Below are 42,500 nucleotides of genomic sequence, written 5' to 3'. Positions count from 1 at the left end.
GTGCAGGCGTTGCTCTATCTGTCCACGCCCTTCCTGTCCGTGCCCGAAGCGATCATGGGACGGGCGCTCGATTTCAAACGACCTGCGCTCGTCAACCTGATCGCAGCCGCCGCATCGGCTGGCGTCGCGCTGACCGGCGCCCTATCGGGATGGGGCGTCTGGACACTGGTGTTCGCGCCGATCGCCGGATTCTGGATCAAGGCCGCTGGCTATGTGCTGGCCACCGGGTTCAAACCGATCCCAACCTTCGATTTCCGTGGCACCGGCGCGATGGTCGCCTATGGCGCATCGCTGCTGGGCGGCCAGCTTTTCTGGATCGTGCAGAGTCAGGCCGACATCTTCATCGGTGGCCGCGCGCTCGATCCGCATCAACTGGGCCTTTATGCCGAAGCCCTGTTCCTGACCCAGATTTTCGTCAGCAAGTTCGTGCCGCCGCTCAACGACGTCGCCTTTCCCGCCTATGCACGGATGCAGAAGGATGTGAGCAGGGTCGCATGGTCCTTTTGCAAGGCGGTGAAGCTGCTGCTGTTGCTGACCTGTCCCATCTATCTTGGCATGGCGGTCACGGCCGAACCGCTGGTGGAGACGCTGTTCGGCGCAAAATGGCTGGAAATGGCGCCCTTTGTCGCGATTCTCGCGCTCGCCATGCCGTTCATGACCGTGCAGGTGATGTTCGCGCCGGTGAGCAATGCGCTGGGCCGGCCCGGAACGACGGCCCGCGTCGCTGCGGTCGGGGCGATCCTCATGCCGGCCGCTTTTCTGATCGGCATCCAGATTGGCGCGATCGGACTGGCCTGGGCCTGGCTGATCGCCTTTCCGATGCTGACCGCGATTACCGCGCGACTCGCCGGGGGACCGATGGGGTTGCGGGTTGCCGATCTGATTCGCGCCGCCGCGCCGGGACTGGGCTGCTCGCTGCTGATGGCGGGCGTGGTGATGATGGTCGACCGGCTGCTGCCGCCGCTGGCCGCGCCGGTGCGGCTGGGCGTGCTGGTGCCCGTGGGCGGCATCGCCTTTCTCGGCGCGCTGCTGTTGTGCGCGCGCGAAACGCTCAAGGATCTGATCGCCCTGGTGATTCGGCGCAGGCCGCCGACGCAGGCGCCGGCCTGAACCGGCGGCGAATCGCGAATCAGGCGGTCTGGATATAATCGCGCAACGCTGCCGCTTCCGATTCGATCGTATCGATCCGGAATTTGACGAGATCGCCGATTGAAATCATTCCAACCAGCGCGCCATCGACCACCACCGGCAGATGACGGATGCGCCGCTTGGTCATCAGCGACAGGCCATGAATGACGGGCGTATGATGATCGATGGTGATCGCCGGGCTGGTCATCACATCGCCAACGCTGTGGTCGAACGCGGCAGCGCCATCGAGAGACACGCGCTGAACGAGATCGCGTTCGGAAAAAATGCCGACGACCTGGCCATCCTCCACCACCGGCACGCAGCCGATTCGCTGTTCCGCCAGCAATTTGACCACGGAGAGCAGACTGTCCGTGGGTTTCACCTGAATGACGTCGCTTCCCTTGCGCTGCAAAATCGCTGCGATGCTCATGGCTGCTCTCCTTGTCGCCGCAAATCATTTTTGTCGGACGCTTGATGATCCCACTTTCGCAGCCCAATGAAAAGGGATGACACGCAAGGAAGCGCTCGACGATCCGCAGATCGCATCCACCGCCTGGGGTCGGTTCCGCCGGATCATGGGCTGGATGGCGCTGGGCGGCATGCTGTGCGTCGCGGCGGCGCTGGCCTTTCTCTACTGGTGGACCGGCATGTTGCCAATCCACATGGCGATCGCCACCATTTTGGGCGTATGGCTGACTTTCATGTTGGGGACCGGGCTGATGGCGTTGGCTTTCCTGTCGCACGGCACCGGGCATGACGAACAGGTGATGGACCGATTGAAGGACGAGGTGCCGCTGGATGACTGAACGGGGCGACGTGGTGTTGCGGGTGGTGCCGCAACTGACCGATATCAACGCAAATGGCCATATTTTCGGCGGCTGGGTGCTGAGCCAGATGGATATTGCCGGCGGCATCATCGCGCATCGAATCGCCCAGGGCGCAGTGGCGACCGTGGCGATCGAAAGCATGAAATTCATCACCCCGATCCTGCTGGGCGACATCGTGTCCGTCTATGCCCGCGAAGAGCGGCGCGGGCGTACATCCATGGCGATTCGGATCGAAGTGGTGGCGACGCGCGGTCGTGAATGCAAGGAAGTGGCGCTGACCAACGGCGTCTATACGTTCGTAGCGCTGGATGCGAATCACCGCCCCCGGCCGCTGCCCGAGCTTTAGAGCATCATCCGATTAGATTGAATCGGATGATGCTCTAATTTTCTTTTGTTTTCCGCATTCTGCGAGCCGTCTGCTGTTCCAGCCGACTTCAGAATGCTCTAGGAGTCTGGCTGAAAAATGCGCGAAAGAGCGCATTTTTGTTGCGGCGCCGGCCCGCTCCTCCACCCGACCACCCATCAGGGTGCCAGATCTGGGTGGTCGGGTGAGGGAGCGAGCCGGTGCGGATGCGCCAGAGGCGCATTTTCAAACAGGCACTATCGCTGCACCTTTTCGGCATAGGCATAGTCGACCGATTCATTGGCCGGCACGGTGACACGCCAGATCCAGCTGTCGCCGCGCCGCTCCATATCGGCAGGCCGCGGCTCGATGGCATGGGGGATGGTCACTTCGGCCGTGATCGCGAAGGGCCGGGCGTTGCTGAGCGTGATGGTCCAGGCCCGCTCCTTCTTCGATTGCGCCAGAAAGCGCGCGGCGATGCGAACGTCAGCGCTGGACCCGATGTCATAATCCACCTGTTCGCCTTCCGCCTTGTCGCCAATATCGGCCTCCCCCGCCAATAGGCGCATGTCCCCCCTCTGTTCGAACACGGCCACCCGGCCCGACGGCATGGGCAGGCCAAGGCCATCCGCCTTTCGGTTCCGGAGCCGCAGGCGCAGGGTCATGGGCTGCGACCGATATATCGGACCGTGGATGGATGCGGCATAGAGCCGCTCCACCTTCACATCCGCCTGCCGCAACAGGGCAACCTGTTTCTGACCCTGCGCCGCCACATCGACGCTGACCGGGACGCGATAGAGTTTGAGGTCGCCGACATTTTCGGGCGGAGGAGGGGGCGGGGGCGGCGGGGGTGGTGGAGGCGGCAGCGCCTCCATCCTTTCCCTGCGGCTCACGCGTTGCGCCGTAACAACGACATCCTCCATCGGCGCCGCCGCCAGCGGGGGCGCCAGCTCCTCCACTGGAAACAACGCCCAGCTGGGATGGGTGCTGGTGATGTCCATCGGCCAGCATTGCAGGTGCAGCGGCCCGCCGGTCGGACGCGGTTGCGGGCCGCGCCGCCCTTTATTGGGCTGGCCGGCGATCACGGACAGGCGCGCATCGGGAAAACTGGTGACGCCGCCATTCGCGACCGTCAGCCAGGCCATGAGGTCGAGCGCCCTGCCGTCCTCACGCATGTCCGCGACATAGCTGGCGGACCAGTCGAAGCCCTCGGCCAGATAGGTGAGTTGCAACGTGGCGCGGGCAGGGCGATCGCTGGTCGCGATCACCGACAGGGTCGGCCGCGGCGAAAGATCGGCGGGGACTTGTCCGTACAGCATGCGTTCGGGCAGGCCGCTGCACCCCAGCGCTTCATAGCCCTGCGCGGTCTGGACGATCACCCCGCCAGTCGGCCCGGCGCTGATGATCGCATCCTGTTCCGTCACCTTGCCCGTCTTGCGATCGGTACGGCGCAGGGTGACGCTGCGCTTCAGATAGGCGTCGACCAGTCCGGCGGGGGACAGAAGCCGGGCGTCGCGATTCTTTTCCCGCACGCCATTGGGCATGCCCGACAATATCGCCGTTTCCGGCATCAGCCCTTCGGCAACGCCTTCAAAGCGGAGAGTGGTTTCGCCCTGCGGCAGATCGACCGTGCGCGTTTCGGTGATCAGCGCATAGCCGCCGGGCCAGTTGCGATTGATCGCGCCCTTCGCGCGACCGGGCTGGCGATAGACGGTGACGGACACCGAATCGGCTTTGCTCGAAACGATGGTGCCCGCCTGCGCCGGCGCGGGGCAGGCGCACAGCAGAAGCAGCAGGGCAAGGATGCGCGCCACCTGCCTGAGGCCGATCAATAGCGAGAATCGAATGTGACGCTAAGGTCGACCGATCCATTGGCCGGCACGGGCACGCTCCATTCGATCCGGTCGGCCGAAACGCGTTTGCCCTCGATCGGCTGACCGCCAAGGCTTTGCGCGGTGATGCGCGTGTCGCCCCACAACCCCTGCTGCGCCAGATCGATCGTGACCGCTTCGGCCCGCGCATTGGTGAGCGTATAGCGCATCTTCGTTTCCCAGCGCGAACCGCCCTTCTTCGTCCGCTGCTCCACGGTCGGGCGGACCTTCACGTCGAAGGCGTCACCCGTGCGCAGCGCCATCGACGATCCCATGGGGGTATGATCGATGTTGTTCTCGCCGATGAATTGCGGATCCCCGCGCGCATCGCGCATGTAAACGCGAATCGTGCCGGCGGGCAGTTGATCGCCAAGGCCGCCCTGTTTGCTGGTCGAGAATTTGAGCACGCTCGATGCGCTTTGCGGTTCAGCGGAACTGCCCAGCCAGCCATTGACATATTCATAGGTGGCGCGCGCCGGCGCGCCCTTCACATCGAGGAAGCTGACCTGTTTCTGCTGGGCGTTGGCAATGGTCGTGCGCTGGGACAGGGGATAGAGATAATAGTCGCCCAGTCGCTCTCGCGGGCCGCTTTGCGTGCCGGCCTGATCGATCGCGCCGTTGGAGGACGGCCACCAGCTGCCGCCATTGCGACCACCGCCATTGGCCGGATTGCCGGCGACAAGGATCGTCTTCGCATTGGTGAAGCTGGTGCCCGTATTGTTGGTGAGCGTGACCCAGCCCTGCATGTCCATCGCCCCTTTGGCCGCATCGAACAAAGCGACATAGTCGGCCGTCCAGCCCAGATTGGGAGTCAGGTAAGACAGGCGCGCCGGCACCGTGCCGGCGCGGGCCGCTTCCACCGTAACAGACAGCGTCGGGCGGGCGCGCAGATTGGGCGGCACGCGATCAAAAATCACCCGGACCGGCAGACCATCATCGCGCAATACCTCAATCCGTGCGCCAATCTGGAGGACGATGCCGCCATTGGCCGCCAGAATCTTCGCCCGCTCGCGCGTTTCCGCGCCGGTTGCGGGGTTGGTGCGGACCAGCGTGACCTCCTGCCCCACCGCCTTGTCCATCAGCTTGTCGGGGGAAAGAAGATCATAGTCGAAATTCTGTTCGATGATCGACAGGCCCGGCCCGGACAGGTTGACCGTTTCGGGCCGGATGCGCGCCGACACATCGGGAAATTCGATGCGGTTGCGCCCCGCATTCACCGGCAATTGCCGATCATCCTGCACCAGCGACTGGCCGTTATTGTAGATGGTGACAGCGACATCGCCCTGCGCCGTTGCCCCGGTCGGATCGGCCGCGCCCTGGCTCTGCGCCTGAATGGAAACGGGCAGGGCGGTCAGCAGCAGCGGCAGCAGGCGGGCGGCTTTCATCAGCATCTCTCCAGCAATGTGAAGACCTTGTGCCGGATCGCGACGGGCTTGGAAAGCAGGCATGAAAAAAGGGACGATGCGCCGGGCACCGTCCCTTTTTTCCTGTCTCTGCCGTCCGAAGGGCTTATTCGGCCGCTTCGGTCGCCGCTGAAGCGCGGGGGCGACGGGTGCGCTTCTTGGGCGCTTCCTCGGCCACCGCTTCGGCGTCATTATCGGCGCGCGCGATCGAGGGCGGCAGCACCGCTGCGTCAAAGGCTTCGCCGGCTTCGGCCGAGGCAGCCTTGCGCGGGCGGCCACGACGCGGACGGGGCGCTTCGGCCTCCGCTTCGTGCGCGGCCTGCGCCGCCGGCTGAAGTTCAGGCTGCTGCGCGGCGGCGGGCGCAGGTGCGTCGGCGGGGGTGCCCGACGGCCCCTCTACGCCCATTTCCTGCGCGGCGAAGCGATCGCGACCAGGACGATCGCGACTGGGACGATCGCGACGGTTGTTGCGATTGCCGTCGCGATTATCGCGGCCTTCCCGATCACCCCGGGCTTCCCGGTCGCCGCGACCTTCGCCGCGCGAGTCCCGATTGTCGCGTCCGTCTTCCGACCGGCGCTCCTGATCGCGCGGCGCGCGATCATAAACGGGCTGTTCGCTGCGGAAATCATCGCCACCGTCAAAGCCGGTGTCGAAATCGTCGCCATCCTCGTCGAAACTCTCGTCACGCGGACGGAAGCGCTGCTGCTGCTCCTCCTGACGGGCGCGATTGTCGGCCAGCACGCGGAAATAATGGTCGGCAAACTGGAGATAATATTCGGCATTCACCCGGTCGCCCGCCATCTGCGCGTCGCGGGCCATATTCTTGTATTTCTCAAGAAGCTGGGCCGCGTTGCCGCGCGAGCGGTTGTCGATGCGGTTGCCATTGTCACCACCACCCCGATTATTGCCGTTGGGGCGACCATTGTTATTGTTCCGGCCGCGATTGCGGCGGCCGGCCTGCCGGTTGTTGATCAAGACATGATCCTTGCGTTCGCTATGCCAAAATTCACTGAAAACACTGTTCAGTCGCCATCCCCAGACGATCCGTCAATCGGATCGGATACGGCTCCGCCAGGCATGGTCCTTGCCCGGGACCATTACCCCAGCTGCCAGCGGCGCCTGCGCAGCGAGCGCCGTCATGACTTTTCGGAGCAGGGAAAACGGCCTTATCTATCAATGGCCTGCATGACCATGTCATGAAAGGAAGCCGTCCCTGGCACTTGATGTAGAGGCTTTCACGCGAGAAACCAAGCAATTTTCGCTTGTCCGGTGGTAAATCGAGCGTTGTTCAGGACGGATGGGTCGCCACCAGACAGCGATTGAGGCCCGCCAGATCGCGCCGGACGACGAAGGCCAGCCCCTGTTCGGCCAGCAAAGCGCCGACACTGTCCGCCTGCCGATAGCCGATCTCGATCGCGGCCATGCCGCCCGGTGCGATCAGGCGCGGCAGATCGGGCGCGATGCGGCGATAATCGTCCAGACCGTCAATGCCCGCAAACAGGGCGCTGGCCGGATCGCGCAGCACATCGCCCGACAGCGGTTCATCCGTGCCGATATAGGGCGGATTGATCAGCAGCAGGTCAAAGGGGCCATCGACGCCATCGGCCCAGTCGCCAGGGCGGAACGCCGCCCGATCGGCAAGGCCAAGCTGAACCGCATTATCCTGTGCGACGGCCAGCGCGGTAGGAGAGGCATCCACGCCCAGCCCGCGCGCCTGCGGCCATTCGCTCAGCGCCGCCAGCAGCAGCGCGCCGGAGCCGGTGCCTAGATCCAGTATCGAGGCGGGCGCATGGTCGCGGAAATGATCGACCGCCGCCTCGATCAGCGTTTCGCTGTCGGGGCGGGGGATCAGCGTGTCGGGCGTAACCCGCAGGCTGATGGTCCAGAAATCACGCGTGCCGGTGATATGGGCGATCGGCTCCCCCGACAGGCGGCGGTCGAGCAGGGCGGGGAAGATTTCGGGCACGCGCAGGTCGCGCTGACGCAGCAGCATGTCGCCGCGCGACAGGCCCAGCGCATGGGCCATCAGCAATTCGGCGTCGAGCCGCGCGGTATCGCTGGAGACAGCGAGGGCGACGGTTGCGGCGCGCAGCGTATCAGGGAGATTCAATTAACCCCGTCCAGCTGCGCCAGCCGGGCCGCTTCATCCTCGGCGATCAGGGCGTCGATCACTTCGGACAGGCCGGGGCCTTCCAATATTTCGGGCAGGCGGTGCAACGTCAGGTTGATGCGGTGATCGGTGACGCGCCCCTGCGGGAAATTATAGGTGCGGATGCGTTCGGACCGATCGCCCGACCCCACCATCGCCTTGCGCGCGCCGGCCTGTTCGCTGTGCGCGCGTTCGCGTTCGGCTTCGTAAATGCGGGCGCGCAGCACCTGCATCGCCTTCGCCTTATTCTTGTGCTGCGAACGTTCGTCCTGCTGGGTGACGACGATGCCGGTCGGAAGATGGGTGATGCGCACGGCGGAGTCGGTGGTGTTCACATGCTGGCCGCCAGCGCCCGACGCGCGATAAATGTCGATCTTGAGATCGCTATCGGCGATCTGGACGTCGACTTCCTCCGGCTCCGGCAGGATCGCCACGGTCGCGGCCGATGTGTGGATGCGCCCGCCGCTTTCGGTCGCGGGCACGCGCTGGACGCGGTGGACGCCGCTTTCGAACTTCAGCTTGGCAAAGACGCCCGCGCCGTTGACGCTGGCCACCACTTCCTTGAAGCCGCCGACTTCCGAAGCGTTGGCGGACATCAGTTCCAGCTTCCAGCCCTGCGTGTCGGCATAGCGCTGATACATGCGGAACAGGTCGCCGGCGAACAAGGCGGCTTCGTCGCCGCCGGTGCCGGCGCGGATTTCCAGCATCGCCGGGCGGGCATCGGCCGCGTCGCGGGGCAGCAATTGCAGCGCCAGCGCGCGCTCGGCGGCGGGCAACTGGCTTTTCAACACCTGCATCTCCTCCTGCGCCATTTCGCGCATAAGGGGGTCGGCCTCTTCACCGCCGGTCATGGTTTCCAGCGCCGCCAGTTCCTGCCGCAACCGCCGCAATTCGCGCGCGGCATTGGCCACCGGCTCGATCTCGGCATATTCCTTCGACAGTTTCACGAACGCATCGGCCGCAAGGTCAGCGCGCGTCATCGACGCCTGCACCTCGTCCCGGCGCGCCTCGATCTGCGCGATGCGTTCGGCGGAGATGTGCATCAGAGCGCCGTCACCGTACCGATCAGCGAATCCAGCGCCACCGCCTGCTGCTCACCCGTACCCAGATTGCGCACGGCCGCTTCGCCACGCGCCAGTTCATCATCGCCAAGGATGATCGCCCAGGCGGCGCCCGACGCATTGGCGCGCTGCATCCGCTTCTTCATATTACCGCGATAGCCCATGTCGCAGGCCACACCGGCACGACGCAGGTCGGCGATCATGCCGGTCGCCTTGGTTTCGGCCGCTTCGCCCATGGGAATGAGCACGACGGCCGGCTTGTCGATGACGGGCTGGTCAATCAGCATCGCCAGCCGCTCGATCCCCGCCGCCCAGCCGACCGCCGGGGTCGAGGGACCACCCAGATTTTCGATCAGCCCATCATAGCGGCCGCCGCCCAACACGGTGCCCTGCGCGCCCAGCCGATCGGTGATAAATTCGAACGCGGTGTGGCGATAATAATCGAGGCCGCGCACCAGCCGGGCATTGCGTTCCCACGCCACGCCGGCGGCATCCAGGCCGCTCGTCACCTTTTCGAAGAAGCTGCGCGCTTCGTCGGTCAAATAAGCGTCGATGTCCGGCGCGCTGTCGGCGACCGGACGGTCGCGCGGATCCTTGCTGTCGAGGATGCGCAGCGGGTTGCGGTTCAGCCGGTCGAGGCTTTCTTCCGACAGTTGATCCCTGTGCGCTTCGAAATGGGCGATCAGCGCCGCACGCCAGGCGTCGCGGCTCGGCCCGTCGCCCAGCGTGTTGAGATTGAGCGTCACGCCATCCGACACGCCCAGTTCCTTGAGCAACTGATCGGCCAGCACCAGCAGTTCGACGTCTGCGCCCGGCTCGCCTGCGCCGAGGATTTCGGCGTCGAGCTGGTGGAACTGGCGGAAACGGCCCTTTTGCGGGCGTTCGTAGCGGAACAGCGGGCCGTGCGTCGCCACTTTGAGCGGCGCATATTGCTGCCAGCCTTCGGTGATGTAGGCGCGGCTGATGCCAGCGGTAAATTCGGGACGCAGGGTAATGCTGTCGCCGCCGCGATCCGTGAACGTGTACATTTCCTTGGACACGACATCGGTGCTTTCGCCCAGCGATCGGGCAAAGACGGCGGTGGATTCGAACACCGGCACTTCGACCCGCTGGAATCCATACAGCTTGCGCACCCGGTCGAAGGTCGCGACCACATGGGCGAAGCGTTCCTGAAACGCATCCGCCGTGCCGCCCAACATATCCTGCGTGCCGCGCACGGGGCGCGGCGTTTCGATCTTTGCCATGGGGCAGCGCCTTTAACGCTAATTCATCCCCATGGAAACGCGCTTTTTAAGGCTGGGTTCAGGGGGGTGGACGCAGGCGATCCAAGCCGCCATGCTTGCGCCATCCGGGCCGTTCCGCCCCGCAAAATTTCTGGAGACCTTCATGATCCGCAGCCTTGCTGCCGCGCTTTGCCTTTCCACGGCCATCGCCAGCCCGCTTTTCGCGCAGGACGTCATCCGTTCCAAGCCGACTGCGCTGCCCGTCGACAATGCCGCACCTGCACCAAAGGACATAGCCTATCCCGGCGGGACCATCCGCCTGGAAGTCGACGCGACCGACACGACGCAGCGCATCTTCCGCGTGAAGGAGACGATCCCGGTCGCCGCCGCCGGCCCCATGACGCTGCTGATGCCGGCCTGGCTGCCGGGCAATCATGCGCCGCGTGGGCAGATCGAGAAGCTGACCGGCCTGACCTTCACCGCCAACGGGCAGCCGGTCACATGGAAGCGCGATCCGCTGAACGTCTATGCCTTCCAGATCGACGTGCCGCAGGGCGCGACCGAGGTGGTGGCGCAGTTCCAGTTCCTGTCCGCCACCCAGCCCAATCAGGGCCGCGTCGTCGTGACGCCCAAGATGCTGAACATTCAATGGGAAAGCGTGTCGCTCTATCCGGCGGGCTATTATACCCGCCAGATCCCGATCCAGCCGACCGTCACCTATCCCGCCGGCTGGCAGGCGGCGACCGCGCTGCGCGGCACGAAGTCGGGCGACAGCGTCGCCTATGAGACGATCGATTATGAAGCCTTGCAGGATTCGCCGGTCTTTGCCGGGCGCTATTTCAAACCCGTCGATTTGGGCAGCAACGTGACGCTGAATATCGTTGCCGACGACGCCGACGAGCTGGATTTCAAGCCGGAACAGATGGCCAAGCACAAGAAGCTGGTGGCCGAGGCCGGCGCGCTGTTCGGCGCCTATCATTTCAACCATTATGATTTCCTGCTGGCGATTACCGACGAAATGGGCGGCATCGGCCTGGAGCATCATCGCAGTTCCGAAAATCAGGTCGAGCCGGGCTATTTCAAGAAATGGGATTCGGGCGAGGCGCTGCTGGACCGCAACCTGTTGCCGCATGAATTCACCCATAGCTGGGATGGCAAGTTCCGCCGCCCCGACCTTTTGTGGACGCCCGATTTCAACGTGCCGATGCAGGACAATCTGCTGTGGGTCTATGAAGGGCAGACGCAATTCTGGGGCTATGTGCTGGGTGCGCGGTCGGGCATGTTCTCCAAGCAGGAGACGCTGGACGCCTATGCCCAGATCGCGGCCCGGCTGGACACGGCGGTCGGCCGCCAGTGGCGCCCGATGGAGGACACCACCCATGATCCGATCATCTCCGCCCGCCGACCCAAGGGCTGGACCAGCTGGCAGCGGTCGGAAGATTATTATAATGAAGGGCTGATGATCTGGCTGGAGGCCGACGCGATCATCGCCAAGGCGACGCGCGGCAAGAAGGGCCTCGACGATTTCGCCAAGGCATTTTTCGGCATCAATCCAGGCGACTGGGGACAGGTGGTCTATAATCGCGGCGACGTGATCAAGACGCTCAACGACATCGCCCCCTATGACTGGGCCGGCTTCTTCCAGAAATATGTCGACAGCACGACCAAGGAAACGCCCAAGGGCGGCTTCATCCTGGGCGGGTACAAGCTGGTCTATGGCGAAGAGCCGGGCGCCATCACCAAGGCGGCCGAAGGATCGGCCAAGATGGTCGACCAGAGTTTCGGGCTGGGCGCGATCGTCAAGAATGACGGCGAAGTCAGCAGCGTCATCTGGGACAGCGCGGCGTTCAAGGCGGGACTTGTTACCGGCGCGAAGATATTGGCAGTCAATGGCGACGAATTTTCCGGCGACGTCTGGAAAGCCGCGATCAAGGCCAAGACGCCGTTCCAGATCATCCTAAAGCAGGACAAATATTATCGTACTTTGACACTCGATTATTCGGGCGGGCTGCGCTATCCGCGCCTCGAAAAGACAGGAGAGGGTGACGGCAGCCTCGACAAGCTGCTCAAGCCGAGAACATGAAACACCCGCAACGCAACCTGCAAATAAGGGCAACTCCATGAATATCGAATTGATCCCCGTCGGCGACGATCCGCCCAACAGCCTGAACGTGATCATCGAGGTTCCCGTTGGCGGCGAACCCGTGAAATATGAGTTCGACAAGGCGTCGGGCGCGCTGTTCGTGGACCGCATCCTGCACACGCCGATGCGCTATCCCGCCAATTACGGCTTTGTGCCGCACACGCTGTCGCCCGATGGCGATCCGCTGGACGCGCTGGTCATCGCCCGCTCGCCCTTCGTCCCCGGATCGGTCGTGCGCGCGCGCCCGATCGCCGTGCTCAATCTGGAAGATGAAGCCGGCGGCGACGAAAAGCTGGTCTGCGTGCCCGACGACAAAACCTTCCCTTACTACAGCAATGTGGATGAGAAGGACGATCTGCCCGGCATCGTGATGGAGCAGATCGAACATTTCTTCACCCACTATAAGGATCTGGAAAAGACCAAGTGGGTGCGGATCGGCACCTGGGGCGGGGCGGAAGACGCCAAGCGCATCACCTTGGAAGCGATCGACCGTTACAAGGACAGCAAGACGGCGTAAGGCCGGATTGCCGATGATTTAAAAAAAAGCCGCGTGGATCGCTCCACGCGGCTTTTTTTATGAAGTGCGGCACCGGCCCGCTCCCCCACCCGACCACCCAACGGCAGTATCATATGGGTGGCCGGGTGGGGGAGCAGGCCGGTGCCGCCGCATAATGCGCCCTTCCGCGCATTATGCCAGACGACTCAAATCAACCGATCCGCATCCAGCGCCAGCGCCAGCGAATCGCGTCCCTTGGGCATGCGCGCATGGAGGCGGGCGTCGGCCTCCACCAGACGCTCGACTCCGGCCTCCAGCTGCGCTTCGTCCAGCGTAAAGGGCAGGCGCAAAAAGCGTTCGAACGCGCCGCCTACGCCAAAGCGCGGACCGGCCGCGACGCGCACCCCCATACTTTCGGCCAGGGCGGCGAGCGCGGTCGCCTCGGCGCGGGGCAGTTCCGCCCAGAGCGACAAGCCGCCTGCCGGCGCCTCCACCCGCCAATGGGGCAGGCGGCGCTCGATCAGGCCCAGCAGATGGTCGCGCCGCCCGCGCAGCATCGCCGCCCGCTCGCCCAGGCCGACATCGGCGTCGACCAGTTGGGCGACGGCCAGCTGCTCGACCACGGGGCTGGCCATGTCCATCGTGGTGCGCAGGCGGCCGAGCGCGGCGATCGTCTGCGCGTCGGCGCGAATCCAGCCGACACGCAAACCACCCCAGAAAATCTTGCTGGCCGACCCCAGAGTGATGACCTGACGGCCCGACGGATCATGCATCGCCACCGGGGGAGGGGGCGCGAAATCCAGCCCCATCGCCACCATGGTTTCGTCGACGATCAGCGGCGTATGGCTGCGCGTCGCCGCCGCCACCAGCGCGCGGCGGGTGGCCGGGTCCATGCTGCGCCCCGTGGGATTGTGGAAATCGGCGATGACATAGGCGAAGCGGGGCGACGTCTGGCGGAACGCCGCCTCCATGGCGTCAATATCCCAGCCCTGCGCCGGCAGGCCGACCGGCACCGGCACGACATGCGCACGCTGCAACGCCTGAATCGCGTTATGATAGGTGGGATGGTCGATCACCACCCGGTCGCCCGGCCCGGCGAGCCATTTGAGCAGCAGCGAAAAGCCCTGCTGCGCGCCGTTCGTCACCATGATCTGGTCGGGCGAGGTGGGACAACCACGCCGCTCATACTGGGCGGCGATCGCCCGGCGCAACACCATCAGGCCCAACGGATCATAGCCCAGATCCCCCAGATAGGCGGGCAGCGCTTCCACCGCATGGGCATAGGCGCGCGCCACGCCGGGCGCGGCGGGAAGCGCCGCATGAGTCCAGTTGAGGATATTGCCGCCGCTGGTCAGGTCGCGCTCCTCCTGCGGCGCTTCCACATGGCCGGCGGGCAGGCGCGTGACGCTGCCCGATCCCTGCCGGCTTTCCAGGAAACCGTCATCGCGCAGCCGATCGAAAGCGGCGGCAACCGTGGTGCGCGACAGGCCCAGCGCGGCGGCCAGTTCCCGCTCGCCGGGCAGGCGGACGTTGAGGCCCACGCGGCCATCCAGCACCAGCATCCGCAGCGCCTGCGCCAGCTGACGATAGGCCGGCTCTGCGCTGTCCTGCGCGCGCCAGGCGCCCAGCAGGCGGAGCAGGGAAGGGGGACGCAGCAGCGAAGTGGACATGGGACTCGTTCCAATCTGGCCATCGATACAGGCCATTTATGCCAGACTGGTCCTTTTGGAAAAGGCCAGTTAGCAGGAATAAGCCTGCCCATGATGATCCAGCGCCGCCTTTTCCAGCTTATCTGGGGCCTTGCCCTTTATGGTTTCGCCATGGCGCTGATGCTGCGCGCCAATCTGGGGCTGGACCCGTGGGATGTGCTGCATCAGGGGCTGGCGCCCAAAATGGGGCTGAGCTTTGGCATGACGGTCAATCTGATCGGGGCGATCGTGCTGCTGCTATGGTGGCCGCTGCGGCAGCGGCCGGGGATCGGCACGGTGGCCAACATATTGGTGATCGGGACCGTGGTGGACCTGTCGCTGATGATCCTGCCGACGCCGGACGGTTATGCCATGCGCGCGACTTGGCTGGTGGCCGGGATCATCCTCAACGGCATTGCCGGCGGCGCCTATATCGGCGCGGGCATGGGACCGGGTCCGCGCGACGGGCTGATGACGGGGCTGTGCCGCCGCACCGGCTGGCCGGTCAAATGGGTGCGCACGGGCATAGAGATTGGCGTGCTGGCGATCGGCTGGACGCTGGGTGGAACCGTGGGCGTCGGCACGATCCTCTATGCCGCGACGATCGGCTGGATCGTGCACCATGCGCTGCCCTATTTCCGCATTGTCGATGGCGGGCAACCGGCGCGCGGCTAGCAGCGATGCCCCCCTGACGGGCCCGGTCCCTTCTGTTGGAAATGCGTCGCATGTCCATTGACGAGGCAGGGCAGTCGGGCATGATCGGGCCTTCCCCCCGATCAAGGAGCCTTCCCTCATGCGCCCCTTCCTCGCCGCCTTCCTGCTGCTGCCTCTGACCGCAGCAACCGCACCTGTTCCACAACCCGCGCTCGCGCCGCTGACCTTCGAACAGATTGCGCCCGAGGGCACGAAAATGCCCCGGTTCAAGGTGGACGCCGCCTGGCCCGCCATGCCCGACGACCTGCTGCTGGGGCAGGTAAGCGGCGTGGCGGTGGGACCGGACGATTCGGTCTGGGTCGTGCATCGGCCCCATAGCCTGACCGGCACCGACACCGGCCTTACCCAGACTCCGCCGATCGCGGCCTGCTGCAAGCCCGCGCCGCCGGTGGTGCGCTTCGGCAAGGACGGGCGCTATATCAACGGCTGGGGCGGGGCGGAGAATGCGCCGAACATCGACGGCGTCAACCAGTGGCCCGCCAGCCTGCACGGCATCTTCGTCGACGAGGCCGGCAGCGTCTGGTTCGGCGGCAATGGCAAGGGCGATCATGTCGTCTTGAACTATAGCCCGGACGGGAAATTTATCCGCAGCTTCGGCCGGCGCGACAAGACCGGCGGCAATGACGCGACCGACCAGTTGGGCAACCCGTCCGACGTCAACCATTCGGACGGCATGGTGCTGATTTCGGATGGCTATGTGAACCGCCGGGTCATCGGCTTCGACGCGCAGACCGGCGGCTATAAGGGCCGCTGGGGCGCCTATGGCAAGCCGCCCAGCGGCCCGGTGTTGCAGGGCGCGTTCGACCAGAGTCATGCCGTCGACCCCAGCCTGGTCGCCAATCCGGCCGCCAGCATTTTCGGCAGCATCGTCCATTGCGTCGCGCCTACCAAGGACGGCTATCTCTATGTCTGCGATCGCAACAACAACCGGGCGCAGCTGTTCAAACGGGAAAGGAATGGCGGCCTGACCTTCGTGCGCGACCTGGCGATCGCGCCGGAAACGGGCGGCACGCACACCGTGACCGACATCGCCTTCTCGCCCGATCCGCAACAGACTTACATGTATGTCGCCGACATGATGAACGGCCGCATCTGGATATTGGAGCGCAAGACCCACGCCATATTGGGCGCGATCGGCCGGGTCGGGCGGCAGGCAGGGCAATTCACCTGGCTGCACAGCATTGATACCGACAGCGACGGCAATATCTATGCGACCGAGGTGAATACCGGCCGCCGCGTGCAGAAGCTGGTCTTTACCGGCATCGAATAGAAGGAACGCTGCGTGGCGACCGAGCTTTATGACCTGACCGTACCCGTCTTCATCCGTGGCCTGCGGAACCTGTCCGTCCTGCTGGACAAGGGCGCGGCCTTTGCGGCTGAAAAAGGCTTAGATGCGCTGGCTCTGACCGGCGCGCAGTTGATCGAGGACATGAAACCGCTGACCGCGCAGGTGCAGTTCGCCTGCGACACGGCCAAGGGCACGGTGACGCGGCTGGGCGAACTGGAGCCGGTGGCGATGCCGGATACCGAGCAGAGCTTTGACGAATTGCAGGCGCGCATCGCAAAGACCATCGCCCTGCTGGAAGCCGTGCCGCGCGAGAAGATCGACGGACGGGAGGAGGCCAGCGTGGTGCTGAAGGTGCCGGGCGGCGAGATTCCCTTTACCGGGCGCAGCCATGTGCTGACCTTTTCCCTGCCCAATTTTTATTTCCACCTGACCACCACCTATGCGCTGCTGCGGCAGGCGGGCGTCCCTGTGGGCAAGCTGGACTTTCTGGGCGGGATTTAAGCATTCTCAAGTCAGCTGGAACAGCTGACGGCTCGGAGAATGCGCAACAACAAAAACATAAGGCAGTCGATCCGATGCTATCGGATCGACTGCCTTAACCCGCGACCAGCCGCATATAGGCGCTCGCCACCCAGCCGCTGACGCAGGGGCCATCATAGGCTTGCTTGCGATCCACGGGGGAGGCGACGCCGCAATCGACGGCCTCCGTCGCGTTATCCGCAGGCTGGGCAGGCGGCACCACCACACCCAGCCATTTCTGGTCGATGCTGCGCGTGCAGATATAGGCGCGCTGGCCTTCCGCCAGTTGGGCTAGCGGCTTTGCGTCGCTGAACGGCGCCGCGCGCAGCGAAAGTCCGGCCGGGCCGCTGCGCGTGACCTGCCCCAGCGCGCCGCATGCATCCATCCGGGGACCATCCTCCCCGATCGTCACCGGCCGCGCGACCGGCGCATCCATGCGGCTTTCAGGCACATCTTCGCGCGGCGCGCCGGCCAGCGAGCTGTTGGGCAATTCCTCATAGACGTCGTTGCTCTTCGAACAGGCGGCAACGGTCAGCATCAGGGGCAGAAGCAGGGCCGGGACAATGCGCATGGAAAGCGTGATAGACCGCCCCGGCCCAGGGCGGAAGACGCCATGTTTCGCTTTAGTTTCATGGCGCCTTTCCCTATAGGCTTGGCATGAGCGAAGAACCCGTCAACTCCCCCAACAGCAATGAATATGGCGCCGACAGCATCAAGGTGCTGAAAGGGCTGGACGCCGTGCGCAAGCGGCCCGGCATGTATATCGGCGACACCGACGATGGCAGCGGCCTGCATCATATGGTCTTTGAGGTCAGCGACAATGCGATCGACGAAGCGCTGGCGGGGCATTGCGACCTGATCACCATCACGCTGAACCCGGACGGCTCCGTCAGCGTCGAGGATAATGGCCGCGGCATTCCGACCGGCATCCACAAGGAAGAGGGCGTGTCGGCGGCCGAGGTCATCATGACCCAGTTGCACGCGGGCGGTAAGTTCGAAAATACCAGCGACGACAATGCCTATAAGGTGTCGGGCGGCCTGCACGGCGTGGGCGTGTCCGTCGTCAACGCATTGTCCGAATGGCTGGACCTCAATATCTGGCGCGAGGGCGAGGAGCATTGGATGCGCTTCGCCTATGGCGACGCGACCGCGCCGCTCAAGGTGATCGGCAAGGCGCCAGAGGGCAAGAAGGGGACGCGCGTCACCTTCCTCGCCTCGACCGAGAAGACCCCCGGCGACGGCGGCACCTTCAAGAACCAGATCGAATATGATTTCGAGAAGCTGGAGCATCGCTATCGCGAGCTGGCTTTCCTCAACAGCGGCGTGCGCCTGTTTTTGGTCGACGCGCGGCATGAGGAAAAGAAGGAGGTCGAGCTTTATTATGAGGGCGGCATCGCGGCCTTCGTCAAATATCTCGACCGCAACAAGAATGCGCTGATGCCCGATCCGATCGCGATCGCCGGCACCCGCGACGATGTGACCATCGACGTCGCGTTGGAGTGGAATGATTCCTATTATGAGAATGTCCTCTGCTTCACCAACAACATCCCGCAACGTGACGGCGGGACGCACCTCGCCGCCTTCCGCGCGGCGCTGACCCGCACGCTCAATAACTATGCTGACAAGACCGGTCTGCTGAAGAAGGAGAAAGTCTCCCTCACCGGCGAGGATATGCGCGAAGGGCTGACCGCGATCGTCTCGGTCAAGCTGCCCGATCCCAAATTCTCGTCGCAGACCAAGGACAAGCTGGTGTCGTCCGAAGTGCGCCAGCCACTTGAAAGCCTGATGGCCGACAAGATGGCCGAATGGCTGGAGGAGAATCCGGCCCACGGCAAGATGATCGTGCAGAAGGTGATCGACGCCGCCGCCGCGCGCGAAGCGGCGAAGAAGGCGCGCGAACTGACCCGGCGCAAGGGTGCGATGGACATCGCCTCGCTGCCCGGCAAGCTGGCCGACTGTCAGGAACGCGACCCCGCCAAGTCCGAACTCTTCCTGGTCGAAGGCGATTCGGCCGGTGGTTCGGCCAAGCAGGGCCGCAACCGCCACAATCAGGCGATCCTGCCGCTGAAGGGCAAGATTCTGAACGTCGAACGCGCCCGTTTCGACCGGATGCTGTCGTCCAAGGAAGTCGGCACCCTCATTCAGGCGATGGGCACCGGCATCCGCGACGATTTCAATCTGGAAAAGCTGCGCTACCACAAGATCGTCATCATGACCGACGCCGACGTCGACGGCGCGCATATCCGCACGCTGCTGCTGACCTTTTTCTACCGCCAGATGCCGCAGATCATCGAGGCAGGGCATCTCTACATCGCCCAGCCGCCGCTCTACAAGGCGACGCGCGGCCGGTCCGAAGTGTATCTGAAGAATGAAGCGGCGCTGGAGCAATATCTGGTCGACAATGGCGTCGATTCGATGGCGCTGGAAGGCAGCGACGGCATGCGCACCGGCGACGATCTGCGCAGCCTGATCGAACATAGCCGCCGCATGCGCGCGGTGATGCGCTATGTGCCGCGCCGCTATAATCCCGCCATCATCGAGGCGCTGAGCCTCAACGGTGCGCTCGATCCCGAACTGTCTGCCGACGCGCAGGCCGAGCGGCTGGCCACGACCGTCGCCTGGATGGATGCGCAGGATGTCGAGGGCCGCTGGACCGGCATCGTCGCCGAAGAGGGCGGATTCCATTTCCAGCGGCTGTGGCGCGGCGTCACCGATCATCATGTGATCGAGGGCGGCTTCATCGGATCGGCCGAAGCCCGCAAGCTGCACGCCATCGCCGCCGAAGATGCGGAAAGCTATCGCACCTACAGCCGTCTCGTCACGGTCAAGGCCGCGCTGGCCGCCGAGGCGAGCGACGATGATCTGCCCGCCGCCCCGGCCAAGGGCGCGGTCGTCACCCGGCCGAGCGAACTGCTCGACGCCCTGCTGGCCGCCGGGCGCAAGGGCCTCGCCATCCAGCGCTACAAGGGGCTGGGCGAAATGAACGCGGAACAGCTGTGGGAAACCACGCTGGACCCGGACAATCGATCGATGTTGCGCGTCGAGGTGGAGCAGGCCGACGTGGCCGACGAAATCTTCACCCGCCTGATGGGTGACGTGGTGGAGCCGCGCCGCGAGTTCATTCAGGACAATGCGCTGAACGTCGCCAATCTGGACGTTTGAGCCATGCACGACGCCGCGCTGCCTCGTTGTAGCTGGGTCAGCGCGGCGGACCCGCTTTATTGCGCCTATCATGACGAAGAATGGGGCGTGCCGGAGCGCGATTCGCGCATGCTCTGGGAAATGCTGATGCTGGAGGGGTTTCAGGCGGGCCTGTCCTGGATCACCATATTGCGCAAGCGCGAGGGTTTCCGCGCGGCCTTTGCCGGATTCGATCCGGATCGGGTTGCGGCCTTTGGTCCTGATGATGTCGAACGGCTGATGAGCGATCCCGGCATCGTTCGGGCGCGCGCCAAGATCGAGGCGACGATTCGCGGCGCGCAGATTTATTGCGCAATGCGCGACGCGGGCGAGGATTTTTCCGCCTATGTCTGGAGTTTCGCGAACGGTGCGCCGATCCAGAATGACGGCGTCCATTTTCCGGCAAAGACCGATGTGTCGGAAGCGATCTCCAAAGACCTCAAGAAACGCGGCTTCAAATTCGTCGGGCCGACCATCGTCTATGCCTGGATGCAGGCCATTGGCATGGTGAATGACCATGCCGCCGATTGCTTCCGCCGGGCGCCGCTTCGCCCATGAAGCCGATCGCCGCCCTCCTCCTGGCCATGCTGCTGAGCGGGTGCGGGAAGGGCGATCCGGCGACAAATCAGGCCCAACCCAAAGCAGTGGCCAATGTCATCACGCCGATCAATAACAGCATTCCGGCCAATGCGGCCAGCGATACTCCGCCAGCACCCCAGCCAGTGGCCAAACCCAAGCCCTTGGTTTCACGTGGAACATCGAAAGCGCTTCCGACCCCACCAGACTATCGCGCCATCGGCACCGAACCCTTTTGGGGCGTGACGCTGCGCGGGACGACGGCTCTGCTGGAGCGGCCGGATCATGCGCCGCTGCACTTTGTCGTCCACGACCGGAGCGACGATCGCACCTTGCGCTTTGTCGGCGACGGCTTCGCCCTCAGTGCAACCGAAGGACCGTGCAGCGACGGCATGAGCGAGGCCATCTGGTCCGACCGGGTGCAGATTTCCTTTGCGGACGGCACGCTCAAGGGCTGCGGCGGGATGCGGGAAGACGGCCCCTGATCGTTAAGCGGGGTGAACCATCTGATCCGGAGGACAATATCATGACCGCCGATGCCTCTCGCCGTGATGTGCTGATCGCCTCCACCGCCATGCCGATGCTGGGCCTGTCCTCGCTGGCCTTATCTGCGCAGGCCACAGCGCAAGTCAGCGTGCAACCGCCCGTCCCGGCCAGCGGGCCGAAGAAGAAGCTCGGCATGCTACTGTTCGACGGTTTCGAATTGCTCGACGTGTTCGGTCCGCTGGAAATGTTCGGCATGCTGAAGGATCGCGTCGAAATTCTGATGATCGCGGACAAGGCCGGGCCGGTGAGGAGCGGCGCGGGGCCGCAGGCGATTGCGGATTACGGGTTCGCCGAAGCACCGAAGCTGGACATCGTGATGATCCCCGGCGGCATCGGCACAAGGCGGGAAGTCGGCAATGCGGCTTTCCTGGAATCGATCCGCGCCATCGCCGACGCCACGCCGCAGGTGGCGACAATCTGCACCGGATCCGGCCTGCTGGCCAAGACCGGCCTGATCGACGGGGTGAGGGCGACCAGCAACAAGATGGCCTGGAAATGGGCGACGGCGCAGGGCGCAAAGGTGGCATGGGTGCCGCAGGCGCGCTGGGTGGAGGATGGCAAATATATTTCCTCCTCCGGCATTTCGGCAGGGACGGACATGGCGCTGGGCCTGATCGCGAAACTCTATGGCAAGGACATGGCCCATTGGGTCGCGCATCGCACCGAATATCGCTGGAATGAGGATGCCGCCGACGATCCCTTTGCCGCGATGAACGGGCTGACTGGGAAATAGAGCATAATCCGTTCATACTGAATCGGATAATGCTCTATTTCTCTTTTGTTTTCCGCATTTTCCGAGCCAGCAGATGATGCCATCTGCTTCGAAAATGCTCTAGGTCTCAGTCCGCCCGCATCGCCTCCGCGACCAGCGCTTCGGCCTCCATCAGCAGCGCGTCCTCCGCAGCGCTTTGCGCCACATGCTCCCGGCCGATCAGGATCAGCACCGGCACGGCGAGCGGGCTGACGCGGTCCAGCGGCACATGCAGCATCGTCGTGGCGGCGCGATCGATCAGGTCGCCCAGACGGCCCACATCGGTCATGCGCGCGCGGGCATCCGCCCAGGCAGCCTTGAGCAACAGATGGTCGGGCTGATATTTGCGCAGCACGTCGTAAATGAGGTCGGTAGAAAACGTCACCTGTCGCCCGGTCTTGCGCTTGCCGGGATGCTGCCGCTCGATCAGGCCGGAAATCACCGCCACATCGCGAAAGGCGCGCTTGAGCAGGCTCGACTGTTCGACCCAGTCGACAAATTCATGGTCCAATATGTCGGCGGAAAAGAGGCTGGCCGGATCGGTCACGGGCTTCATGCCATAGACGGCCAGCGCATAGTCGTTGGACACGAAGCCCAGCGGCATCAGCCCCTGACTTTCCATGCGCCGGGTCAGCAACATGCCCAGCGACTGGTGCGCATTCCAGCCTTCGAAACTGTAGCAGACCAGATAGTGCCGCCCCTCATGCGGGAAAGTCTCGATCAGCAGCTGGCCAGGCTGGGGCAGGGCGGAGCGCAGCTTCTGCATTTCCAGCCATTCGCGCACATCGGCGGGGAAACGATGCCATTCCTGCGGTTCGGCAAGAAAGTGGCGGACCCGGTCGGCGAGCCGCGTCGACATGGCCATGCGGGTGCCGCCCCAACTGGGGATGCGCGCCTGTTTCGTGGTGGCGCGCACCACCAGATCGCTCGTGTCCATCCGCACCACCTCCAGCGCCATGCCGGAGAAGAAAAAACTGTCGCCCGGCCGCAGCGTGGCGGCGAACCCTTCCTCCACCGTGCCGAGTTTACGGCCATTGGCGAAGCGCACGGCGAGGGCGGGCTGATCGACGATGATGCCGGCGTTCAGTCGATGCTGCTGAATGAAGCGGGGATGGGAGACGCGCCAAAGCGTATTTCCCTGGCCATCCGCCTCCTGCGTCAGTCGCTTGAAACGATCATAGGCGCGCAGGGCGTAGCCGCCGCCCTCGATAAAGTGCAGCACGGCATCGAACGCTTCTGCCGTCAGCGCGCTATAGGGCGTTGCCGACCGCACCTCTTCCAGCAATTCTTCCGCCCGAAACGGCCCGGCGCAGGCAAGGCCCATGATATGCTGGGCCAGCACGTCGAGGCTGCCGGGGCGGAAATCATCGGCGTCCCGTTCGCCTGCCTCGACGGCATCCAGCGCCGCGCGCGCCTCCAGATATTCAAAGCGATTGCCGGGAATCAGGATCGCTTCGGACGCCATGTCGAGCCGGTGATTGGCGCGGCCGATGCGCTGGAGCAGGCGGGACGATCCCTTGGGCGCGCCCATCTGGATCACGCAATCGACATTGCCCCAGTCGACGCCCAGATCGAGCGAAGCCGTCGCCACCAGCGCACGCAGCTTGCCCGCCGCCATCGCCGATTCCACCTTGCGCCTCGCCTCGATCGACAGGCTGCCATGGTGGATGGCGATCGGCAGGTTAGCGTCATTGGCCGACCAGAGTTCCTGAAAGATGAGTTCGGCAAGGCCCCGCGTGTTGCAGAAGACCAGAGTCGTCTGCCGCGCCTCGATTTCCGCCATCACCTGTGCCGAGGCATATTTGCCCGAATGGCCCGACCAGGGGACGCGCCCTTCGGGAATGAGGATCGCGACATTGGGGTCCGCGCCCGCTTCGCCCAGCACTGGCGTCACCATGTCAATATCGCCATCGGGTGCCAGCCAGGCGCGATAGGCGTCGACATCGGCCACCGTGGCGGAGAGCGCCACCCGGCGCAGCGCGGGATTGATCGCCTGCAATCGCGCCATTGAAAGGTTGAGCAGATCCCCGCGCTTCTGCGTGGCGAAGGCATGGACTTCATCGACGATCACCGTGCGGAGACGATCGAACATCAGCGCCGCGTCGGGATAGCTGAGCAGCAGCGACAGGGATTCGGGCGTGGTCAGCAATATCTGCGGCGGCCGGGCGCGCTGGCGCGCCTTCCGATCGGACGGAGTGTCGCCAGTGCGCGTCTCCACCCGGATCGGCAGCCCCATTTCCTCGATCGGCGTCAGCAAATTGCGCCGCACATCGACCGCCAGCGCCTTCAGGGGCGAGACATAGAGGGTATGCAATCCGTCGACCGGCGCGTCGATCAGGTCCGCCAGCGTCGGCAGGAAGCCGGCCAGCGTCTTGCCCGCCCCGGTCGGCGCGACCAGCAAAGCATGCGCGCCCGCCTGCGCCGCCGCCAGCATATCCATCTGATGCCGGCGCGGCCGCCAGCCCCGCGCCGCGAACCAGCTTTCGATAGGATCGGGAAGGGCGGCCGGCATGCATCCGATGTAGGATGCCCTGTCGCCGCTGTCACGGCCCCCGCGCCTTAGGGCAATCCCCATGTTGGTGCCGCCGCTGCGTTCATGATAGAAATCGTCATTCCCCTCGCCCCCGCGCAACCCCTGACGGAGTCGGGCGTAGTAGCCGTGGCAATGCAGGCGGGGCCGACATATGGAGAGGAAATACGGCCGATGAACGAGAAACAGGACATGCTGCCCCTGCCAGCATCGATGTTTGACGCCTGGTTCCTGCCCTTCGCCTTCTGGAGCGAGTGGTGGAATTTCTATGCTGAAACGCTGAATGTCGCTCATGCATGCCCGGTGCATGAGGGCCCCACACCGAATGACGCCAAAGTCCATGTCGAGGATGAAGAAGGGCTGGTCGCCTGACCCCAGCGGACAGGCTGCGGAATAATCATACAGGGCTGAGAAATATTGTTGCTCAGCCCTCTGGCTCTTTTCGGCAAGGCTGCGTTACACTCCTGCCCATGACAGCGACGCATCAGACGCCGCAAATAGCCAGGAGAAAAAAGATGACCGGCGAAACCCCGCCCCCCGTCACCGAAGCCGAACTGACCGGGGTGGAAGCGCCCGGCAACCGCCGTCGCCCCAAGGCGCCGATCATGGAAATTGACGGCCGCAAGCTGAAGCCCGCCACCTTGATGATGGGCCATGGCTATGATCCGACCCTGTCCGAAGGATCATTGAAACCGCCTATCTTCCTCACCTCCACCTTCGCCTTCGAAAGCGCGGCTGCGGGCAAGCGCCATTTTGAAGGCGTGACCGGCATCCGGCCCGGCGGCGCAGAGGGGCTGGTCTATTCCCGCTTCAACGGTCCCAATCAGGAAATTTGCGAGGACCGGCTGTCCGTGTGGGAGGAGGCGGAAGATGCGCTGCTCTTTTCCAGCGGCATGTCGGCCATCGCCACCACCCTGCTGGCGCTGGTCCAGCCGGGCGACGTAATCGTCCATTCCGCCCCCCTCTATGCCGCGACCGAATCGCTGATCGGGCGCATATTGGGCCGCTTTGGCGTGCAATGGCTCGATTTCCCGGCCGGCGCGACCGAGGCGGAGATTGGCGCGGTGATCGAAAAGGCCAGGGAGCTGGGCCGGGTCGCCCTGCTCTATCTGGAAAGCCCGGCCAACCCGACCAACGTGCTGGTCGATCTGGAGGCGGTGGTTGCGCGGCGCGACTCGCTGTTCGCAGGGGAGGCGCATGTGCCGCCGATCGCGATCGACAACACCTTCCTTGGCCCATTGTGGCACCGGCCAATCAAGCATGGCGCGGATCTCGTCATCTACAGCCTGACCAAATATGCCGGCGGGCATAGCGATCTGGTCGCGGGCGGGGTGCTGGGCAGCAATGCGCTGATCAACGCCATTCGCCTGATGCGCAACACGATCGGCACCATCCTCGATCCGCACAGCGCCTGGATGCTGCTGCGGTCGCTGGAGACGCTGGAACTGCGGATGAGCCGGGCGGGGGAGAATGCGGCGAAGGTCTGCGCCTGGCTGAAGGATCAGCCGCAAGTGGAGAAGGTCGTCTATCTGGGCTTCCCCGAAACGGAGCGACAGGCGGACATTTATCGCCGCCACTGCACCGGCGCGGGATCGACCTTCTCCCTCTATCTGAAGGGCGGGGAGGCGGAAGCCTTCGCCTTTCTCGACGCGCTCAAGATCGCCAAGCTGGCGGTCAGCCTGGGCGGCACGGAGACGCTGGCCAGCCATCCGGCGGCGATGACCCATTTGTCGGTGCCGGCCGAGCGCAAGAAGGCGCTGGCGATCGGCGACAATATGGTCCGCATCTCGATCGGGTGCGAAGACGCGGACGATCTGATCGCCGACTTCGCGCAGGCGCTGAGGCAGATCGGATGAGCGAAGCGCGCCCGGTCGTCCTGATCGCCCAGCCGCATCTGGCGCCCCTGCTGGCGGCGCTGGCGGCGGATTATGACGTCATGCCATTGTGGGAGGAGGCCGGGCGCATGCGCACAGCCGACACACAGGCGCTGGTGACGGCCGGGGAGTTCCGGCTCGATCCGTCGCTGCTGGCGGCGATGCCGCGCCTTGGCCTGATCGCCTGCTTCACCGTTGGTTATGACGGGGTCGATCTGGACCGGGCGCGGGCGCGCAATATCGCCGTGAGCCATGCCGGGGACGCCAATGCGCAGGATGTGGCGGATCATGCGATCGGCCTGATTCTCGCGCATCGGCGCGGAATCGTGGCGGGCGACCGGCAGGTGCGGGCCGGTCAGTGGGTGGCGGGGGCCAAGACGATCACCCGGTCGCTGTCCGGCGCGCGGCTGGGCATCGTCGGCATGGGCGCGATCGGTCTTGCCACCGCCCAGCGAGCCGAAGTGATGCGGATGCCGGTGAACTGGTGGGGACCGCGCGCCAAGCCGGAATTGCGCTCGCCCCGCGCCGACAGCCTGATCGCGCTGGCGCAGGAAAGCGACATTTTGGTGGTGGCGGCGAAGGCCGATGACAGCAATCGTGGCATGATCGATAGGGCGGTGATCGACGCGCTGGGCGCGGGCGGTCTGCTGGTCAATGTCGCGCGCGGGCAATTGGTCGATGAAGACGCTTTGATTGCCGCCTTGCAGGACGGGCGGCTGGGCGGCGCGGCGCTGGATGTGTTCGCGCAGGAACCAACCGATGCGGCGCGCTGGGTCGATGTTCCCAATGTCGTGCTGACCCCGCACACCGGCGGCGCGACCGATGCCGCCGTGGCGCAGATGCTGGAGATGCTGCGCGCCAATCTGCGCGCCTATTTTGCTGGCGAAGCCTTGCCTTCGCCCGTGCCGGGCTTTGGATAAGCGATCAGACTGAGATGCGCCTACCTTCAACCGTTCGCCCTGAGCTTGTCGAAGCGCGAACGGAAATTGAAAATATCTGATTTAAAGCAAGATGCTCAAATCGATCAGAATTTGAAGATGGTGCCCAGATAGACGGCCTGGCTGTCCTGCCGTTCGTCGGTCATCGGCGTCAGGCGACCCGCAACGCTGTTATTATAGCGTAGGCCCGCCGTCACGTTCAGATTGCGCGTCAGCGAATAGGAGCTGGCGAGATCCAGCGAATAATCCTTGTCCGCGGACGGATTGCGCACCGTAGCGCCCGTACCGGCTTCGCGATGGCTCTCGATCAGCATCTTTGTGCTGAACCGATCCTTCTTGCCGTCATCCAGCGAGAAATTCTTGGCGTCGACCATCGTTTCGACCGGCACCGGGTCCAGCGCCTTGCGGCCGACCGAGTCGGGCAGGGCGAACTTGCGCCAGTTGTGCACGCCGTTCAGGCTGAAGGCGACCGGCTTGATGTCCACCGGCGTCAGCGTGCGGTTGACCGCAACGCGATCGTCCGCCGCGCGGACCATCACCGTGACCGAACGCTGGCCGCTCAATGAACCGCTGGTCGGCGTGAAGCGGAAGCCTTCGCTGCTCGCCTTGGCCGCGATGCGCGCATAAGCGGCGGCGAGGCGCGGATCCTTGATCGTCGGCGTAAAGGAGGAGATGCTGCCCAGTGCGCCGAGCGACACGGGCGCCTCCGCGCGCAGCCGAGCCAGTTCGGACACCGCGCCGATCGCAGGAGACAGCATAAAGCCAGCCACGGCAACCGCCGCGCTCGCCAATGCCAGATGTCCCCTATTCACGCGCATGATCCGACTCTGTCCCCACCGACTGATATTTAGAAACGCATTACACCCAGAAAACCGCCACAGGCTAGTGGTAGAACGCCTTTTTGTCGGAGCTGTTGCATCGAATACACAGGGTCGGATGGCCTGCGCGCGATCACCCCGTCGCGTGCGCGCGTCGCGCCCCCTTGCCCCATGGCGCATGACCACTATAGAAGCGGGCAGTTTCTCGTCTTTTTAAGCTAGGACATGCCCTGATGGTCCGCCTTCCCGTCTCCCTTTCTTCCGGCCTGTTGCTGGCTGCCCTCCTGCCGCTCGCGGCATGTGGCGGCGGCTCCAAGGACCGGCCCAAGGCGGACCTCGCCGCGTCGAAGGTGACGACCATCGGCGTCAACGCCTATCTGTGGCGCGCCTCGCTCGACACCCTGTCCTTCATGCCGATGGTGCAGACCGATTCTAACGGCGGCGTGATCGTGACCGACTGGTATGCCAATCCCAACAGCCCCAATGAACGGATGAAGCTGACCGTGTCGATCCTGGATCAGGATCTGCGCGCCGACGCGCTGCGCGTCGCCGCCAGCCGTCAGGTCAACCAGAATGGCCAGTGGGTCGACGCCCCGGTCAAGGCGGCGACCACGCAGAAGCTGGAAGAAGTGATCCTGACCAAGGCGCGCGACCTGCGCCGCATGGCGATCTCCGGCTAAAGCCCTCCCTTCGGGCGTGGATAACGTCCTGTTTTCACACCATTGGGGCTGGGCTTGTGACAAGCCCAGCCCGATCGCATTTGTAAGGAAGAAAGATGCAGAGGCGCTTCAACCCGCTGGAGGCCGACGCCCGCTGGCAGGCGACCTGGGACGAGCAGCAGAGCTTCAGGGCGGATGACGCCTCGACCAAGCCGCGCTCTTATGTGCTGGAAATGTTCCCCTATCCTTCGGGGCGCATCCATATCGGCCATGTCCGCAATTATTCGATGGGCGATGTGCTGGCGCGATTCCGCCGAATGACCGGCCATGAAGTGCTGCATCCGATGGGCTGGGACGCCTTCGGCATGCCAGCCGAAAATGCGGCGATGGAAAAGAAGGTCCATCCCGGCAGCTGGACCCGCGACAATATCGCCAATATGCGCGCGCAGCTGAAAAAGCTGGGCTTCGCGATCGACTGGAGCCGCGAACTCGCCACCTGCGAACCGGACTATTATGGGCAGGAACAGGCGCTGTTCCTGGACATGCTGGAAGCGGGTCTGGTCTATCGCAAGGAATCGGCGGTCAACTGGGATCCGGTCGACATGACCGTGCTGGCGAACGAACAGGTGATCGACGGGCGCGGATGGCGTTCGGGCGCACTGGTGGAGAAGCGCAAGCTGTCCCAGTGGTTCCTGAAAATCACCCAGTTTGCCGACGACCTGCTGGAAGGGCTGAAGACGCTCGACCAGTGGCCCGACAAGGTGCGCACGATGCAGGAAAACTGGATCGGCAAGTCGGTCGGCCTGCAATTCCGCTTCCGGCCGGTTGCGCCGTTTGACACGGACATCGAAGTCTATTCGACCCGCCCGGACACGATTTTCGGGGCGAGCTTCGTCGCGATTGCTGCCGACCATCCGGTGGCGCAGGCGGTGGCGGCGAACAACCCCGACGCGGTCGCCTTCATCGAAAAGTGCAAGGAAGGCGGCACCACGGCCGCCGAACTGGAAACGGCCGAGAAGCTGGGCTTCGACACCGGCCTGACGGTCGCGCACCCCTTCGATCCGGAATGGCATCTGCCGGTCTTCATCGCGAATTTCGTGCTGATGGACTATGGCACCGGCGCCGTCATGGGCGTGCCCGCGCATGACCAGCGCGACCTCGATTTCGCGCGCAAATATATGCTTCCCGTAGAGCGCGTCGTCGCGCTGGAGGGCGAGGCCGACAAGCCGATCCACAACGAAGCCTATACCGGCCCCGGCAATCTGGTGAACAGCCGCTTCCTCAATGGCATGGCCGTGGAAGAGGCCAAGGCCGCCGTCATCGCGCGCGCCGAATCCGAAGGCTGGGGCGCAGGCAAGACCGTGTTCCGCCTGCGCGACTGGGGCGTGTCGCGCCAGCGTTACTGGGGCACGCCGATCCCGGTCATCCATTGCCAGGGCTGCGGCGTGGTGCCGGTGCCCAAGGATCAGCTGCCGGTCGTGCTGCCCGAAGATGTCAGCTTCGACATTCCCGGCAACCCGCTCGATCGCCATGCGACATGGAAGCATGTCGATTGCCCGTCCTGCGGCAAGCCCGCCGTGCGTGAGACGGACACGCTGGACACGTTCGCCGATTCCAGCTGGTATTTCATCCGCTTCGCCAGCCAGCCCAAGGACAAGCCGTTCGATCGCGCCACGGTCGAGCAATGGCTGCCGGTCGGCCAATATATTGGCGGCGTGGAACATGCGATCCTGCATCTGCTCTATGCCCGTTTCTGGACCCGCGCGCTTCAGCATATGGGGCAGCTGGGCTTTGCCGAGCCGTTCACCGGCCTGTTCACGCAGGGCATGGTGACGCACGAAACCTATAGCCGCGAACAGGGCGAGGGGTTGCCCCCCGTCTATTTCGCGCCCGGCGAGATCGACCGGACGTCCGATGGCGCGACGCTGATCGCCGACAACGCCCCGGTCGAGGTCGGCCGGGTCATCAAAATGTCCAAGTCCAAGAAGAATGTCGTCGATCCCGACGACATCATCGGCCAATATGGCGCGGACGCGGTGCGCTGGTTCATGTTGTCGGACAGCCCGCCCGAGCGTGACCTGCCCTGGACCGAGGCTGGGATCGAAGGATCGTGGCGCTTCGTCAACCGCGTCTGGCGTCTGTTCGGCGAAGCCGATGCGTCAGCCGAGGGGCAGGACAAGGCGCTGGACCGCAAGCTGCACCAGACCGTCGATGGCGTGGCCAGGGATATTGAAGGACTGGGCTTCAACAAGGCCGTCGCCAAGATTTACGAGCTGGTGAACGCGATCGAGAAGGCCAAGCCTTCGGCCAGCCGCACCGCCGCGATCCGCGGCCTTGCGCTGCTGGTCGCGCCCATGACGCCGCATCTGGCCGAAGAAGGCTGGGCGGAAATGGGCGGAGAGGGGCTGATCGCCAATGCGGCCTGGCCGGTGGTCGATCCGGCGCTGCTGGTGGACGATGAAGTCACCATCGCCTGCCAGGTGATGGGCAAGCTGCGCGACACCATCACCGTGCCCAAGGGGACGCCGAAGGACGAACTGGAAAAGCTGGCGCTCGCCGCACCCAATGTCATTCGCACGCTGGATGGCGCGACGCCCAAGAAGGTGATCGTGGTGCCGGACCGGCTGGTCAACCTAGTGATCTGACAACATCCGTTCGCCCCTTCGACAAGCAAGGGGCGAACGGTTATGGAGGTCCGCATGAAGCGCATCCTTCCCCTGCTCGCCGTCCCCTTGCTCCTTGCCGGCTGCGGCCTGCGCCCGGTCTTTGGCGGGGGCGGGCATGGCGCGGTCGCGCAGGCGCTGGGCAATGTCGAAGTCGCCCCGATCGAGGGCAAGAATGGCTGGCTGGTGCGCAATGCGCTCAACGACCGGCTGGCCGCCATGCGGGGCGGCGATGGTCCGCGCTACAAGCTGGTGGTGAAGCTGGACGACAATATCAGCGGTTTCGGCCTGCGCTCCGACGCCGCCATCACACGCGAACGGCGCACCCTGCGCGCCCGCTATCAACTGGTCGATCAGGCCACCGGCGCGCAGGTGCTGGACGATACCGCCGGGTCCGACGCGGGCATTGACGTCACGTCGAGCGAATATGCCACGATCGCGGCCGAAGACACGGCGCTGGAACGGCTGTCGCAGACGGTGGCGGATCAGATCGTCACCCGGCTGGCCCTGTTTTCGCGCAAGGCCGCCCATCCTTGAAGGCCAATCGCGGCCAGATGGAAAGGGCGTTGGACGCGCCACCGACCGACATCCGCTTCTTCCTGCTCTATGGTCCCGATGAGGCCGGGAGTCAGGCGCTGGCGAAGCGGCTGGAGCGCGCCATGGGGCCGCAGGCGGAACGGATCGACCTGGACGGCGCCACGCTGAAGGATGATCCGGCCCGCCTGTCGGACGAAGCCGCATCCTTTTCCATGTTCGGCGATCGGCGCTGGGTGCGCATCAGCGGCATGGGCGAGGAATCCGTACCTGCGCTGACCGCCCTGCTGGAGGCGGAGGCGGCGGGCAATCCCGTGATCGCGGTCGCCGGCGCGCTCAAGGCGACGTCGAAGCTGGTCAAGCTGGCGCTGGATCACAAGGCGGCGATGGCGCTGATTTCCTATCAGCCCGACCCGCGCGAGGCGGAGCAGATCGCGATCGGCATCGCGCGCGAAAGCGGCCTGCGCCTGCCGACCGATCTTGCCCGCCGGATCGTGGACCTGGCCAATGGCGACCGCGCATTGATGGCGGGGGAGGTGGAGAAGCTGATCCTCTATCTCGACGCCGCGCCGGATCGCCCGCGTGAGGCCACGCAGGAAGCGCTCGACGCCCTGTCCGCCGACAATCCCGACACGGAGATCGGCCCGCTGGTCAACGCCGTGCTGGGCGGCGACCTGAAAGGGATGCACCGCGAACTGACCAGCCTGACCGAAACCGGCGCGGCCATGGCGTCGGTCATACGGCCGCTGCTGACCCGCGCCATGCTGATCGCCGCGATCCGCGACGCCTTCGACGCCAGCGGCAGGCTGGAAGCCGCCGTTGAATCGGCCGGCAAGGCGGTGTTCTGGAAGGAGAAGGGGCTGGTGACGCGGCAGGTACGCCTGTGGGACGCCACCGGCATCGCCCGCGTCATCCAGCGCCTGCTGGAGGCTGAACGCGCCAGTCGCGGCGGGCGGGGAACGGGCGACCTGATGGTGCGCCACGAATTGCTGGCAATCGCGCGACAGGCCGCGCGCGAGCGGGCTTGATAGACCCGTCCTGCGGGGCCATATTGCTCCCATGGAGAAGATCACTCTGACCGAAGCGGAATGGCGCGAGCGCCTGTCCCCCGAACAATATCATGTGCTGCGCGAAGCCGGCACGGAACGCGCCTTCACCGGCAAATATAACAGCAACAAGGCGGACGGCGTCTATTATTGCGCCGGCTGCGGCGCGGAGCTGTTCGATGCCGATGAAAAATATGACAGCGGTTCGGGCTGGCCCAGCTTCACTGCGCCGGTCGATATCGACGCGGTCGAGGAAATTCGCGACGCCAGCCATGGCATGATCCGCACCGAAGTGCGCTGTGCTGCCTGCGAAGGGCATTTGGGCCATGTCTTTCCCGACGGGCCGGGCGTGAACGGCCTGCGTTACTGCATGAACAGCGCCGGGCTGGATTTTAAGCCGCGCGAAAAGTAGTAGCGACGCCGCGTTGCCGGGCGGCCTTTTACCGGCCGGTGCATGCCAATTTCATCCGGCCTCGATCATGACTGCACACCCCTCGTTCATCGCGGGGTAAAGCGTCGTTCGCCATGGACGGCGCGACGGTCTTTTTCCGCGCCGGTTGCAGGATTTGCGCTGGCCGGGGCCGGGATTAGCGCGTATCCGGGGCGGCACAAATGGCAGGATCAAGCAAGAGCAAGAGCGCCCCGCGGGGTCGCGTGAAGACATGGGCGGTGCGCGGGCTGAAGATCGGCCTGGCGGCGGCAGTGGCTGGATTATTGGCGGTGGTCGTCGCGGTGGTGATCGCGATGCAATCGCTGCCCGACTATAACAGCCTCAAATCCTCCCCCAATGGCCAGATGATCCGCGTCCACGCCGCCGACGGCAGCGTCATCGTATCGCTCGGGCCGAGTTTCGGCCAGTGGCTGAGCTATGACCAGATTCCGCAGGTCATGGTCGATGCGATGGTGTCGACCGAGGACAGGCGTTTCTACCTGCACCCCGGCGTTGATCCGATCGGCATGGCGCGCGCCGCATGGGTCGCGGTGGAACGGCGCGGGCAGGGCCGGCGCTGGCAGGGGGCATCCACGATCACCCAGCAGGTGACGCGCAACATCTTCCTCAACAACAGTTACAGTTTCGGCCGCAAGCTGCGCGAAATGGTGCTGGCGCTGGCGCTGGAGCGGAAATTCTCCAAGCGGCAGATTCTCGAACTTTACCTCAACAAGGTGTATTTCGGCGGCGGCGCCTATGGCATTGATGCGGCCAGCCGCAAATTTTTCGGCCACCCCGCCACCAGCCTGGACCTGCCCGAAGCCGCGATCATCGCCGGTCTGGTCAAGGCGCCGTCCAGCTACTCCCCCACCGCCGACGCCGAAGCAGCCGTCGGTCGCGCCGGCGTGGTGCTGGACCTAATGCAGGAAAATGGCGCGATTTCGGCCAGTGAGCATGCCAATGCCAATCTGGCCGGCGTCCGCATGGCGCCCGAGCCGCCGCAGAACAGCGTGCGCTACTTCACCGATTGGGCGCTGCCGCAACTCGATGTGCTGATCGACGAGCCGAACGAACCGTTGGAAGTCTATACGACGATCGACCTTGGCATGCAGAATGCCGCAACCGCGGCGATCAAGGCCAATGTTCCGGCAGGCACGCAGGGCGCGCTGGTCAGCCTGGACCGCGACGGGGCGGTGCGGGCGATGGTCGGCGGCCTCGATTATGTGACGTCCAACTATAATCGCGCCACCACGGCGACGCGCCAGCCGGGGTCCGCCTGGAAGATCTTCGTCTATATGGCGGCGCTGGAGGCGGGCTATACCCCCGATACGGGCGTGACCGACGAACCAGTGACGATCAACGGCTGGTCCCCGCGCAACGCCAATGGACGCTTCGCCGGCGACATCGATGTGCGCACCGCCTTTGCCTATTCGATCAACACCATCGCCGCCAAGCTGGGCGTGGAAGTCGGCTTCCCGACCGTCGCCGACATGGCGCGCCGCTTTGGCGTGTCGACGCCGATCAACACCCATCCTTCGATGGTGCTGGGCACATCGGACGTGCGTCTGATCGACATGACGCGCGCCGCGGCCTCGATCGCGCGCAAGGGCATTGCCGTGGCGCCCTATGGCATCACCAAGGTCACGACCGCCGACGGACGCCTGCTCTACCAGCATCAGGACGATACCAGCCGCGTGCTGGTGGCCCCCTGGGTCGCCGCCGGCATGACGGACCTGATGCAGACGGCGGTCAGCACCGGAACCGGCAAGGCGGCGCAGATCGGCCGTCCGGTGGCGGGCAAGACCGGCACGACGACCAGCAACAAGGATGGCTATTTCCTGGGCTTTTCCAGCGGTATCACCACCGGCGTCTGGATGGGGCGTGACGATGCCAGGGCAGTTGGCGGGCTACAGGGTGGGCGTGCGCCGGCTCGGGCCTTTGCCGACTATATGAAAGTCGCCGTCGCCAAGCGCCCGGTCGAGCAATTCGAGACGGAAGTCACCCTACCCGAATGGCAGCTGGAGCCGGACGATGAAGCCTATTATGGCCAGCCCGACAACGGCATGCAGTCGGGCGGCATGATGGTCGATGAGAACGGCCTGCCGATTGATCGCGCCCGCCCCGGCGGATCGGATGCGGAAAGCGATGCCGACGAACAGCAGATGGAGGTAGACCCGCAGGATCGTCCCCAGCCGCCCAAGCTGGACCAGCAATGGATCGACAATGTGCTGGGCCGCGATCGGCAGCGCCAGCAACAGCCGCAGAACCGGCCGACGCAGGGGCAGTAAAACCTTATCCCTTGCCCTGATCGTTCGCGGCAAAGCGCGTCTTTTCCAGCGCGCTGGCGTCAGGCAGCAGGAAATCGACCTTGCCCCGGCCGAAATCGATCGCCACCCGATCGAATATCCGCAGCGCGCTGATCCCCAGCAGCAACGCCGGCTTGTCCTCCAGCCCCAGTTCCGCGAACGGACTGGCGTCGGCGAAGAGCACCGGCACCTCGATCAGGTTGACGCGCCCCATGCGCACCGACTTGATCCGCCCGACCTGCCCGGTCAGCGTGCCGCCAGTCACGCTGGTCAGCGTCGCTTCCATCATCGCCGGCGCGCGCTTCTTGGCGATCAGCCGGTCGCGCAGCGCCAGATTGCCGATGCTGAAATTGGTTCCGGTATCCAGCATGATATTGACCCGCATGCCGTTGACGTCGGAATCGAGCAGGATCAGCTGGCCGCGCTTGCGCCGCGCCTCCACGACGATCGTGTCGGGATCGACCGACACGCGCCGATTGGGTCCGCTATTGGCGATTTCCATCCGCCCGGTGCGGAAATTGAGCGTCACCCGCTTGGCATGCAGGCTGTCGAGGCCGAGCAGGCCCGGCGCGCCCAAATTCTCTCCCTCCAGCACCGGCGCCTGAATATCGTCGATCATGTTGCCGCCAAAGCCCAGCCGGGGCAGGGCGACGGTGTGCGCTTCCGACCGGCCAGTCATGCTGAGGATCGTGACCGTGTCCCGCGGCGGCAGCGCCAATTGCTGGGCCAGTTCGCGGGCGATGACGGTGCGCTGCGATCCGGTGTCGATGATGAAGTTCCACGGCCCCTTGCCGCCGATCGAGATGGGGATGGTGACGCGCGCATCGGGGTCCGTAGTCGTTCGGACGACCGAAGGCGGCTGGTCGGGGTCAAGCGCCGGGGCATCCTGCGCGGCCAGCGGGGATCCGCCGATCGCCAGCGCGATCCCCAGCGAGGCCCATGTCGAGACAGGGAAGCGTCCCATATCCTCGTCCTTCAAATTTTCTTATGCGCTTCTTATATCATGACAGCCGGCCATCGCGCCAGCGGCTCGACTGGCCGTCCAGGCGCGCTTTATGGCGATTTTCCGTTGAAATCCGTCATCATCCTGCCTTGACGAGACAGGCGACGGATCGCTAAACGCAAATCTATCTCTCCTCGCCCGTCCGGAGCGAGGGTTTCCGGCTTTCCTGTCCGGCTATCTCCTTCCTTTCCCATCATTTTTCTTTCCACCGCATCGGACCGACTCGCAAATGCACCTCAAGGACCTCAAAAAGACTGTTCCCGCCGACCTCGTCACCATGGCCGAGGAATTGGGCGTGGAAAGCGCATCGACGCTGCGCAAGCAGGACCTGATGTTCGCGATCCTCAAGGCCGAGGCGGAAAATGGCGAACAGATCATGGGCGAGGGCACGATCGAGGTGCTGCCGGACGGCTTCGGCTTCCTGCGCAGTCCCGAAGCCAACTTCCTGGCCGGTCCCGACGATATTTACGTCTCGCCCAATCAGGTCCGCAAATTCGGCCTGCGCACTGGCGATACGGTGGAAGGCGAAATCCGCGCGCCCAAGGATGGCGAGCGCTATTTCGCCCTGACCAAGCTGCTCTCGGTCAATTTCGACGATCCCGATGTGGTCCGTCATCGCGTCAATTTCGACAATCTGACGCCGCTCTATCCCGAACAGAAATTGCGCCTCGACACGCTGGACCCCACGGTCAAGGACAAGTCGGCCCGCGTCATCGACATCGTCAGCCCGCAGGGCAAGGGCCAGCGCACCCTGATCGTCGCGCCGCCCCGCGTCGGCAAGACCGTGATGCTCCAGAATATCGCCAAGGCGATCACCGACAACCATCCCGAAGTCTTCCTGATCGTCCTGCTGATCGACGAGCGCCCGGAAGAAGTCACCGACATGCAGCGCAGCGTGAAGGGCGAGGTCGTGTCCTCCACCTTCGACGAGCCGGCCACCCGTCACGTCCAGGTCGCCGAAATGGTGATCGAAAAGGCCAAGCGTCTGGTCGAGCACAAGAAGGACGTCGTGATCCTGCTCGATTCGATCACACGCCTCGGCCGCGCCTACAACACCGTCGTCCCTTCGTCGGGCAAGGTGCTGACCGGCGGTGTCGACGCCAACGCCCTTCAGCGCCCCAAGCGCTTCTTCGGCGCGGCGCGTAATATCGAGGAAGGCGGCTCGCTCTCCATCATCGCCACCGCGCTGATCGACACCGGCAGCCGTATGGACGAAGTCATTTTCGAAGAGTTCAAGGGCACCGGCAACTCGGAAATCGTGCTGGACCGCAAGGTCGCCGACAAGCGCATCTTCCCGGCGCTGGACGTCGGCAAGTCGGGCACCCGCAAGGAAGAATTGCTGGTGGAAAAGCCGACCCTCAGCAAGATGTGGGTGCTGCGCCGCATCCTGATGCAGATGGGCACGGTCGATGCGATGGAATTCCTGCTGGACAAGATGAAGGACAGCAAGACCAACGAAGATTTCTTCGCGACGATGAATCAGTAAAACGACCGGCGATGCTGCGGCATCGCCCGCCAACTGGTTTTTATGAAAGCCGGATCGGCCGACGCCCGCTCGTCTGCCGATCCGGCTTTTCCCTTATCGCAATGTCCGCTGTTGACGATGCCATCACATCTTCCCAGGCATCCTGGCATCCGCTCAACGCCAAAGATCTGCATCATCTCGGCTGCAATTTCTCCAGTAAACAGCGCATAGTAACCGCTTGTGATTGCTAACCTCAACGGTTAGCGTCGCCCGTCTCCAAAGGGGAAGGGGTCTCCATCAATGTCAGAATTATCGCACATCTTCGATCAGATGCGGGCCAGCCCGATGAATGATTGGGTGGGCGGGTCCGACCCCGAACTGGTGGGCGACGCATCGATCGGCATTCTCACCCGATTGCTGCCGCTACATAACCAGTCCCGGATTCTGGATTTTGGCTGCGGCATTGGCCGTGGTCTGGTGTCGCTGTGGAAGGCCGGGGTTCGCCCTGAACAGCTGATCGGCATGGACATCATGCCGCCGGTGATCGATTTCTGCGACCAGCAGATCGCGCCATATCTGCCCGGCACCAAATTCGAGCTGATCACCGGCGCCAATCATCATTATGACGCCTTCATCGATCGTCAGGCTGGCAAGTCGCAATCGGCGCTGAGCGAGCAATATCGCGACAATTTCACCGATGCCTATGCCTTTTCGGTCTTCACCCATGTCACCCAGGCCGATTTCCAGTCCTTGCTGCATTTCGTTTCGTCCATGCTGCGTCCCGGTGGGCGCTTCATGTTCACCTGCTTCGAACTGAACGACTTTTCCCGTCACATGGTCCTGTCCGGGCAAGCCCTTTTCCCGCTCGATCCCGAACGGATGCGGCGGGCGGGCGACGTCCTGACCGGTAATGACGCCGACCCCCTGGCCTTCATCGCCTTCGACCGGGCATTGATCCAGAAGATGGTGTGGAATGCAGGGATGGCGATCACCAAGGTGGATTATGGCTGCTGGATGGGCGGCGGGCTAGGCGGCGGTTTGCAGGACGCTATCGTCTGCACCAAATTGCCGCTGCTCCAGGCCGTCGACCAGATCCAGCACACGGCTCTGGTCGCGCGCGACGCGCCGGCAACCGAGCCTGCCGCCCCCATCGATCTGCCTCAGGATAGCGAGGCGCCGTCGCGTTTCCGCAAGATGATGCAGCATTGGCGCCCGCGCAAATGACATTGCGGTGGAGCGGAGGGGCAACGCTGCTCCGCTCAACCACCCCTGTCATGATGGGGCACTACCAGCACAGCAGCGAGCAGCGCCCTCATCGTCAGGGGATCAGCACCGTCGCCCCTGTCGTCTGGCGCGCCTCCAGCGCACGATGGGCCTGCGCTGCATCGGCAAGCGCGAAACGCTGGCCAATCTGCGCCTTCACCACCCCGTTCTGCATCCGGTCGAACAGCCGCCCGGCGGTGTGCGCCAGTTCATCCGCCGTCGCGATATAATCGAACAGGGTAGGGCGGGTAACGTAAAGCGATCCGCCACGGCTGAGGTCGAGCAGACTGACCGGCGGCACCGCCCCCGACGCATTGCCATAGCTGACCATCAGGCCGCGCCGCTTAAGACTGGCGAGCGAAGCGCCCCAGCTATCCTTGCCCACGCCGTCATAGACCACATCGACGCCCTTGCCCCCGGTCAGGTCGCGCACCGTTGCGGCCAGATCGTCAAACGCGCCGGACAGGCTGTGATCGGCCTCGACAGAGGCCGCCTTTGCCGCCGATCCGCAATGGGCGATCACGATCACGCCCTTGTCCCGCAGCCATGGCACCAGGATCGATCCGACACCGCCAGCGGCAGCATGGACCAGCGCCACCTGCCCGGCCTGTAGCGCGATCGTGTCTTCCGCCAGATAGCAGGCGGTCATGCCCTTGAGCATCATCGCGGCGGCGTCCTCGCTCGACACGGCGTCGGGGATTTTCACCGCCCGATCGGCCGGGACGATGCGATGCGTGGCATAAGCGCCCAGACCGCTGGCGCAGCCGACCCGATCGCCGACGGCAAAGCCGTCGACACCCGCGCCCACGGCGACGACCTGCCCGGCGCCCTCCGACCCCAGCGGGGTGGGCAGGGGGGCGGGGTAAAGGCCGGTGCGATAATAGGTGTCGATGAAGTTGAGGCCGACCGCATCCTGCGCGATCAGCACTTCGCCTTCGCCCGGTTGGCCCGGATCAAAATCCTCGCGCGCAATCACCTCCGGCCCGCCATGGCTGCGGGCCACCATCCGCCATGCGCCCGACATCAGGCAAGCGCCGCTGCGAAGAAGTCCGCGGTCCGCTGGTCCGCCAGTTGCGCGGCGTCCTCGACCCGGCGATTGCCCGTCTCGGCCGCGAAGCCATGGTCCAGCCCTTCATAATCATGCAGCGTCACATGGCGATTATCGGCCAGCCCGTCATGCATCGCCTTTTGCGTTTCGGGGGACACGAAACCATCATTGGTGGGAATATGCAGCATGGTCGGTTTGCCGATGGCATGCTGTTCCCCAGAAGGCCATCGATGCCCACGCCATAATAGCCGACAAAGGCATCGCCATCGGTGCGGCAGGCGCTCATGAAGGCGATGCGGCCGCCCAGGCAATAGCCGACGACGCCCACCTTGCCTGCGCCGCCAAGGGCAGAGCGCGCCGCCTTGATGGTCGCCTCAATATCGCGGATGCCCTGATCCTGATTGAACTTCGGGATATAGGCCAGCGCCTGCTCCATTTCCGCCGGCACATCGGCATCCAGTTCGACATGCGGCTCCAGCCGCCAGAACAGATCGGGTGCATAGGCCAGATAGCCTGCCTTCGCCCAGCTCTCGCATTTATGGCGAATGCCTTCATTCACGCCGAAAATTTCCTGGATGACGATAATCGCCGCGCGCGCTTCGCCTTCAGGCTGCGCCACATAGGCGTCGAATTGCGCATCCCCTTCCAGAGTGTCGATCGGGGTGAAGCTGCCCATGCCATGATCCTTCCGCGGAGTGAGATTGGGTCGCATATTGGCCGATCCGGGGAGTCGCGCAACCACCTGCCGCGTTTAAAATTTGCGTTGATGCGGCTATTTGCGGCATGACGGCACGACGCGATCAAACGGCCCCATGCGGCCGGCCGCCAACAGGGAAGAGCAGGGACATGAAAGTATCCGTCGACGTGGATTGCACGCCCGCCGAGGCCCGCGCCTTTCTGGGCCTGCCCGATGTCACGCCCATTCATGACAAATATGTCAAGACGATGCTCGACAGCTTTGATGGCGTCGGCAGCGTCGAGCAGATGGAAACGCTGTTCAAGAGCTTCTCGCCACTGGGCGATGCGGGCATGCGCCTGTTCCAGCAGATGATGAATGTCGGTCTGGCGGGCATCGGCGGCAAGGACGAGAAGAAATAAGGTCCGTGTCGAAGGGTCAAGACGACAGCATTTTTGCCCTGTCGAGCGGTGCGCCGCCAGCGGGGATCGCGGTTATCCGGATCAGCGGGCCACGGGCGCGCAGCGCGCTGGAGGCGCTGGCGCGGCGCATCCCCACGCCCCGCACCGCCAGCCTTGCCCTGCTGAAAGATCCGCGCGACGGCAGTCCGCTCGATCGCGCCCTGCTGCTCTGGCTGCCCGGTCCCGCAACCGTCACGGGCGAGGATATGGTCGAACTCCATTGCCATGGCGGCCGGGCCATCGTCGCGGCGGTGGAGGATGCGCTGGCCGCCATGCCTGGATTGCGCCGGGCGCAAGCGGGCGAATTCACTCGCCGCGCCTTTGCTCATGGGCGCATGGACCTGAACGCGGTCGAGGGTCTGTCCGATCTGCTCTCCGCCGAAACCCAGGGCCAGCGCCGCGCGGCGCTGCTGATGGCGGAGGGGCATTTTTCCCGCCGGATCAATGGCTGGCGCAATGAATTGCTGACCCTGTCCGCCATGGCCGAAGCGGCACTCGATTTCTCCGACGAGGATGATGTGCCCGATGACGCGATCGAGGCGCGATAGGGCAGGGCATCGCCGCGCTGGCGCAGGATGTCGGCGCTATTCTCGCCGCGCCATCGGCCGAGCGTTTGCGCGACGGCGTTCGCGTGGTGCTGGCCGGCCCGCCAAATGCCGGCAAGTCGACCTTGCTCAATGCATTGGTCGGCCGGGACGCGGCGATCGTATCCGACATTGCCGGCACCACCCCGCGACCGGATCGAAGTGCCGGCCGCGATTGGCGGCACCGCCTTTCTTTCACCGATACCGCCGGCCTGCGGGACGAGACGAGCGACGCGATCGAGGCGATCGGCATCGACCGCGCCCATGCGCGCTGGAGGCGGCGGACATCATCCTG

Annotated in this window: 39 protein-coding genes and 1 pseudogene (1 of these 40 running past the window's edge); 26 read left to right on the top strand and 14 right to left on the bottom strand. The window is 64.4% G+C overall.

Going from position 1 to position 42,500, the window contains the following annotated elements; all coding sequences use genetic code 11:
- A protein-coding gene (locus ACFOKF_RS01535; protein WP_380792481.1) for a lipopolysaccharide biosynthesis protein crosses the window boundary here: on the top strand, positions 1-1,110 show its 3' portion. 378 nt of this gene lie to the left of the window's left edge; only the last 1,110 of its 1,488 coding nucleotides appear in the window; its start codon lies off the left edge, out of view; its stop codon occupies positions 1,108-1,110.
- A 19-nt stretch (positions 1,111-1,129) separates the two neighbouring features.
- Here ACFOKF_RS01535 and ACFOKF_RS01530 read toward each other — a convergent pair whose 3' ends face one another.
- Complete coding sequence (locus ACFOKF_RS01530) at positions 1,130-1,558, bottom strand: CBS domain-containing protein (protein WP_380792478.1); 429 nt, start codon at positions 1,556-1,558, stop codon at positions 1,130-1,132.
- Between the two features lie 76 nt (positions 1,559-1,634).
- Here ACFOKF_RS01530 and ACFOKF_RS01525 point away from each other — a divergent pair, with 76 nt between their 5' ends.
- Together ACFOKF_RS01525 and ACFOKF_RS01520 are read left to right on the top strand one after the other, a co-directional pair.
- Entirely contained in the window at positions 1,635-1,934 is a 300-nt protein-coding gene (locus ACFOKF_RS01525) for a hypothetical protein (protein ID WP_380792475.1), read from the top strand.
- Entirely contained in the window at positions 1,927-2,301 is a 375-nt protein-coding gene (locus ACFOKF_RS01520; protein WP_380792472.1) for an acyl-CoA thioesterase, read from the top strand. Before ACFOKF_RS01525 ends, ACFOKF_RS01520 begins: the two co-directional genes overlap by 8 nt.
- Positions 2,302-2,555: 254 nt before the next feature.
- Here ACFOKF_RS01520 and ACFOKF_RS01515 read toward each other — a convergent pair whose 3' ends face one another.
- The 6 genes from ACFOKF_RS01515 to hisS all read right to left on the bottom strand — a co-directional run bounded on the left by ACFOKF_RS01515 (position 2,556) and on the right by hisS (position 10,027).
- Positions 2,556-4,112 (bottom strand): DUF4139 domain-containing protein, encoded by a 1,557-nt coding sequence (locus tag ACFOKF_RS01515; protein ID WP_380797607.1) that lies wholly within the window; start codon positions 4,110-4,112, stop codon positions 2,556-2,558.
- A gap of 14 nt (positions 4,113-4,126) precedes the next feature.
- A complete protein-coding gene (locus ACFOKF_RS01510; protein WP_380792469.1) occupies positions 4,127-5,554 on the bottom strand; it encodes a DUF4139 domain-containing protein in 1,428 nt (475 codons plus the stop codon).
- Positions 5,555-5,678: 124 nt separating this feature from the next.
- Entirely contained in the window at positions 5,679-6,548 is an 870-nt protein-coding gene (locus tag ACFOKF_RS01505; RefSeq protein WP_380792466.1) for a DUF4167 domain-containing protein, read from the bottom strand.
- 313 nt (positions 6,549-6,861) lie between these two features.
- Complete coding sequence (gene prmC, locus ACFOKF_RS01500; protein WP_380792463.1) at positions 6,862-7,683, bottom strand: peptide chain release factor N(5)-glutamine methyltransferase; 822 nt, start codon at positions 7,681-7,683, stop codon at positions 6,862-6,864.
- Positions 7,680-8,765, bottom strand: coding sequence for a peptide chain release factor 1 (gene prfA, locus ACFOKF_RS01495; RefSeq protein WP_380792460.1), 1,086 nt, complete (start codon positions 8,763-8,765; stop codon positions 7,680-7,682). The genes prmC and prfA overlap by 4 nt, the downstream gene beginning before the upstream one ends.
- Positions 8,765-10,027, bottom strand: a complete 1,263-nt coding sequence (hisS, locus tag ACFOKF_RS01490) for a histidine--tRNA ligase (protein WP_380792457.1) — start codon at positions 10,025-10,027, stop codon at positions 8,765-8,767. Before hisS ends, prfA begins: the two co-directional genes overlap by 1 nt.
- 142 nt (positions 10,028-10,169) lie before the next feature.
- On the opposite strand from hisS, the gene ACFOKF_RS01485 reads away from it, so the two are divergent.
- Both ACFOKF_RS01485 and ppa read left to right on the top strand, forming a co-directional pair.
- Positions 10,170-12,089, top strand: coding sequence for a M61 family metallopeptidase (locus ACFOKF_RS01485; RefSeq protein ID WP_380792454.1), 1,920 nt, complete (start codon positions 10,170-10,172; stop codon positions 12,087-12,089).
- 37 nt (positions 12,090-12,126) lie between these two features.
- Positions 12,127-12,666: an inorganic diphosphatase gene (gene ppa, locus ACFOKF_RS01480; RefSeq protein ID WP_380792451.1), complete on the top strand. Its 540-nt coding sequence runs from the start codon at positions 12,127-12,129 to the stop codon at positions 12,664-12,666.
- A gap of 185 nt (positions 12,667-12,851) precedes the next feature.
- Here the strand turns inward: ppa and yczR are convergent, their stop codons facing one another.
- Positions 12,852-14,315: a MocR-like transcription factor YczR gene (yczR, locus tag ACFOKF_RS01475; RefSeq protein WP_380792448.1), complete on the bottom strand. Its 1,464-nt coding sequence runs from the start codon at positions 14,313-14,315 to the stop codon at positions 12,852-12,854.
- 90 nt (positions 14,316-14,405) lie between these two features.
- Here yczR and yczE point away from each other — a divergent pair, with 90 nt between their 5' ends.
- From yczE to ACFOKF_RS01460, 3 genes are all read left to right on the top strand, one after another.
- Positions 14,406-15,008: a membrane protein YczE gene (gene yczE, locus ACFOKF_RS01470; RefSeq protein ID WP_380792445.1), complete on the top strand. Its 603-nt coding sequence runs from the start codon at positions 14,406-14,408 to the stop codon at positions 15,006-15,008.
- 118 nt (positions 15,009-15,126) lie between these two features.
- A complete protein-coding gene (locus ACFOKF_RS01465; protein ID WP_380792442.1) occupies positions 15,127-16,317 on the top strand; it encodes a hypothetical protein in 1,191 nt (396 codons plus the stop codon).
- 12 nt (positions 16,318-16,329) lie between these two features.
- Complete coding sequence (locus tag ACFOKF_RS01460; protein ID WP_380792439.1) at positions 16,330-16,836, top strand: DUF1993 domain-containing protein; 507 nt, start codon at positions 16,330-16,332, stop codon at positions 16,834-16,836.
- Between the two features lie 94 nt (positions 16,837-16,930).
- Here ACFOKF_RS01460 and ACFOKF_RS01455 read toward each other — a convergent pair whose 3' ends face one another.
- Positions 16,931-17,425 carry a hypothetical protein gene (locus tag ACFOKF_RS01455; RefSeq protein ID WP_380792436.1) on the bottom strand — a complete coding sequence of 165 codons (495 nt, stop codon included), beginning with the start codon at positions 17,423-17,425 and terminating at the stop codon, positions 16,931-16,933.
- Between the two features lie 86 nt (positions 17,426-17,511).
- On the opposite strand from ACFOKF_RS01455, the gene gyrB reads away from it, so the two are divergent.
- The 4 genes from gyrB to ACFOKF_RS01435 are packed head-to-tail and all read left to right on the top strand — an operon-like array spanning position 17,512 to position 21,889.
- Positions 17,512-20,016, top strand: coding sequence for a DNA topoisomerase (ATP-hydrolyzing) subunit B (gyrB, locus tag ACFOKF_RS01450; RefSeq protein WP_380792433.1), 2,505 nt, complete (start codon positions 17,512-17,514; stop codon positions 20,014-20,016).
- A 3-nt stretch (positions 20,017-20,019) separates the two neighbouring features.
- Positions 20,020-20,592, top strand: a complete 573-nt coding sequence (locus ACFOKF_RS01445; protein WP_380792430.1) for a DNA-3-methyladenine glycosylase I — start codon at positions 20,020-20,022, stop codon at positions 20,590-20,592.
- Positions 20,589-21,095, top strand: coding sequence for a membrane-like protein (locus ACFOKF_RS01440; protein ID WP_380792427.1), 507 nt, complete (start codon positions 20,589-20,591; stop codon positions 21,093-21,095). Before ACFOKF_RS01445 ends, ACFOKF_RS01440 begins: the two co-directional genes overlap by 4 nt.
- A 41-nt stretch (positions 21,096-21,136) precedes the next feature.
- Entirely contained in the window at positions 21,137-21,889 is a 753-nt protein-coding gene (locus ACFOKF_RS01435) for a DJ-1/PfpI family protein (protein WP_380792424.1), read from the top strand.
- A 106-nt stretch (positions 21,890-21,995) separates the two neighbouring features.
- On the opposite strand, the gene ACFOKF_RS01430 is transcribed toward ACFOKF_RS01435, so the two are convergent.
- Positions 21,996-24,419 (bottom strand): ligase-associated DNA damage response DEXH box helicase, encoded by a 2,424-nt coding sequence (locus tag ACFOKF_RS01430; protein WP_380792415.1) that lies wholly within the window; start codon positions 24,417-24,419, stop codon positions 21,996-21,998.
- Positions 24,420-24,611: 192 nt separating this feature from the next.
- Here ACFOKF_RS01430 and ACFOKF_RS01425 point away from each other — a divergent pair, with 192 nt between their 5' ends.
- From ACFOKF_RS01425 to ACFOKF_RS01415, 3 genes are all read left to right on the top strand, one after another.
- Positions 24,612-24,809, top strand: a complete 198-nt coding sequence (locus ACFOKF_RS01425; protein WP_380792412.1) for a hypothetical protein — start codon at positions 24,612-24,614, stop codon at positions 24,807-24,809.
- 143 nt (positions 24,810-24,952) lie between these two features.
- A complete protein-coding gene (locus ACFOKF_RS01420; protein WP_380792409.1) occupies positions 24,953-26,293 on the top strand; it encodes a cystathionine gamma-synthase family protein in 1,341 nt (446 codons plus the stop codon).
- Complete coding sequence (locus ACFOKF_RS01415; RefSeq protein ID WP_380792406.1) at positions 26,290-27,231, top strand: 2-hydroxyacid dehydrogenase; 942 nt, start codon at positions 26,290-26,292, stop codon at positions 27,229-27,231. Before ACFOKF_RS01420 ends, ACFOKF_RS01415 begins: the two co-directional genes overlap by 4 nt.
- Before the next feature lie 104 nt (positions 27,232-27,335).
- Here the strand turns inward: ACFOKF_RS01415 and ACFOKF_RS01410 are convergent, their stop codons facing one another.
- Positions 27,336-28,067, bottom strand: a complete 732-nt coding sequence (locus ACFOKF_RS01410; RefSeq protein WP_380792403.1) for a hypothetical protein — start codon at positions 28,065-28,067, stop codon at positions 27,336-27,338.
- A 230-nt stretch (positions 28,068-28,297) separates the two neighbouring features.
- On the opposite strand from ACFOKF_RS01410, the gene ACFOKF_RS01405 reads away from it, so the two are divergent.
- The 6 genes from ACFOKF_RS01405 to ACFOKF_RS01380 all read left to right on the top strand — a co-directional run bounded on the left by ACFOKF_RS01405 (position 28,298) and on the right by ACFOKF_RS01380 (position 35,687).
- Complete coding sequence (locus ACFOKF_RS01405) at positions 28,298-28,747, top strand: DUF3576 domain-containing protein (RefSeq protein ID WP_298400077.1); 450 nt, start codon at positions 28,298-28,300, stop codon at positions 28,745-28,747.
- 95 nt (positions 28,748-28,842) lie between these two features.
- Positions 28,843-31,371 (top strand): leucine--tRNA ligase, encoded by a 2,529-nt coding sequence (leuS, locus tag ACFOKF_RS01400; protein ID WP_380792400.1) that lies wholly within the window; start codon positions 28,843-28,845, stop codon positions 31,369-31,371.
- Positions 31,372-31,425: 54 nt separating this feature from the next.
- On the top strand, positions 31,426-31,926 hold the full coding sequence (lptE, locus tag ACFOKF_RS01395) for an LPS assembly lipoprotein LptE (protein WP_380792397.1): 501 nt from the start codon (positions 31,426-31,428) through the stop codon (positions 31,924-31,926).
- Positions 31,923-32,951: a DNA polymerase III subunit delta gene (gene holA, locus ACFOKF_RS01390; protein ID WP_380792394.1), complete on the top strand. Its 1,029-nt coding sequence runs from the start codon at positions 31,923-31,925 to the stop codon at positions 32,949-32,951. The genes lptE and holA overlap by 4 nt, the downstream gene beginning before the upstream one ends.
- A gap of 31 nt (positions 32,952-32,982) precedes the next feature.
- The gene (msrB, locus tag ACFOKF_RS01385) at positions 32,983-33,381 is read left to right on the top strand and encodes a peptide-methionine (R)-S-oxide reductase MsrB (RefSeq protein ID WP_380792391.1); all 399 of its coding nucleotides are present in this window, start codon (positions 32,983-32,985) and stop codon (positions 33,379-33,381) included.
- 200 nt (positions 33,382-33,581) lie between these two features.
- Positions 33,582-35,687, top strand: coding sequence for a transglycosylase domain-containing protein (locus tag ACFOKF_RS01380; RefSeq protein ID WP_380792388.1), 2,106 nt, complete (start codon positions 33,582-33,584; stop codon positions 35,685-35,687).
- Between the two features lie 4 nt (positions 35,688-35,691).
- On the opposite strand, the gene ACFOKF_RS01375 is transcribed toward ACFOKF_RS01380, so the two are convergent.
- Positions 35,692-36,669, bottom strand: coding sequence for an aspartyl protease family protein (locus ACFOKF_RS01375; protein ID WP_380792385.1), 978 nt, complete (start codon positions 36,667-36,669; stop codon positions 35,692-35,694).
- A 268-nt stretch (positions 36,670-36,937) separates the two neighbouring features.
- Here ACFOKF_RS01375 and rho point away from each other — a divergent pair, with 268 nt between their 5' ends.
- The gene (gene rho, locus ACFOKF_RS01370; protein WP_298400045.1) at positions 36,938-38,194 is read left to right on the top strand and encodes a transcription termination factor Rho; all 1,257 of its coding nucleotides are present in this window, start codon (positions 36,938-36,940) and stop codon (positions 38,192-38,194) included.
- Positions 38,195-38,473: 279 nt separating this feature from the next.
- On the top strand, positions 38,474-39,397 hold the full coding sequence (locus tag ACFOKF_RS01365; RefSeq protein WP_380792381.1) for a methyltransferase domain-containing protein: 924 nt from the start codon (positions 38,474-38,476) through the stop codon (positions 39,395-39,397).
- Positions 39,398-39,491: 94 nt separating this feature from the next.
- Here ACFOKF_RS01365 and ACFOKF_RS01360 read toward each other — a convergent pair whose 3' ends face one another.
- The gene (locus ACFOKF_RS01360; protein WP_380792378.1) at positions 39,492-40,460 is read right to left on the bottom strand and encodes a quinone oxidoreductase family protein; all 969 of its coding nucleotides are present in this window, start codon (positions 40,458-40,460) and stop codon (positions 39,492-39,494) included.
- Positions 40,460-41,160 (bottom strand): annotated as a pseudogene (locus ACFOKF_RS01355) (dienelactone hydrolase family protein). The gene ACFOKF_RS01360 and the pseudogene ACFOKF_RS01355 overlap by 1 nt, the downstream one beginning before the upstream one ends.
- A gap of 170 nt (positions 41,161-41,330) precedes the next feature.
- Between ACFOKF_RS01355 and ACFOKF_RS01350 the strand changes: the two are divergent.
- The 3 genes from ACFOKF_RS01350 to ACFOKF_RS01340 form a co-directional block, all read left to right on the top strand.
- Positions 41,331-41,582, top strand: coding sequence for a DUF6489 family protein (locus ACFOKF_RS01350; RefSeq protein WP_380792372.1), 252 nt, complete (start codon positions 41,331-41,333; stop codon positions 41,580-41,582).
- 5 nt (positions 41,583-41,587) lie between these two features.
- Positions 41,588-42,169: a hypothetical protein gene (locus ACFOKF_RS01345; RefSeq protein ID WP_380792421.1), complete on the top strand. Its 582-nt coding sequence runs from the start codon at positions 41,588-41,590 to the stop codon at positions 42,167-42,169.
- Between the two features lie 65 nt (positions 42,170-42,234).
- Positions 42,235-42,500, top strand: a 266-nt coding sequence (locus ACFOKF_RS01340; protein ID WP_380792418.1) for a GTPase, incomplete at its 3' end; no start/stop codon positions are given.

Source organism: Sphingobium rhizovicinum (assembly GCF_042647625.1).
Taxonomy (GTDB): domain Bacteria; phylum Pseudomonadota; class Alphaproteobacteria; order Sphingomonadales; family Sphingomonadaceae; genus Sphingobium; species Sphingobium rhizovicinum.
The sequence above is the reverse complement of the archived record's forward strand: the minus strand, read 5'-3'. Positions and strand labels throughout refer to the sequence as shown.

Excerpts from the sequence above, each read along its gene's own strand:
- ACFOKF_RS01410 (WP_380792403.1), bottom strand. The coding sequence starts at position 28,067 with ATGCGCGTGAATAGGGGACATCTGGCATTGGCGAGCGCGGCGGTTGCC.
- ppa (WP_380792451.1), top strand. The coding sequence starts at position 12,127 with ATGAATATCGAATTGATCCCCGTCGGCGACGATCCGCCCAACAGCCTG.
- ACFOKF_RS01440 (WP_380792427.1), top strand. The coding sequence starts at position 20,589 with ATGAAGCCGATCGCCGCCCTCCTCCTGGCCATGCTGCTGAGCGGGTGC.
- ACFOKF_RS01485 (WP_380792454.1), top strand. The coding sequence starts at position 10,170 with ATGATCCGCAGCCTTGCTGCCGCGCTTTGCCTTTCCACGGCCATCGCC.
- leuS (WP_380792400.1), top strand. The coding sequence starts at position 28,843 with ATGCAGAGGCGCTTCAACCCGCTGGAGGCCGACGCCCGCTGGCAGGCG.
- ACFOKF_RS01445 (WP_380792430.1), top strand. The coding sequence starts at position 20,020 with ATGCACGACGCCGCGCTGCCTCGTTGTAGCTGGGTCAGCGCGGCGGAC.
- ACFOKF_RS01430 (WP_380792415.1), bottom strand. The coding sequence starts at position 24,419 with ATGCCGGCCGCCCTTCCCGATCCTATCGAAAGCTGGTTCGCGGCGCGG.
- ACFOKF_RS01420 (WP_380792409.1), top strand. The coding sequence starts at position 24,953 with ATGACCGGCGAAACCCCGCCCCCCGTCACCGAAGCCGAACTGACCGGG.
- prfA (WP_380792460.1), bottom strand. The coding sequence starts at position 8,765 with ATGCACATCTCCGCCGAACGCATCGCGCAGATCGAGGCGCGCCGGGAC.
- ACFOKF_RS01520 (WP_380792472.1), top strand. The coding sequence starts at position 1,927 with ATGACTGAACGGGGCGACGTGGTGTTGCGGGTGGTGCCGCAACTGACC.
- ACFOKF_RS01510 (WP_380792469.1), bottom strand. The coding sequence starts at position 5,554 with ATGAAAGCCGCCCGCCTGCTGCCGCTGCTGCTGACCGCCCTGCCCGTT.
- ACFOKF_RS01455 (WP_380792436.1), bottom strand. The coding sequence starts at position 17,425 with ATGCGCATTGTCCCGGCCCTGCTTCTGCCCCTGATGCTGACCGTTGCC.
- hisS (WP_380792457.1), bottom strand. The coding sequence starts at position 10,027 with ATGGCAAAGATCGAAACGCCGCGCCCCGTGCGCGGCACGCAGGATATG.
- ACFOKF_RS01365 (WP_380792381.1), top strand. The coding sequence starts at position 38,474 with ATGTCAGAATTATCGCACATCTTCGATCAGATGCGGGCCAGCCCGATG.
- ACFOKF_RS01525 (WP_380792475.1), top strand. The coding sequence starts at position 1,635 with ATGACACGCAAGGAAGCGCTCGACGATCCGCAGATCGCATCCACCGCC.
- ACFOKF_RS01375 (WP_380792385.1), bottom strand. The coding sequence starts at position 36,669 with ATGGGACGCTTCCCTGTCTCGACATGGGCCTCGCTGGGGATCGCGCTG.
- yczE (WP_380792445.1), top strand. The coding sequence starts at position 14,406 with ATGATGATCCAGCGCCGCCTTTTCCAGCTTATCTGGGGCCTTGCCCTT.
- rho (WP_298400045.1), top strand. The coding sequence starts at position 36,938 with ATGCACCTCAAGGACCTCAAAAAGACTGTTCCCGCCGACCTCGTCACC.
- ACFOKF_RS01435 (WP_380792424.1), top strand. The coding sequence starts at position 21,137 with ATGACCGCCGATGCCTCTCGCCGTGATGTGCTGATCGCCTCCACCGCC.
- ACFOKF_RS01425 (WP_380792412.1), top strand. The coding sequence starts at position 24,612 with ATGAACGAGAAACAGGACATGCTGCCCCTGCCAGCATCGATGTTTGAC.
- ACFOKF_RS01360 (WP_380792378.1), bottom strand. The coding sequence starts at position 40,460 with ATGTCGGGCGCATGGCGGATGGTGGCCCGCAGCCATGGCGGGCCGGAG.
- msrB (WP_380792391.1), top strand. The coding sequence starts at position 32,983 with ATGGAGAAGATCACTCTGACCGAAGCGGAATGGCGCGAGCGCCTGTCC.
- gyrB (WP_380792433.1), top strand. The coding sequence starts at position 17,512 with ATGAGCGAAGAACCCGTCAACTCCCCCAACAGCAATGAATATGGCGCC.
- ACFOKF_RS01530 (WP_380792478.1), bottom strand. The coding sequence starts at position 1,558 with ATGAGCATCGCAGCGATTTTGCAGCGCAAGGGAAGCGACGTCATTCAG.
- ACFOKF_RS01380 (WP_380792388.1), top strand. The coding sequence starts at position 33,582 with ATGGCAGGATCAAGCAAGAGCAAGAGCGCCCCGCGGGGTCGCGTGAAG.
- ACFOKF_RS01415 (WP_380792406.1), top strand. The coding sequence starts at position 26,290 with ATGAGCGAAGCGCGCCCGGTCGTCCTGATCGCCCAGCCGCATCTGGCG.
- yczR (WP_380792448.1), bottom strand. The coding sequence starts at position 14,315 with ATGTCCACTTCGCTGCTGCGTCCCCCTTCCCTGCTCCGCCTGCTGGGC.
- lptE (WP_380792397.1), top strand. The coding sequence starts at position 31,426 with ATGAAGCGCATCCTTCCCCTGCTCGCCGTCCCCTTGCTCCTTGCCGGC.
- ACFOKF_RS01350 (WP_380792372.1), top strand. The coding sequence starts at position 41,331 with ATGAAAGTATCCGTCGACGTGGATTGCACGCCCGCCGAGGCCCGCGCC.
- ACFOKF_RS01465 (WP_380792442.1), top strand. The coding sequence starts at position 15,127 with ATGCGCCCCTTCCTCGCCGCCTTCCTGCTGCTGCCTCTGACCGCAGCA.